This window comes from Ruegeria sp. AP7, assembly GCF_056539905.1.
Map to the genome: position 1 here is coordinate 1 of NZ_JBQFVT010000006.1, position 54,038 is coordinate 54,038.

59 protein-coding genes are annotated in these 54,038 nt (G+C 56.3%); 38 read left to right on the forward strand and 21 right to left on the reverse strand.

Annotation, left to right across the window (positions count from 1 at the left end; all coding sequences use genetic code 11):
- Positions 1-289: 289 nt before the first annotated feature.
- The 3 genes from ACR0KN_RS12450 (at position 290) to ACR0KN_RS12460 (ending at position 3,950) form a co-directional block, all read left to right on the forward strand.
- Complete coding sequence (locus tag ACR0KN_RS12450; protein ID WP_480653902.1) at positions 290-1,444, forward strand: phosphoserine transaminase; 1,155 nt, start codon at positions 290-292, stop codon at positions 1,442-1,444.
- A 57-nt stretch (positions 1,445-1,501) separates the two neighbouring features.
- Positions 1,502-3,097 carry a phosphoglycerate dehydrogenase gene (gene serA, locus ACR0KN_RS12455; protein WP_480653904.1) on the forward strand — a complete coding sequence of 532 codons (1,596 nt, stop codon included), beginning with the start codon at positions 1,502-1,504 and terminating at the stop codon, positions 3,095-3,097.
- A 124-nt stretch (positions 3,098-3,221) separates the two neighbouring features.
- The gene (locus ACR0KN_RS12460; RefSeq protein WP_480653906.1) at positions 3,222-3,950 is read left to right on the forward strand and encodes a metallophosphoesterase family protein; all 729 of its coding nucleotides are present in this window, start codon (positions 3,222-3,224) and stop codon (positions 3,948-3,950) included.
- Positions 3,951-3,953: 3 nt separating this feature from the next.
- Here ACR0KN_RS12460 and ACR0KN_RS12465 read toward each other — a convergent pair whose 3' ends face one another.
- The 3 genes from ACR0KN_RS12465 to ACR0KN_RS12475 form a co-directional block, all read right to left on the reverse strand.
- Positions 3,954-5,471 (reverse strand): malonate--CoA ligase, encoded by a 1,518-nt coding sequence (locus ACR0KN_RS12465; RefSeq protein WP_480653908.1) that lies wholly within the window; start codon positions 5,469-5,471, stop codon positions 3,954-3,956.
- Positions 5,472-5,538: 67 nt separating this feature from the next.
- Positions 5,539-6,243 (reverse strand): GntR family transcriptional regulator, encoded by a 705-nt coding sequence (locus ACR0KN_RS12470; RefSeq protein ID WP_480653910.1) that lies wholly within the window; start codon positions 6,241-6,243, stop codon positions 5,539-5,541.
- Between the two features lie 3 nt (positions 6,244-6,246).
- Entirely contained in the window at positions 6,247-7,602 is a 1,356-nt protein-coding gene (locus ACR0KN_RS12475) for a formimidoylglutamate deiminase (protein WP_480653912.1), read from the reverse strand.
- A gap of 81 nt (positions 7,603-7,683) precedes the next feature.
- Between ACR0KN_RS12475 and hutI the strand changes: the two genes are divergently transcribed.
- From hutI to serB, 5 genes are all read left to right on the forward strand, one after another.
- Entirely contained in the window at positions 7,684-8,889 is a 1,206-nt protein-coding gene (gene hutI / locus ACR0KN_RS12480; RefSeq protein ID WP_480653914.1) for an imidazolonepropionase, read from the forward strand.
- On the forward strand, positions 8,886-10,421 hold the full coding sequence (hutH, locus tag ACR0KN_RS12485) for a histidine ammonia-lyase (protein ID WP_480653916.1): 1,536 nt from the start codon (positions 8,886-8,888) through the stop codon (positions 10,419-10,421). The genes hutI and hutH overlap by 4 nt, the downstream gene beginning before the upstream one ends.
- Positions 10,421-11,212, forward strand: a complete 792-nt coding sequence (hutG, locus tag ACR0KN_RS12490) for an N-formylglutamate deformylase (RefSeq protein WP_480653918.1) — start codon at positions 10,421-10,423, stop codon at positions 11,210-11,212. Before hutH ends, hutG begins: the two co-directional genes overlap by 1 nt.
- 1 nt (position 11,213) lies before the next feature.
- Positions 11,214-12,896, forward strand: a complete 1,683-nt coding sequence (hutU, locus tag ACR0KN_RS12495) for a urocanate hydratase (protein WP_170780896.1) — start codon at positions 11,214-11,216, stop codon at positions 12,894-12,896.
- Positions 12,897-12,964: 68 nt separating this feature from the next.
- Complete coding sequence (gene serB / locus ACR0KN_RS12500; protein ID WP_480653920.1) at positions 12,965-13,840, forward strand: phosphoserine phosphatase SerB; 876 nt, start codon at positions 12,965-12,967, stop codon at positions 13,838-13,840.
- Positions 13,841-13,870: 30 nt separating this feature from the next.
- Here serB and ACR0KN_RS12505 read toward each other — a convergent pair whose 3' ends face one another.
- Both ACR0KN_RS12505 and ACR0KN_RS12510 read right to left on the reverse strand, forming a co-directional pair.
- On the reverse strand, positions 13,871-14,248 hold the full coding sequence (locus tag ACR0KN_RS12505) for a hypothetical protein (RefSeq protein ID WP_480653922.1): 378 nt from the start codon (positions 14,246-14,248) through the stop codon (positions 13,871-13,873).
- Between the two features lie 174 nt (positions 14,249-14,422).
- Positions 14,423-14,698: a hypothetical protein gene (locus tag ACR0KN_RS12510; protein ID WP_480653924.1), complete on the reverse strand. Its 276-nt coding sequence runs from the start codon at positions 14,696-14,698 to the stop codon at positions 14,423-14,425.
- A 136-nt stretch (positions 14,699-14,834) separates the two neighbouring features.
- Between ACR0KN_RS12510 and ACR0KN_RS12515 the strand changes: the two genes are divergently transcribed.
- From ACR0KN_RS12515 to ACR0KN_RS12525, 3 genes are read left to right on the forward strand one after another with little or no spacing between them, the layout of a single operon-like run.
- Entirely contained in the window at positions 14,835-15,164 is a 330-nt protein-coding gene (locus ACR0KN_RS12515; RefSeq protein WP_480653926.1) for an ArsR/SmtB family transcription factor, read from the forward strand.
- The gene (locus tag ACR0KN_RS12520) at positions 15,152-15,580 is read left to right on the forward strand and encodes an SRPBCC family protein (protein ID WP_480653928.1); all 429 of its coding nucleotides are present in this window, start codon (positions 15,152-15,154) and stop codon (positions 15,578-15,580) included. Before ACR0KN_RS12515 ends, ACR0KN_RS12520 begins: the two co-directional genes overlap by 13 nt.
- Positions 15,581-15,602: 22 nt before the next feature.
- Positions 15,603-15,923 (forward strand): YciI family protein, encoded by a 321-nt coding sequence (locus ACR0KN_RS12525; RefSeq protein WP_480653930.1) that lies wholly within the window; start codon positions 15,603-15,605, stop codon positions 15,921-15,923.
- A gap of 2 nt (positions 15,924-15,925) precedes the next feature.
- Here the strand turns inward: ACR0KN_RS12525 and ACR0KN_RS12530 are convergent, their stop codons facing one another.
- Complete coding sequence (locus ACR0KN_RS12530; protein WP_480653932.1) at positions 15,926-16,924, reverse strand: asparaginase; 999 nt, start codon at positions 16,922-16,924, stop codon at positions 15,926-15,928.
- A gap of 179 nt (positions 16,925-17,103) precedes the next feature.
- On the opposite strand from ACR0KN_RS12530, the gene ACR0KN_RS12535 reads away from it, so the two are divergent.
- The 5 genes from ACR0KN_RS12535 (at position 17,104) to ACR0KN_RS12555 (ending at position 20,576) form a co-directional block, all read left to right on the forward strand.
- Positions 17,104-17,637, forward strand: a complete 534-nt coding sequence (locus tag ACR0KN_RS12535; protein ID WP_010440673.1) for an invasion associated locus B family protein — start codon at positions 17,104-17,106, stop codon at positions 17,635-17,637.
- 176 nt (positions 17,638-17,813) lie between these two features.
- The gene (locus ACR0KN_RS12540; RefSeq protein ID WP_170545394.1) at positions 17,814-17,984 is read left to right on the forward strand and encodes a hypothetical protein; all 171 of its coding nucleotides are present in this window, start codon (positions 17,814-17,816) and stop codon (positions 17,982-17,984) included.
- A gap of 100 nt (positions 17,985-18,084) precedes the next feature.
- On the forward strand, positions 18,085-18,462 hold the full coding sequence (locus ACR0KN_RS12545) for a lysozyme inhibitor LprI family protein (RefSeq protein ID WP_480653935.1): 378 nt from the start codon (positions 18,085-18,087) through the stop codon (positions 18,460-18,462).
- Positions 18,463-18,539: 77 nt separating this feature from the next.
- Positions 18,540-19,727, forward strand: coding sequence for a dual-specificity RNA methyltransferase RlmN (gene rlmN, locus ACR0KN_RS12550; protein ID WP_480653937.1), 1,188 nt, complete (start codon positions 18,540-18,542; stop codon positions 19,725-19,727).
- 225 nt (positions 19,728-19,952) lie between these two features.
- Positions 19,953-20,576 (forward strand): cytochrome P460 family protein, encoded by a 624-nt coding sequence (locus ACR0KN_RS12555; protein ID WP_480653938.1) that lies wholly within the window; start codon positions 19,953-19,955, stop codon positions 20,574-20,576.
- Positions 20,577-20,579: 3 nt separating this feature from the next.
- On the opposite strand, the gene ACR0KN_RS12560 is transcribed toward ACR0KN_RS12555, so the two are convergent.
- The 3 genes from ACR0KN_RS12560 to ACR0KN_RS12570 all read right to left on the reverse strand — a co-directional run bounded on the left by ACR0KN_RS12560 (position 20,580) and on the right by ACR0KN_RS12570 (position 23,554).
- A complete protein-coding gene (locus tag ACR0KN_RS12560; protein ID WP_480653939.1) occupies positions 20,580-22,232 on the reverse strand; it encodes a U32 family peptidase in 1,653 nt (550 codons plus the stop codon).
- A 63-nt stretch (positions 22,233-22,295) separates the two neighbouring features.
- Entirely contained in the window at positions 22,296-22,640 is a 345-nt protein-coding gene (locus ACR0KN_RS12565) for a hypothetical protein (RefSeq protein WP_480653940.1), read from the reverse strand.
- A complete protein-coding gene (locus ACR0KN_RS12570) occupies positions 22,637-23,554 on the reverse strand; it encodes a DnaJ C-terminal domain-containing protein (protein ID WP_480653941.1) in 918 nt (305 codons plus the stop codon). The genes ACR0KN_RS12565 and ACR0KN_RS12570 overlap by 4 nt, the downstream gene beginning before the upstream one ends.
- A gap of 161 nt (positions 23,555-23,715) precedes the next feature.
- On the opposite strand from ACR0KN_RS12570, the gene ACR0KN_RS12575 reads away from it, so the two are divergent.
- Positions 23,716-24,105, forward strand: coding sequence for a hypothetical protein (locus tag ACR0KN_RS12575; protein ID WP_010440684.1), 390 nt, complete (start codon positions 23,716-23,718; stop codon positions 24,103-24,105).
- On the opposite strand, the gene ACR0KN_RS12580 is transcribed toward ACR0KN_RS12575, so the two are convergent.
- Positions 24,100-25,200, reverse strand: a complete 1,101-nt coding sequence (locus tag ACR0KN_RS12580; RefSeq protein WP_480653943.1) for a cystathionine gamma-lyase — start codon at positions 25,198-25,200, stop codon at positions 24,100-24,102. The genes ACR0KN_RS12575 and ACR0KN_RS12580 overlap by 6 nt on opposite strands.
- A gap of 3 nt (positions 25,201-25,203) precedes the next feature.
- Positions 25,204-26,046 carry an LOG family protein gene (locus ACR0KN_RS12585; protein ID WP_480653945.1) on the reverse strand — a complete coding sequence of 281 codons (843 nt, stop codon included), beginning with the start codon at positions 26,044-26,046 and terminating at the stop codon, positions 25,204-25,206.
- 78 nt (positions 26,047-26,124) lie between these two features.
- Here ACR0KN_RS12585 and ACR0KN_RS12590 point away from each other — a divergent pair, with 78 nt between their 5' ends.
- The 5 genes from ACR0KN_RS12590 to dapD all read left to right on the forward strand — a co-directional run bounded on the left by ACR0KN_RS12590 (position 26,125) and on the right by dapD (position 30,263).
- Positions 26,125-27,036: a threonine/serine dehydratase gene (locus ACR0KN_RS12590; protein WP_480653947.1), complete on the forward strand. Its 912-nt coding sequence runs from the start codon at positions 26,125-26,127 to the stop codon at positions 27,034-27,036.
- Positions 27,037-27,080: 44 nt separating this feature from the next.
- Positions 27,081-27,680 (forward strand): GntR family transcriptional regulator, encoded by a 600-nt coding sequence (locus tag ACR0KN_RS12595; protein ID WP_480653949.1) that lies wholly within the window; start codon positions 27,081-27,083, stop codon positions 27,678-27,680.
- 118 nt (positions 27,681-27,798) lie between these two features.
- A complete protein-coding gene (locus tag ACR0KN_RS12600; protein WP_170780886.1) occupies positions 27,799-28,386 on the forward strand; it encodes a biotin transporter BioY in 588 nt (195 codons plus the stop codon).
- Positions 28,379-29,344: a biotin synthase BioB gene (gene bioB, locus ACR0KN_RS12605; RefSeq protein WP_480653951.1), complete on the forward strand. Its 966-nt coding sequence runs from the start codon at positions 28,379-28,381 to the stop codon at positions 29,342-29,344. Before ACR0KN_RS12600 ends, bioB begins: the two co-directional genes overlap by 8 nt.
- A gap of 91 nt (positions 29,345-29,435) precedes the next feature.
- On the forward strand, positions 29,436-30,263 hold the full coding sequence (dapD, locus tag ACR0KN_RS12610) for a 2,3,4,5-tetrahydropyridine-2,6-dicarboxylate N-succinyltransferase (RefSeq protein ID WP_010440698.1): 828 nt from the start codon (positions 29,436-29,438) through the stop codon (positions 30,261-30,263).
- Between the two features lie 55 nt (positions 30,264-30,318).
- On the opposite strand, the gene ACR0KN_RS12615 is transcribed toward dapD, so the two are convergent.
- Positions 30,319-31,506, reverse strand: coding sequence for an aromatic ring-hydroxylating oxygenase subunit alpha (locus tag ACR0KN_RS12615; RefSeq protein WP_480653953.1), 1,188 nt, complete (start codon positions 31,504-31,506; stop codon positions 30,319-30,321).
- Between the two features lie 104 nt (positions 31,507-31,610).
- On the opposite strand from ACR0KN_RS12615, the gene ACR0KN_RS12620 reads away from it, so the two are divergent.
- From ACR0KN_RS12620 to ACR0KN_RS12630, 3 genes are read left to right on the forward strand one after another with little or no spacing between them, the layout of a single operon-like run.
- Positions 31,611-31,883: a hypothetical protein gene (locus ACR0KN_RS12620; RefSeq protein ID WP_480653956.1), complete on the forward strand. Its 273-nt coding sequence runs from the start codon at positions 31,611-31,613 to the stop codon at positions 31,881-31,883.
- 11 nt (positions 31,884-31,894) lie between these two features.
- A complete protein-coding gene (locus ACR0KN_RS12625; protein WP_480653958.1) occupies positions 31,895-32,488 on the forward strand; it encodes a TetR/AcrR family transcriptional regulator in 594 nt (197 codons plus the stop codon).
- Positions 32,489-32,525: 37 nt separating this feature from the next.
- Positions 32,526-32,870 carry a hypothetical protein gene (locus tag ACR0KN_RS12630; protein ID WP_010440705.1) on the forward strand — a complete coding sequence of 115 codons (345 nt, stop codon included), beginning with the start codon at positions 32,526-32,528 and terminating at the stop codon, positions 32,868-32,870.
- On the opposite strand, the gene ACR0KN_RS12635 is transcribed toward ACR0KN_RS12630, so the two are convergent.
- Positions 32,867-33,925, reverse strand: coding sequence for a transporter substrate-binding domain-containing protein (locus tag ACR0KN_RS12635; RefSeq protein WP_480653960.1), 1,059 nt, complete (start codon positions 33,923-33,925; stop codon positions 32,867-32,869). The genes ACR0KN_RS12630 and ACR0KN_RS12635 overlap by 4 nt on opposite strands.
- A 207-nt stretch (positions 33,926-34,132) precedes the next feature.
- Between ACR0KN_RS12635 and dapE the strand changes: the two genes are divergently transcribed.
- From dapE to rnr, 3 genes are read left to right on the forward strand one after another with little or no spacing between them, the layout of a single operon-like run.
- Positions 34,133-35,272: a succinyl-diaminopimelate desuccinylase gene (dapE, locus tag ACR0KN_RS12640; RefSeq protein WP_480653962.1), complete on the forward strand. Its 1,140-nt coding sequence runs from the start codon at positions 34,133-34,135 to the stop codon at positions 35,270-35,272.
- A gap of 3 nt (positions 35,273-35,275) precedes the next feature.
- Complete coding sequence (locus ACR0KN_RS12645) at positions 35,276-35,851, forward strand: TIGR04282 family arsenosugar biosynthesis glycosyltransferase (RefSeq protein ID WP_480653964.1); 576 nt, start codon at positions 35,276-35,278, stop codon at positions 35,849-35,851.
- 57 nt (positions 35,852-35,908) lie between these two features.
- Positions 35,909-38,167 (forward strand): ribonuclease R, encoded by a 2,259-nt coding sequence (gene rnr / locus ACR0KN_RS12650; RefSeq protein WP_480653966.1) that lies wholly within the window; start codon positions 35,909-35,911, stop codon positions 38,165-38,167.
- On the opposite strand, the gene ACR0KN_RS12655 is transcribed toward rnr, so the two are convergent.
- Both ACR0KN_RS12655 and ACR0KN_RS12660 read right to left on the reverse strand, forming a co-directional pair.
- Positions 38,158-38,544: a DUF1801 domain-containing protein gene (locus ACR0KN_RS12655; protein WP_480653968.1), complete on the reverse strand. Its 387-nt coding sequence runs from the start codon at positions 38,542-38,544 to the stop codon at positions 38,158-38,160. The genes rnr and ACR0KN_RS12655 overlap by 10 nt on opposite strands.
- Positions 38,541-39,239: a glutathione S-transferase family protein gene (locus tag ACR0KN_RS12660; RefSeq protein ID WP_480653970.1), complete on the reverse strand. Its 699-nt coding sequence runs from the start codon at positions 39,237-39,239 to the stop codon at positions 38,541-38,543. Before ACR0KN_RS12660 ends, ACR0KN_RS12655 begins: the two co-directional genes overlap by 4 nt.
- 82 nt (positions 39,240-39,321) lie before the next feature.
- On the opposite strand from ACR0KN_RS12660, the gene ACR0KN_RS12665 reads away from it, so the two are divergent.
- Together ACR0KN_RS12665 and ACR0KN_RS12670 are read left to right on the forward strand one after the other, a co-directional pair.
- Positions 39,322-40,029, forward strand: coding sequence for a helix-turn-helix transcriptional regulator (locus tag ACR0KN_RS12665; RefSeq protein WP_170703623.1), 708 nt, complete (start codon positions 39,322-39,324; stop codon positions 40,027-40,029).
- A 70-nt stretch (positions 40,030-40,099) separates the two neighbouring features.
- On the forward strand, positions 40,100-41,416 hold the full coding sequence (locus tag ACR0KN_RS12670) for a lytic murein transglycosylase (RefSeq protein WP_480653972.1): 1,317 nt from the start codon (positions 40,100-40,102) through the stop codon (positions 41,414-41,416).
- Positions 41,417-41,455: 39 nt separating this feature from the next.
- On the opposite strand, the gene ACR0KN_RS12675 is transcribed toward ACR0KN_RS12670, so the two are convergent.
- Positions 41,456-42,853, reverse strand: a complete 1,398-nt coding sequence (locus ACR0KN_RS12675) for an aspartate aminotransferase family protein (RefSeq protein ID WP_480653974.1) — start codon at positions 42,851-42,853, stop codon at positions 41,456-41,458.
- 75 nt (positions 42,854-42,928) lie between these two features.
- Positions 42,929-43,612 carry a GntR family transcriptional regulator gene (locus tag ACR0KN_RS12680; protein ID WP_260023307.1) on the reverse strand — a complete coding sequence of 228 codons (684 nt, stop codon included), beginning with the start codon at positions 43,610-43,612 and terminating at the stop codon, positions 42,929-42,931.
- A 140-nt stretch (positions 43,613-43,752) separates the two neighbouring features.
- Here ACR0KN_RS12680 and ACR0KN_RS12685 point away from each other — a divergent pair, with 140 nt between their 5' ends.
- The 5 genes from ACR0KN_RS12685 to ACR0KN_RS12705 all read left to right on the forward strand — a co-directional run bounded on the left by ACR0KN_RS12685 (position 43,753) and on the right by ACR0KN_RS12705 (position 49,039).
- Complete coding sequence (locus ACR0KN_RS12685) at positions 43,753-44,838, forward strand: polyamine ABC transporter substrate-binding protein (protein ID WP_480653976.1); 1,086 nt, start codon at positions 43,753-43,755, stop codon at positions 44,836-44,838.
- Between the two features lie 70 nt (positions 44,839-44,908).
- Positions 44,909-46,036: an ABC transporter ATP-binding protein gene (locus ACR0KN_RS12690; protein WP_170476362.1), complete on the forward strand. Its 1,128-nt coding sequence runs from the start codon at positions 44,909-44,911 to the stop codon at positions 46,034-46,036.
- Positions 46,036-46,926: an ABC transporter permease subunit gene (locus ACR0KN_RS12695; protein WP_480653978.1), complete on the forward strand. Its 891-nt coding sequence runs from the start codon at positions 46,036-46,038 to the stop codon at positions 46,924-46,926. The genes ACR0KN_RS12690 and ACR0KN_RS12695 overlap by 1 nt, the downstream gene beginning before the upstream one ends.
- A complete protein-coding gene (locus tag ACR0KN_RS12700) occupies positions 46,923-47,741 on the forward strand; it encodes an ABC transporter permease (RefSeq protein WP_170476358.1) in 819 nt (272 codons plus the stop codon). Before ACR0KN_RS12695 ends, ACR0KN_RS12700 begins: the two co-directional genes overlap by 4 nt.
- Entirely contained in the window at positions 47,738-49,039 is a 1,302-nt protein-coding gene (locus tag ACR0KN_RS12705) for an NAD(P)/FAD-dependent oxidoreductase (RefSeq protein ID WP_480653980.1), read from the forward strand. The genes ACR0KN_RS12700 and ACR0KN_RS12705 overlap by 4 nt, the downstream gene beginning before the upstream one ends.
- Here the strand turns inward: ACR0KN_RS12705 and ACR0KN_RS12710 are convergent.
- The 3 genes from ACR0KN_RS12710 to ACR0KN_RS12720 all read right to left on the reverse strand — a co-directional run bounded on the left by ACR0KN_RS12710 (position 49,034) and on the right by ACR0KN_RS12720 (position 51,844).
- Entirely contained in the window at positions 49,034-49,780 is a 747-nt protein-coding gene (locus ACR0KN_RS12710) for a phosphotransferase family protein (RefSeq protein ID WP_480653982.1), read from the reverse strand. The two genes, ACR0KN_RS12705 and ACR0KN_RS12710, sit on opposite strands and share 6 nt — an antisense overlap.
- Positions 49,781-49,954: 174 nt before the next feature.
- Complete coding sequence (locus ACR0KN_RS12715) at positions 49,955-50,620, reverse strand: flagellar hook capping FlgD N-terminal domain-containing protein (protein ID WP_480653984.1); 666 nt, start codon at positions 50,618-50,620, stop codon at positions 49,955-49,957.
- Positions 50,621-50,623: 3 nt separating this feature from the next.
- The gene (locus ACR0KN_RS12720; RefSeq protein ID WP_480653986.1) at positions 50,624-51,844 is read right to left on the reverse strand and encodes a flagellar hook-length control protein FliK; all 1,221 of its coding nucleotides are present in this window, start codon (positions 51,842-51,844) and stop codon (positions 50,624-50,626) included.
- Positions 51,845-51,956: 112 nt separating this feature from the next.
- Between ACR0KN_RS12720 and ACR0KN_RS12725 the strand changes: the two genes are divergently transcribed.
- Together ACR0KN_RS12725 and ACR0KN_RS12730 are read left to right on the forward strand one after the other, a co-directional pair.
- A complete protein-coding gene (locus tag ACR0KN_RS12725) occupies positions 51,957-52,229 on the forward strand; it encodes a rod-binding protein (RefSeq protein ID WP_010440740.1) in 273 nt (90 codons plus the stop codon).
- Positions 52,222-52,569: a flagellar biosynthesis protein FlgN gene (locus ACR0KN_RS12730; protein WP_480653989.1), complete on the forward strand. Its 348-nt coding sequence runs from the start codon at positions 52,222-52,224 to the stop codon at positions 52,567-52,569. The genes ACR0KN_RS12725 and ACR0KN_RS12730 overlap by 8 nt, the downstream gene beginning before the upstream one ends.
- Before the next feature lie 53 nt (positions 52,570-52,622).
- Here the strand turns inward: ACR0KN_RS12730 and ACR0KN_RS12735 are convergent, their stop codons facing one another.
- Positions 52,623-52,790: a hypothetical protein gene (locus tag ACR0KN_RS12735; protein ID WP_480653990.1), complete on the reverse strand. Its 168-nt coding sequence runs from the start codon at positions 52,788-52,790 to the stop codon at positions 52,623-52,625.
- On the opposite strand from ACR0KN_RS12735, the gene ACR0KN_RS12740 reads away from it, so the two are divergent.
- Positions 52,780-54,027 carry a flagellin N-terminal helical domain-containing protein gene (locus ACR0KN_RS12740; protein WP_480653992.1) on the forward strand — a complete coding sequence of 416 codons (1,248 nt, stop codon included), beginning with the start codon at positions 52,780-52,782 and terminating at the stop codon, positions 54,025-54,027. The two genes, ACR0KN_RS12735 and ACR0KN_RS12740, sit on opposite strands and share 11 nt — an antisense overlap.
- Positions 54,028-54,038 lie beyond the last annotated feature (11 nt).

The following is a 54,038-nucleotide window of genomic DNA, read 5'->3' on the forward strand; positions in this document are numbered from 1 at the left end:
CCCCGTCAACCGCGTCGACAACGCATACGGTGACAGAAACCTCATCTGCACATGCCCACCAATGTCAGAATACGAAGAAGCCGCAGAGTAATACACAAACAAAAACCCGCCGGACTACCGGCGGGTTTTTCGCTCATCGGAAACCTCTGTCCCGATTTGATACCCTTTAAGATGTCGTTTTTAACGGTCGATGGGTCTTTTTCGCTTGCTGCAGGTGCGAAGGAGCCATACCCCTATCCGTGGGACACCCCTCCCCAACGAGGGGCGTGTATCTGGAAGGGTAATACAGATGACAATCGAACAACCGGCGACGCGGCCGGCCAATCCGCGTTTTTCTTCGGGCCCTTGTGCCAAACCCCCCACATTTGATCTGACCAAACTGGCGGATGCGGCCTTGGGCCGTTCGCATCGTGCTGCTGTTGGTAAGGACAAGCTGAAGGCGGCCATTGAAGGCACGCGCGAGATTCTGGGTATTCCAGCGGATTATCGCATCGGCATCGTACCTGCCTCAGACACCGGTGCGGTTGAGATGGCGCTGTGGTCGCTTCTGGGTGAGCGCAAGGTCGAGATGCTGGCCTGGGAAAGCTTTGGCGCGGGTTGGGTGACCGATGTGATCAAGCAGCTGAAAATCGACGCGGATGTGAAAACTGCCGATTACGGGCAAATCGTCGATCTCGCGTCCGTCGATTTCGCCAATGATGTAGTGTTTACTTGGAACGGTACCACCTCGGGTGTGCGGGTTCCGAATGGCGACTGGATTGCCGATGATCGTCAGGGTCTTACGATCTGTGACGCGACCTCGGCGGCCTTTGCGATGGACTTGCCCTGGGACAAGCTGGATGTGACCACGTTCAGCTGGCAGAAGGTTCTGGGTGGTGAGGCGGCTCATGGGATGCTGATTCTGTCGCCGCGTGCGGTCGAACGCTTGGAGAGTTACACCCCAGCATGGCCCCTGCCCAAGATTTTCCGCCTGACCAAAGGTGGCAAGCTGATCGAAGGCATCTTCACCGGGGCCACCATCAACACGCCCTCCATGCTTGCGGTTGAGGACTACCTTTTCGCGCTGGATTGGGCGCGATCCGTCGGTGGCCTTGAAGGATTGATTGCCCGCGCGGATGCCAATGCTGGCGCAGTGCACGCGTTCTGCGACCAGAATGGCTGGATTGCAAATCTGGCGGAAGACGCGGCGACACGGTCCAATACCTCGGTCTGCCTGAAGTTTACCGACGCGCGTATTCAGGATGGTTCGGCTTTTGCCAAGGCCGTGGCCAAACGGCTCGAAGTCGAAAACATCGCACTGGATATTGGTGCCTATCGCGATGCCCCTGCGGGTTTGCGCATCTGGTGCGGTGGCACGGTCGAGACCTCGGATATAGAGGCGATGTTGCCATGGCTCGCATGGGCCTTCGAGACCGAGATCGCGGCGCAGACTGAAGCTGCCTGATGTTATTGCCGGGCCACCCAAGGCCCGGAGCTTCCATACAATTCAAGGACCAAAGATATGGCCCCCAAAGTACTCGTATCTGACAAGCTCAGCGAAACCGCCGTGCAGATCTTCCGTGATCGCGGCATTGATGTGGATTTCATGCCCGATCTGGGTAAGGACAAAGACAAATTGGCCGAGGTGATCGGTCAGTATGACGGCCTCGCCATCCGTTCGGCCACCAAAGTCACGCCAACCATTCTTGAGAAAGCTGACAAGCTGAAAGTCGTTGGCCGTGCTGGGATCGGCACCGATAATATCGACAAGGATGCGGCGTCGAAAAAAGGTGTGATCGTGATGAATACGCCATTCGGCAACATGATCACCACCGCCGAACATGCCATTGCGATGATGTTCGCGGTCGCACGGCAAATTCCCGAGGCCAGCACTTCGACCCATGCGGGCAAGTGGGAAAAGTCCAAGTTCATGGGGATCGAGCTGACCAACAAAACACTCGGCGTGATCGGCGCGGGTAATATCGGCGGCATCGTTTGCGAGCGTGCGCTGGGGCTAAAGATGAAAGTTGTCGCCTATGATCCCTATCTCGGCGAAGAGAAAGCCGCGCAGATGGGAGTGGAAAAGGTTGAGCTGGATGAACTGCTGTCGCGTGCTGACTTTATTACTCTACACGTGCCGCTGACCGACCAGACTCGTAACATTCTGAGCCGCGAGAACCTTGCCAAAACCAAACCCGGTGTGCGCATTGTCAACTGCGCGCGCGGCGGTTTGGTCGACGAAGACGCGCTGGCGGAGGCGTTGCAGTCGGGACATGTCGCCGGGGCTGCTTTTGATGTGTTCAGCGAGGAGCCTGCCAAAGAGAACGCGCTGTTCAATCTGCCCAATGTGGTGTGCACACCTCACCTTGGCGCTGCAACGACCGAAGCGCAGGAGAACGTGGCGTTGCAGGTGGCCGAGCAAATTTCGAACTACCTGCTGACCGGCGCGGTAGAAAACGCGCTGAACATGCCAAGCGTTACGGCGGAAGAGGCCAAGGTCATGGGGCCATGGATCAAGTTGGCTGGCCATTTGGGCAGTTTCATTGGTCAGATGACGGACGAACCGATCAAGGCGATCAACATCCTTTATGATGGCGTTGCGGCCGAGATGAACCTGGCGGCGCTGAACTGTTCGGTGATCGCTGGAATCATGAAGAAATTCAACCCCGAGGTGAATATGGTTTCTGCTCCGGTCGTGGCCAAAGAGCGGGGGATTCAAATCTCGACCACCAATCAGGATAAGTCCGGAGCCTTTGAAGGCTATATCAAGGTGACCGTCGTGACCGGGAAACGCGAACGTTCGATCGGGGGAACCGTGTTCAGTGACGGCAAGCCGCGCTTTATTCAGATCAAAGGCATCAATATCGACGCCGAGGTTGGCGCCCACATGCTTTATACCACCAACGAGGATGTGCCAGGCATCATCGGTGCCTTGGGGCAAACTATGGGCACGCATGGTGTGAACATCGCGAACTTTACCCTTGGTCGTGCTGAGGCGGGAGGCGAAGCGATCGCGCTGCTATACGTCGACGAACCAGTTCCGGCTGAAGCGCGCGCGCAGCTGGCGGAAACCGGTTTGTTTACCCAGATCAAGCCACTGGAGTTTGAGGTGGCCTGAGTGTCGCTGTTGAATTTCTGAAACAGATTGATGCCCGGGCTTATGCAAAGCGCGGGCATCGCCTTTTCAAAGAGTCGTATTTGCGTCAGAAGTGCAGCAATCGCAGATGCCAGAGGGGAACCAGATGACCAACCCGATCTACGCAATCGGTGATTTGCACGGGCGTGTGGACGAGTTTGACCGCGCATTGTCGCTGATCGAGCGCGATGGTGGTCAGGACACCGAAATCGTGTTTTTGGGTGATTACGTCGATCGAGGCCCAGACAGCAGGGGCGTCATCGACCGTTTGATCGCGGGACGTGATGCAGGCAGGCGTTGGGTCACCCTGCTGGGCAATCATGACCGGATGTTTTCGTGGTTTTTGGAGGATGTGCCACGTCATGATCCGCATATGTTGGTGGGGTATCATTGGCTGCACGAGCGGTTGGGTGGTGTCGAAACACTTCAAAGCTATGACGTGTTCTTCGATCAGCAGACGCGCCTAGAGGATCTACATGCCATTGCACGGGGCGCGGTTCCTGTGGCGCATCGGATGTTTCTGCAGGGGCTCGTGGCCATGCATCAGACGCCAGAGTTTGCGTTTGTTCACGCAGGTATCCGGCCCGGAATACCGCTGAGCGAACAACGGGAAAATGATCTGGTGTGGATCAGGCAGAGCTTTCACAATCACCGTGGCCCGCATCCGAAGCTTATCGTCCATGGACATACGCCTGTGGATCAGGCGACGCATTATGGTAATCGCATCAATCTGGATAGCGGTGCAGGGTATGGCCGCCCGGTAGGCGTTGCGGTGTTTGAAGGTCGGGATTGCTGGTTTCTGACGGACACGGGCCGCGTCGCGCTTTTGCCCTGACGATCAGGACTGTGTGAACAGGTCTTTGCAGCGGTCACGCAGGATGTTTTTTTGCACCTTGCCCATTGTATTGCGCGGCAGTTCGTTAAGCAGGATCAGTTGGCGGGGATGTTTAAAACGGGCCAAAGCACCCTGTATCGTATCCATGATCGCTTCGATATCAGGCGTCTGACCGGGGGTCGGAACCAGAATGCCAACCGGCGTTTCTCCAAAATCCGGGTGGGGTACGCCGATCACCGCGCTCTCCAGCACGCCGGGTTGTTCATCCAGCAGCAACTCGATCTCTTTAGGATAAATATTGTACCCGCCCGAGATGATCAGGTCTTTCCCGCGCCCGACGATATGGACATAGCCATCTTCATCGATCCGCCCCAGATCACCGGTGATGAAGAACCCGTCTTCGCGCAGTTCTGCGGCCGTCTTACCGGGCATTTGCCAATAGCCCTGAAACACGTTCGGGCCGCGTACTTCGATGATACCGATTTCGCCATCCGGCAGTGTTTCTCTCGTGTCAGGGTCCGTGACCTTCAATTCGACATCTGGCATTGGGAATCCAACGGTTCCTGCGCGACGCTCGCCGTCATAGGGGTTTGACGTGTTCATATTGGTTTCGGTCATGCCATAGCGTTCCAGAATGCGATGGCCCGTTCGGTCTTCGAATTGGACATGCGTTTCTGCCAGCAAGGGGGCAGAGCCTGAAATAAACAGCCGCATATCTTGGGTCAGCTGACGTGTGAACCGGTCGTCGCTTAGCAGCCGGGTGTAGAAGGTAGGCACGCCCATCATCGTTGTCGCCTGCGGCATCAGGCGCACCATGTCGTCCAGATCGAATTTCGGCAGAAAGATCATCGATCCACCCGAGGCGAGCATGACATTGGTCGCAACAAACAGCCCATGGGTGTGAAAAATCGGAAGTGCGTGGAGCAGCACGTCGCTGTTGGCAAACCGCCACTCGTTTACCAGAGTCTCCGCGTTCGATAGCAGATTGGCTTGCGTCAGCATCGCCCCTTTTGAACGTCCCGTCGTGCCCGAAGTATAGAGGAAAGCGGCCAGATCGTCCTCGGTCCGGCGGACCGGTTCAAAAGCAGGAAGCATCCCTAAGGCACGCCGTGTCAGGCTGCCCGAACCGTCCGCGTTCAGCGTCTCTAACCGGGCGTTGTTCTTTTGTGCAATATCAGCAAGCCCATCCTCGTTGGTCGCGTCGCAGACCACCAGAGATGCGCCGCTGTTTTCGATGAAATAGCTCAGCTCTTGCGTCGTATAGCCGGTGTTCAGCGGAAGAAAGATCAGCCCGGCTTGCGCGCAGGCGGCATAAAGTGCCAGTGCTTCGGCGGATTTTTCCACCTGCACTGCGACACGGTCGCCCGGTTCCAGTTCCAGTCCGGTCAGCGCATTGGCCAAACGGGCTGCCGTGTCCAGAAACGCGGCATGGGTCAGTGTCTGACCATCGGCGAGATGCAGAAACGGCGTGTCCTTGCCCGCATGAATGCCAAACAAACGATCATAAAGCGGGTTGCCCATCCCGGTTTCCTTTCCATCCGACGCTGGAACTCTGTCTCGTAAATGGCAGGGGGTAAAGCCCGGAAAATCAGAATTCGGTGGTCATCCGGTAGCCCGCTGCAAAATACATTTTGGCGAAGGTCACCGGCTGACCTTGCAGCCATGTGATGCGCTCTGCCGTAAAGACGGGCTCTCCTTCGGACACATCCAAAAATCCGGCCAATGTGGCGTCAGCGCGGCTGGCTAGAAATGTCAGCTCGACATTTGTGAAAGGGACAGTTTGCACCAGCCAGTCATTCGGTCCGATACTTGAGAAATTGGCCTGTTCCACTTGCGGTACGCTGTCGATCACGATCCAGCGGTCCTCGAACTGAAAGGGTGTGTTGGTGGAAAAATGCATACATCGCACATGCATGACTCGCTGATCCACGCGCAGGACCAGACGAGCCGTCAGCCAATCGGGAGCGGTCTGTGTTTCCTGCGATACCAGCGCATAGCGATAGGAGCCGCCCGCAGCTTCAATCTCATCACGGACCAGTGGAATGGTGAATCGTGCCTGACGCTGCGGGGCGCTGAGAACCCGGGTGCCCGCCTTTCTACGCCTTTCCAGAAACCCTTCATCCGCCAATTCCCGCAGCGCACGGTTGACTGTGGTGCGGGTGCACGAAAATTCCACCGCAAGCTCTTGCTCATTGGGAAGCAGGGCATCCGGTTGCCATTCGCCGGATCGGATGCGTTGCAAGACGGTTTGCTTAATGTCTTTGTAGCTGGTGGTATCGCTTGTCTGGGTCATGATTCAAACGTCCGCCAGCAGGTCACTCATCGCCGCGCGATAATTGATCAGGATCGCATCGCGGGCGATGTGCCGCCCGCCGCACACTTGATGTCGCCCGGCAGACCACAAATCGGACACAGTTCCGTCTGGCGCCGCAAAGCAGAGCCCGTCAAGCAGCTGATCGTCGCGCAGACTGCACAGAGTTGGGTGGCTGCGATCGATTGCTACCAGATCGGCAAGGTGACCCACAGCTATATTTCCAGCCGCGCGCCCAAGGGCTTGCGCTCCACCTCGTGCGGTCCCGGTATAAAGAGCCTGACCAACCGATCCTTCGCCGCGCACCAAAACCGTGCGCGCTTTGTCACGCAACCTTTGGGAATATTCCAGCGTCCGCAACTCCTCAGGCAGTGAAATGCGTACATTCGAGTCTGATCCGACACCAAAGGCACCTCCGGCGTCGGTATAGACAGCCCCATTGAAGATGCCATCGCCCAGATTGGCCTCGGTGATCGGGCAGAGACCGGCGACCGCTCCGGATTGGGCGAGGGCGCGGGTTTCATCGTCGGTCATGTGGGTGGCGTGGATCAGGCACCAGCGCTCGTTCACGTCTGCGTTGTTCAACAACCAATCCACCGGACGCTGACCCAGAGCGGTCTCGACATCCGCGACCTCCTTCACTTGTTCCGAGATATGGATATGCACCGGGCCGTTAGGAGTTGCCTTGAGCACCTGCTGCAGGTCATCCGGTGAGGTCGCGCGCAAGGAATGCGGCGCGATGCCAATCTGACTATCTGCGTGGGGCAGAAGCGGTTGGCATTCTTCAGTAAGCTGCAAAAACCGATCCACATCATTGCTGAAGCGTAACTGACCACCTGCCAACGGCTCTTGTTTGACGCCGCCATAGGTGTAGAGCACCGGCAGATGCGTCAGGCCAATCCCGGTTTGGCTTGCTGCCGAAAAGATGCGCTGGCTCAGCTCGGAAAGCTGCGTATAGGGCGCACCGCCGGGTTGGTGGTGGACATAGTGAAATTCCCCGACCGAGGCATACCCGGCCTCCTGCATTTCCATGAAAACCAGTGCAGCGATGGCTTCGATGTGCTCTGGGGTGAGGCGATCCAGAAAGCGGTACATCAGGGTGCGCCAGGTCCAAAAGCTTTCGCGCCCGGCAGCGCGGGTTTCGGTCATACCGGCCATGGCGCGCTGAAAGGCGTGGCTGTGCAAGTTGGCCAAAGCGGGCAGCAGGACATCGACACAGGTGTCGCTTGGATGGGCGTCTTCCCCGTGTTCCAGCTTCGTGATCCGGCCGTGTTCGATTTCAACCCGAAGATCGCTGACCCAGTCAGAGCCTAACAGGGCCGTTTTGGCATGAACCGTCATCGCAATTCCATTTTGTGTAGACTTTATGTATTTACCCGTATACGAAAAAATCAAGCGCAGGGGGAGCCCAAAAGAATCGCCATGACAAAAAAAACCGTTCTTTGCTGTAAACAGGTGGCCACCATGGGGGGCGACCAGCCCTATGGGATGATAGAGGATGGCGCGATAGCCGTCGAAGTATCACAGATCGTCTGGGTGGGCAGTCAATCTGAAGTTCCAGCAGCTTATGCTAAATGGCAGCGTGTTGATTACGGTGACCGACTGATCACGCCCGGGCTGATTGATGCCCACACCCATGTAGTATTCGGCGGTAACCGCGCGGTAGAGTTCGAGATGCGCCTAAACGGAGCGACCTACGAGGAAATCGCGCGCGCGGGCGGGGGCATCCTGTCGACCGTAAACGGGACGCGAGCTGCCTCGGAAGATGAACTGCTTGCAGGTGCTCTTCCGCGCGTGGATGCGCTGTTGGCCGAAGGTGTGTCCTGCATCGAAGTGAAATCCGGCTATGGGCTCGATGCCGGATCTGAACTGCGCATGCTGCGTGCCGCGCGCCGGATTGCGCAGGAGCGGCCCGTTCGGGTTAACACCAGCTTTCTGGGCGCACACGCCACTCCGCCGGAATTTGCGGGCCGCGACGATGCCTATATCGATGAGGTTTGCATTCCGACCCTACGCGCGGCCCATGCCGAAGGACTGGTGGACGCGGTGGATGGGTTCTGCGAAGGCATTGCCTTTGACCCCACACAGATCGAACGGGTTTTTGTTGTCGCGCAAGAGCTTGGCTTGCCGGTGAAGCTGCATGCTGAGCAGTTGTCTAACCTCGGCGGGGCAAAGCTGGCGGCAGCCTACGGGGCTTTGTCCGCTGATCATATCGAGTATCTGGACGCCGACGGTGTTGCCGCCATGGCCACCGCCGGAACGGTTGCGGTCCTTTTGCCCGGCGCATTCTACACGCTGCGCGAGACGCAGATGCCGCCAGTTGAGATGTTGCGCCAGCAGAATGTGCCAATGGCGCTGGCGACCGATTGCAATCCGGGGTCATCACCGCTGACCTCTCTGCTTTTGACGATGAACATGGGTTGCACCTTGTTTCGCATGACACCCGAGGAAGCCCTGGCAGGTGTCACCCGCGTCGCGGCCCGCGCTTTGGGTCTGGATGATGCGGGCATGATCGCACCCGGTTTGCGTGCTGATCTCGCTGTTTGGGACATCTCCCATCCGGCCGAACTGTCCTATCGCATCGGTTTCAACCCGCTGCACAAACGTATTTTTGGAGGTGAGGAATGACTCCCCTACCGCTCACTCCGGGCCAGGTGTCGCTGGATCACTTGGCCGAGATTTATTGGACCGAGGCCGCGATATCGCTGGATGATGCCTGCCGACCCAAGGTAGATGCCGCTGCGGCTCGTATAGCGCAAGCCGCCGAAGGAACTGAGCCCGTCTATGGCGTGAATACCGGCTTCGGTAAGCTGGCGAGCCATAAGATTGCGGCCAAGGACACCTCGACCCTGCAGCGCAACCTGATCCTCAGCCATTGTTGCGGGGTGGGCCCTGCGGTGCCGCGTCGTCTGGCACGGCTGATGATGTCGCTCAAGCTGCTGTCCTTCGGGCGCGGAGCGTCGGGGGTTCGCTGGGAGCTTGTCGAATTGTTGCAACAAATGCTGGCCCGCGGTGTGACGCCCGTGATCCCGGCGCAGGGTTCGGTCGGCGCGTCAGGAGATCTTGCGCCGCTGGCCCATATGACCGCAGTTGTGATTGGCGAGGGCGAGGCTGAGGTAAGTGGCTCCGTTATGCCGGGTGCGGCGGCCTTGAAAACAGTTGGCTTAGAGGCGATTCAACTTGGCCCAAAGGAAGGTCTCGCGTTCATCAACGGGACGCAATTTTCGACCGCCTTTGCGCTGGCTGGATTGTTCGAAGGCTGGCGTTCGGCGCAAAACGCACTGGTAATATCGGCGGCCACGACGGATGCAATCATGGGATCCACCGCCCCTCTGCAACCCGAAATCCACGCGCTGCGCGGGCATCGCGGCCAGATCGAGGCAGCAGCGGCGATGCGGGCCACACTGGACGGCTCTGAAATCCGCGAAAGTCATCGCGAAGGGGATACGCGGGTACAGGATCCATACTGCATCCGGTGCCAGCCACAGGTGACGGGCGCGGCGATGGACGTAATCCGGCAAGCTGCCGCAACACTGGTGATCGAGGCCAACGCGGCCACCGACAACCCACTGGTTCTGACCGATCCGGATGCCATCGTATCGGGCGGGAACTTCCACGCTGAGCCGGTGGGTTTTGCAGCCGATATGATCGCACTGGCCCTGTCCGAAATTGGAGCAATCGCGCAACGTCGGATCGCGCTGATGGTCGATCCTGCGCTCAGCTTTGATCTGCCACCATTCTTGACGCCAGAGCCAGGGTTGAACTCGGGCCTGATGATCGCCGAGGTCACTACGGCCGCTCTGATGAGCGAAAACAAGCACCTGGCCAACCCCTGCGTGACAGACAGCACGCCCACATCGGCCAACCAGGAAGACCACGTCTCGATGGCTGCCCACGGGGCGCGGCGGCTGAGCCGGATGGTGGATAATCTGAACTATATTTTGGGGATCGAATTGCTCTGCGCCGCGCAAGGCATCGAGTTTCGTGCGCCTCTGGCTACCAGCAAAGCACTGAACAGTGTAGTTGGGCGCTTGCGCGAGGACATCCCGTCGCTAGGCGATGATCGCTATCTGGCGCCCGAGTTGGAGACGGCGAAGTCGCTGGTCGAAAGCGGCGCTGTTCTACAGGCGGCTGCTCTGACTATGCCGGAGCTGTCGTGATGCAGGTGTTCAGCGTTCAGCGTGGCGATGGACCTATCGTTCTGGGACAGCCGCATGGCGGCACGTTTGTACCTGACGACATTGCCGCGCGACTGAACGCGAACGGGCAAAATCTGGCGGATACGGATTGGCATATCAATCAGCTCTACGATGGGCTGCGGGCCAATGCGACGGTCGTGCAATCTCATGTCCACCGCTATGTCATTGACGCCAACCGAGACCCTGCGGGCGCATCATTATATCCAGGGCAGAATACGACAACATTGGTGCCATTGACCGATTTTGACGGTCAGTTGATCTGGGTGGAGGGGCAAGAGCCCTCAGCAGAAGAGATTGAATCGCGACGCATTGCCTACCACGCGCCCTACCACAACGCGCTTGAGCAAGAGCTTGAAAGGGTGCGGACAAAACACGGGGTGGCGATCCTGTTTGACTGCCATTCGATCCGCAGCAAGATCCCGTTTCTGTTCGAGGGAACCCTGCCGGATATGAACATCGGCACCGATGGCGGTGTGACCTGCGCCCCCGGTATTGAGGCTGCGGCCTATGAATTTTCGCATTCCTCCCCCTACAGCACCGTACTGAACGGGCGATTCCGAGGAGGTTGGACGACCCGCCACTATGGCCGCCCGAATGAAGGCCTGCACGCGATCCAGATGGAGCTGGCGCAATCCACGTATCTGTCCACCGAAACCCCTCCGTGGGCGTTTGACGAGAAGAAAGCCACCCGTCTGCGTCGCTGGTTGGTGGATATTCTCGACGCCATCCAAGACACTGCATTGGAGCTTTGACATGACCGATCCTCGCAAGAATACCCGCGATATCTATCCGCCCACCGGCCCCGAGTTGAACGCAAAAAGCTGGGTGACCGAAGCACCATTGCGGATGATGATGAACAACCTGCATCCGGACGTGGCTGAAAACCCGCATGAGCTGGTGGTTTATGGAGGCATCGGTAGGGCGGCGCGGACATGGAACGATTTCGACCGGATCGTCGCAGGGCTGAAGGATCTCGAAGAAGACGAAACCCTGATTGTGCAGTCGGGCAAACCAGTGGCGATCATCCGTACTCACAAAGATGCACCGCGCGTTCTAATCGCCAACTCAAACATCGTGCCGCATTGGGCCAATTGGGATCACTTCAACGAGCTCGATAAGAAGGGCTTGATGATGTACGGCCAGATGACGGCTGGGTCGTGGATCTATATCGGTACGCAGGGCATCGTTCAGGGCACCTATGAGACTTTTGCCGAGGCCGGCCGTCAGCACTATGGCGGTGACCTGACCGGCAAGTGGATTCTAACCGGTGGTCTGGGCGGCATGGGTGGCGCGCAGCCTCTGGCAGCGGTGTTTGCCGGGGCCAGTTGTCTGGCGGTTGAGTGCAATCCGGATTCGATCGATTTCCGCCTGCGCACCAAGTACCTCGACGAAAAAGCCGAAACGCTGGACGAAGCGCTTGAGATGATCGACCGCTGGACCAAGGCGGGCGAGGCGAAGTCTGTGGGTCTGCTGGGGAACGCGGCTGAGGTGTTCCCCGAGATTTACGCACGGATGCAGGCCGGTGGAATGCGCCCTGATATCGTCACTGACCAGACCAGCGCCCATGACCCGATCAATGGATACCTGCCCATCGGCTGGAGCATGGCACAGTGGAAGGACAAGCGAGAGACTGATCCTAAGTCGGTTGAAAAGGCTGCCCGCGCGTCGATGAAGCAGCATGTCGCTGCGATGGTCGACTTCTGGAATGCGGGCGTCCCGACGCTCGACTATGGCAACAACATCCGGCAGGTGGCGCAGGACGAAGGTCTTGAGAATGCCTTTGCGTTCCCAGGATTTGTCCCCGCTTATATTCGCCCGTTGTTCTGCAAAGGCATTGGTCCGTTCCGCTGGTGTGCATTGTCGGGTGATCCTGAGGATATCTACAAGACCGACGCCAAGATGAAGGAGCTATTCCCCGAGAACGAACACCTGCATCGCTGGCTCGACATGGCGCAAGAACGCATCGCGTTTCAAGGCCTTCCGGCGCGTATCTGCTGGATCGGTCTCGGGGATCGCCATCGCGCCGGATTGGCGTTCAACGAAATGGTGGCCAATGGTGAGCTGAAAGCGCCGGTTGTCATTGGCCGAGATCATCTGGACTCGGGCTCTGTCGCCAGCCCGAACCGCGAGACCGAAGCAATGCTGGACGGCTCGGACGCGGTATCGGACTGGCCGCTGCTGAACGCTCTGATCAATACGGCAAGCGGTGCCACATGGGTCTCGTTGCATCATGGCGGCGGCGTGGGTATGGGCTTTAGTCAGCATGCAGGTGTGGTGATCTGTGCAGATGGCACCGAAGATGCCGCACGGCGCCTGGAGCGGGTGTTGTGGAACGATCCCGCCTCGGGGGTGTGGCGCCACGCGGATGCGGGGTACGAGATCGCCAAAGACTGCGCCCGCGAACATGGGCTGCGACTGCCGGGTATTCTGGGCTAGATCAAACTGCCTCTGGTGATAATGCTGCACCTGCGATATCTCGCAGGTGCGCAAACCGGAGGCCTGACATGTACATAGCTACTCTGCTGACCAACCCGGCGACCCCTTCGCTAGAGGCAACACTGGTCGAGTCGTTGCGGAATGCTTGGGGCGGGGGCGAGGCAAGCTGGCTCAGCCCTGATGAGGCGGCCGAGTTTTCCCTTCCAGAAATTCCCGATAATCGCTGGGACGTATGGGCCGATTTGCAACAGATGGGCGTGGATCTGGTCGTGCAAAATGCCGAAGGTCGCCGGAAAAAGATGCTGCTGGCTGATATGGACAGCACCATGATCCAACAGGAATGCATCGACGAACTGGCTGATGAGGCCGGGGTGGGCGATCGCGTCAAGGACATTACCGCGCGCGCGATGAATGGCGAACTGGATTTCGAAGGTGCGCTGACCGAGCGCGTCGGCCTATTGAAAGGGCTGGATGAAAGCGTGATAGGCAAGGTTCTGGATGAACGGATCACACTGATGCCCGGCGGTAAGGCCTTACTTGCCACGATGCGCGCGAATGGTGTCTACGCAGCACTTGTGTCGGGCGGGTTCACGGCCTTTACGGCCAAAGTCGCCGAAGATCTTGGGTTCGATGAGAACCGGGCGAATACATTGCTGGCAGAGGATGGCAAGCTTACCGGCGACGTGAGGCGGCCCATACTGGGGCGACAGGCCAAAATCGAGGCATTGGAGCAGATCACGGCCAGCCTTGGCATTTCAGAAAGTGATGCAATCGCCGTTGGCGATGGGGCCAATGATCTTGGCATGTTGAGCCGGGCCGGAACGGGTGTTGCGCTGCACGCCAAGCCCTCTGTTGCAGCGGAATGCGACGTGCGCATCAATCACGGTGATCTGACTGCTCTGTTATTTTTGCAGGGATATGCTAAGGCGTCTCATCGCTACTGATCGCGTATATTCACCTTTCAATTTGGTTGCTCAAAGCCTGCGTGCAGAGTAATTTTGCTGCAACGCTACCGGGTCCCAAAATGCTTCAAGTTCGGTGGTCGAATAACCAAGTTTGATGGCCAAGTTTAGTACCGCGTTCAGAAGCGGCTCTTGAATCTCTCCAATATCTGTTCGCAGGATTCGCTGTACTTTATCTACAGGCGGTGACGAAACGTTGTACTGGGCCGGACCAGCGAACCTGTTTAGAAATAATTTCAACTTTGGATCGTTAGCTGCGTATAGGTCCTCAAACTTATAAATTCCCGAAAATCCTGGCACATCGTGCTGTTCTAAAGCGAATTGGTTGATCTCAAGCCAATTGAACAAGTTTTTCTCGAATGGCGAGAAGGTCTCAGCATTCTCAGCCACATCCTTGTGATAGACAGTTGGGTCGTTCGGATGAATTGCAGCTATTCTTTCCGTACGCCTACCTCTGGAGACATTTGGAACAAATATCCCATGGGTGGCGTGAGACGCGGCGACACTAAATGGATTTCGAACTAGATGCGCAAATCGCAGAGATTCACCAAAACGCGCCGCAAATTAGGGCAGCCATGCGTAACTTGTCCAACCTACATCGATGTAGCTTTTGTCTTCCGCAAGCAGATCTTCAATCTCGATCAGCTTGCGCTGGATCTGCACATGTTTGCCAAGAACGCCAAAGTAATTCCTTGGGCGACGGAATACCCTTCTGGAATGATAATCCGGGCCGATTCCTTCATGCTCAACGGTAACTTGAGGCAATGAATCTGCCAGCATCGACGCCAGATTTTGTGTCGATGTTCGACCCGTTGAAAGAAGAAATCTGACGGTCGCCATATTGGTTTCTTAACTCCACTCTTTCCTAAGCAATAAGTCGTGGAATCTTCCGGTGCAAGCTACGGGTTTATCAGCGAAACCCAATCGAATAGACCAGCCACTTGATTATTTAACCAAAAAATTAAATAGTAGATTTATGACGCCACTGCTGACCGCATTCTCCGCCTTGTCTGATGCCACTCGGTTCTCGATTGTCGAGCAACTGATGGACGAAGGCGAACTGCCCGTCGGCGACCTGATTGAAGGCAAGGGCATGTCAGGGGCTGCGATCTCGCGTCACCTGAAGGTCCTGCGCGAGGCCGGGCTGGTGCAACTGCGGGTGCACGGCACGCAGCGGATGTATTCGGTGCAGCCCGAGGGGCTGCGTGCGATTGCCGAGTGGACGATTTCAAAACGACAATTCTGGGAAAGCAGTCTCGACCGTTTGGGCGAACTCATTGAAAGGGAGAACTCATGGCCGACCTGAAACTGGAACGAGATTTTCCCGTCAGCCCCGAGGACCTGTTCGCATGGGTTAGCGATGGCGCAAAGCTGCTGCAGTGGTGGGGGCCTGAGGGTCTGCATGTGCCGGAACATGATCTCGATTTTTCGCGCATTGGTCCGTGGTATTCGGTGATGCGGAATGGCGAGGGCCAGCAATTCAAGGTTTCGGGGCACGTCACCCATATCGATCGGCCAAAATCGGTTGGATTTACATGGGCATGGCACGACGATCAGGATCAGCGCGGTGCCGAAAGCCATGTGACCTTTTCGGTTTCCGCAACCGACAGCGGATCACGGCTGGTGGTCGATCATCGCGAGCTTGTCGATGCCGAGTCGGCCACGAACCACAACGAAGGCTGGACGTCTTCGCTGCGCAAGCTCGAAGCCCTTTGCACATAGGTTTTCATCAGGGAGGAGCGATATGCCCCAATATTTGTTTGTTTATCACGGGGGCCACACCCCAACCGATCCCGCTGAGGTCGAGGCGACCATGGCCGCTTGGGGTGCCTGGTTTCAGGACATTGGCGGTTCGCTTGAGATTCCCGGAAACCCCGTGGGTCAATCCTATACGGTCAGCAGTGGCGGGGTCGAAAACAATGGCGGCGCCAACCCGGCCTCGGGTTTCACGGTTGTAAAGGCTGATAGCATCGAAGCCGCAACCGTAATGGCAAAGGGCTGCCCGATGGTTGTGAACGGATCAGGCTCGGTCGAAGTGGCCGAGGTGCACGAGATCGAGATGTAGCCCTAGCCGGGGAATCCTGGCGCAGGCTTGATCACGCCGCATTCCAAGCCGCGACGGCTGTATTGCGTGGCGTTCATGAATTTGCGGGTGGCCGGGTGATCGGCCGCCAACACGCCCAAGTTTACCAGAATGGCCGCGATGGCGCATTCGCTGGCGCGGGTCGTGCCGTCCGTGATTTTCAGCGCAACACCCATTCTCTTCTCGGGAATGATGGCGACAAAGACGGCTTCGGCCCCTGTTTTGATCGCCACACGACCATGCATCGCGCGCATTAATTCGGTACAGGCGCGTGTTTCTCCGGCGACAAGTTCGGGGTGCTTCACCATCGCCGCCGTAAGCTGCGATGCTGCTTCGCTGGAGCGGTCTGACCGGTCAGCGGCTGACGCAAACCATGCCATTGATCGCGCAAGTCCCACTAGGGATGTCGCAAAATTCGGGGCTGAACAGCCATCGATCCCAAAGGTTGGGCTCGTCTCACCTGTGGTCTCTTCGATTGCAGACAGGCAGGCCTGCTGAACCGGGTGATCGATTTCAAGATATTCGGGCCCGGCGCCCATATGCTGGGCCAAAGTCAGGAACCCGCAATGCTTGCCTGAACAATTGTTGTGTATCTGGCAGGGCGTATCGTCCGCCAGGATCAGTCCGTCTCGGGCTGCCATGTCAGCGGGTTCCTGCGGACCGCAGCGCAGATCGGGCTCGGACAGGCCGAGGTGATCGAGCCATGCGGACACGCGATCGGTATGGATATGCGCCCCGTTATGCGAGGCACAGGCCAGTGCCAGATGTTCGCTGTTCAAACCGTATTTCGCCGCCGCACCTGAGGTGATCAACGGCAGGGCCTGGATCATTTTGGCCGAGGATCGGGGATAGATTATCGCGTTCGGATCCCCCCAACTGCGCACGATCTGACCACTATCGTCACAGATCACTGCGTGACCCAGATGCAGGCTCTCTAATAGCGATCCGCGCCAGAGTTCTGTCATCGGTACGGCTTGTGTCATGTCCACCCCATAAATCATGCGCAAAAATCTGCCAATCGCCCTTTCGCCTGTGGCGAAACCTGCGTTAGTGTGTGTATGTCGACAATCATCGGAATACGCAACTGAACAGACGAACCGGCAGGGTTCGCACGCATGTCCGATGGGTATGAGGTATTAGGTCGGGCTAGGAGGCTGGACAGATGGGACTAAAGCTCGTTCGCGTGATCGCGGGCCTGTGTATGGCAGGAATGGCGACAACGGCAATTGCTCAGCAGGCGACCAGTACGAACCGCGTCGCGGCAAAGACCGATTGGAGCGTGTTCGTCGAAGAAGACCCCACCGAATGCTGGAGCGTTTCCGCGCCCAAGGAAACAGTGAACACACGCGGTGGCCGCGTCGTTTCCGTGCGGCGCAGCGATATCCTGCTGTTTGTGTTCTACCGCCCAAATGCTGAGGTCAAAGGGCAAGTGACCTTTACCGGCGGCTATCCGTTTGCCTCTGGATCGACTGTCAATCTACTTGTCGATGGCAGCGAATTCGAACTGTTCACGGATGGCGAATGGGCGTGGCCTGCAACCGCCTCGGACGATGCCAAGATCGTCACGGCTATGAAGCGCGGAAGCGAAGCCGTGCTGACTGCCCGTTCGGAACGTGGAACACAGACCAAAGATACGTTCTCATTGCTGGGTTTCACGGCCGCGATCGAAGACGCTGAAAAGCGCTGCACGAACTGATGTGCATACAGATAGGACCTTGAAGCCCCACTATCCGACGGGGTTTTCTACGTATGGGTAGATCTTTTGGTTTTATTGGAAATTTACTCAACGTCGGAATGTGTTTTTGATCCGTGTCAAAGCCGACTTCTCAAATTTCTGAACTAATTAGTTTAGATCAATTTGAGGAGTTGGCAATGAATCCAAACAAATATCTGTCCGCGCTTTTGGTGGCGTCTGCGGTGATCCTTGCAGGATGCGAGAAGGAAGCGGAAACTTATCCAATTACGGGTGAGCAATGTGGACCGGAAGATCCCGTAAAAACTCTGGATGCAGAAGATTGCTACATCCCACCTGCAGTAAACTGACAAAAATGGACCGCTGAGGTTTCTGCCTTGGCGGTCCAACTTGATTGGGCGTGGGTTTTGATCTGTGATAGACAGGTGTCTCTGTCAGGAGGATCGACGGATGCGATGGGCTATTGTTTTTCTGCTGTTTCCCATGTCCGCAGTTGCGGACCCAACAATGGAGTGTATCGACGCCGGATCGCAGGTTGAGATTGGGTCTTGTGTTTCGGACATGGAAACGCGCGTGAATGCCGCGATAGACTCCAGCTATTCCTTGGCACTTGGCGCTGCAAAAGAACTGGATGACGTCACCGGTCGCGCTGTCGCCACGCCCGCGCTGGAGGCATCGCAAAACGCGTGGACAGCTTATCGCGATGCACAGTGCGAAGCGGTGGGTGCGTCATTTGGTGGTGGATCAGGCACCGGCATTGCCATAACTGCGTGCCGCGTTGATCTTGGGCGGGCACGTGTTGACGAATTGCTGCGCTATGCAAATTGATGCACGATTTCTTTTGATCTTTGTGCGCGTTCCTATATAGAGGCGCATCCCAAGCCAGAATCCATTGAGATAGCCACATGTCGCCCAAAGCGCCGATCACTCAAGATGTCATGACCATCCCCCGCAAATTGCCCGAGGGGAAAGTGAACCTTGTTGGCCTCACCCGTGATCAACTGCGCGATGTGCTGATTGAGCATGGTACACCGGGAAAGCAGGCTAAGATGCGCACGGGCCAGATCTGGCAGTGGATCTATCAATGGGGTGTGCGCGATTTTGGTGAGATGACCAACCTCGCCAAAGCTTATCGGGCACAACTTGCCGAGAATTTCGTAATCGAAATCCCCGAAGTCGTGACCCGTCAGGTGTCCGAGGACGGCACACGCAAATACCTGTGTCGCATCGCGGGAGGGCACGAAGTAGAGGTCGTCTACATCCCCGAAGAAGATCGCGGTACGCTGTGCATCTCGTCTCAGGTCGGCTGCACACTGACCTGCTCATTCTGTCATACGGGTACACAGAAACTGGTGCGCAATCTGACCGCGGCAGAGATCGTCGGGCAGGTCATGATGGCGCGGGACGATCTTGAGGAATGGCCGACACCCGGTGCCCCCAAGGACGAGACACGGCTGTTGTCGAATATCGTGCTAATGGGTATGGGCGAGCCGCTCTATAATTTTGAAAATGTCCGTGACGCGATGAAGATTGCCATGGACCCCGAAGGAATTTCTCTGTCGCGCCGACGTATTACCCTGTCGACTTCGGGTGTGGTGCCTGAAATTGAACGTACCGCCAAGGAAATTGGCTGCCTATTGGCGATCTCGTTCCACGCCACAACCGATGAAACCCGCGACGTGCTGGTGCCAATCAACAAGCGCTGGAACATCGAAGAGCTGCTGCAGGCACTGGCCAGCTACCCCAATGCCTCGAACTCCGAGCGGATTACGTTTGAATACGTGATGCTGGATGGCGTGAACGATAGTGATGAGGACGCGCATCGACTGATCGAGCATATCAAGCGCCATAAGATTCCGGCCAAGATCAACCTGATTCCGTTCAACGAATGGCCCGGCGCGCCTTACAAGCGTAGCTCGAACAACCGTATCCGCGCCTTTGCCAATATCATTTATCAGGCGGGTTATGCCTCACCCATCCGCAAAACGCGCGGTGAGGATATCATGGCTGCCTGCGGGCAGTTGAAATCGGCCACCGAACGCGCCCGAAAATCGCGCAAGCAGATTGAGGCCGAGGCTGGCCTGAACCGCTAGATTCCGCAGATTGTCCGCCACTACGATAAACTTAATAAATTGAATGCTGTTTTGGCATTCAGAATTTGCTATGTTTAAAGGGCATCTGCTCTGGTTGGGGGGGCACTAGCAAACACAAAGTGGTGAAGTTGCTGGGGCGGTGCTAGCAACACTATTTAAGGCCGCTATCATATTTCGAACTTAATGCGGCATTTCGGCGAACTGATCAGTCAGGGAGGCCATAGAATGATTACAAGACACCTGCCGATCGTTAAGATCGCGCTGTTTATTGCGGTGTTGGGGCTTATTTCTGTTGCGGGAAATGCACAGAACAACGATCAGGATGCTCATCTGGCCATTGAAAACCCGGCTGATCTGTCCAAGGAAGATGCTCAGGCTCATTACAAATCTCTGTCCCGGCGCATGGAACGAGGCTATGCCGCAGCCCAGTTGGACGTGCTTTTGAACTATCAAGCCTGGCCGCTGTTCAACGATGCGCCCTATATCTCGGCCACCCATGGGCAGCGCTATGTCAACAGCTACGCCAATCGCATGGCGCATAATTACGGAACCTTGCAGGAAGGTGAGCTTTTGCCTGTGGGCTCGGTTCTGGCCAAAGACAGCATGACCGTCACCGATGAGGGTAACGTGCATCCGGGTGCCTTGTTCGTGATGGAAAAACTACCGGCGGGTACCAACCCTGAGACAGCAGATTGGCGATACATCATGGTGATGCCGGATGGTTCGCTGTTTGGCGACACGATGGGCTTTCGCGCGTCCGAGGTCGATTACTGCCATGTCTGCCACGAGGCAGTTGCTGACAGGGATTATACGTTTTACGTGCCTGAAGAGTATCGCGTCGAGAACTGAACTTCAGCTTGCTGGTAAGGTCAGTTCGGTGGCCTCTCGGCGGCTAAGTTGCTCACCCTGCCTGCGTTTGGACAGAACCTCGCGTGCACGCGCGTATTTCTCATCCTGCCAGAAGATCAAACAGCCGTTGCAGCCTTTGCCGCAACACCCTTCGGTTCCGATGCGATTGGTTTTGAAGCGGCGTTCGTTGCCGTCTTCTCCGATCTTCTCAATCAGTTCATCGCGGCGGCGCGCATAAGCTTTGGCGTTGTCACGACCCGAGGTTTCCAGCCCTTGCACAAGCTTGTCGAACCGAATGCGGCTCCAATGTTCGTCGGTCAGGGCGCGTTCTTTGCGCAGGACCGAATAGACAGGGAAACGCGCGCGTAGATCTTCGATATCCTCGTGATCGAAAAGCGTGAATGGCAGGCGGATAATTGTCTTGGTGCTCCCATGCACCACGTCCAGTCTCGCGCCATCTTGGGCGCGTTCAAAGTCATAGACCCGCAACAGAACCGTCTCGCGTGAAATCGGAGAGACGAAGTCTAACACATCCCCCGGTTCCAGCTTGTTTTTCACCTCAACCAGAAAGGCATCCTGAGCCACCTCGGTGACGATCCCCGCATATTCCCACTGCGCGATAGACGCGGTGTGCTCGTAGTCATGGGCGTAGTTTGTCAGTCGGCCTTCGTGAAAGGCCAGCGTGTAGCCTCGGTTCCCGACGGTTTCGAGTTCACGCATGTAAGGTTTCGGGTCCCAGTTCTCGGGGTCGGCGTGATAGTCGTCAATGGCCATACGATAGGCCCGTGCAACGATGGCGGCGTAGTATTCTGACTTACCGCGCCCCTCAACCTTAAGGCTGTCGACACCGATCTTCAGGTATTCATCCAGTTTCGGCATGATGCACAGGTCGCGGGAATTGAGTATGTAAGACCCCCGATCATCCTCTTCGATGGGCATCAGATCGCCGGGGCGGCAGCCTTCTTCCAAAAGGAATTCGAACAGGTCGGCGTTTTCTTCGGTTATACGAAGCTCCTGATGTGTTCCGTCTTTGAGACGCAGTTTCAGGCCATAGTTCCAGCGGCAGGAATTGGCGCAGTTGCCTTGGTTCGCTCCGCGTTCGGCCATGAAATTCGATAGCAGGCAGCGGCCCGAATAGGTCATGCACATGGCGCCGTGGACGAATGCCTCAAGCTTGATGTCGGGGCATTTCTCGCGAATCTCGACCAGTTCGGGGTAGGAGACTTCGCGGGCCAGTACCACAAGCTCAGCCCCCTGATCCTGCCAGAACTTCACCGACAGCCACGAACAGATATTGGCTTGCGTCGAGATATGCAGCGGCAGTTCCGGTGCCCGTTCGCGGACGTATTGGAACACGCCGGGATCAGCGATGATCAACCCATCGGGTTTCACCTTGCGGACGGTGTCGATGTATTCATCGAGCTTCGGGATGTCCTTATTGTGCGAGAACAAGTTCAGCGTCAGGTACGCGCGCCGGCCGTGGCTATGGCAGAACTCGACCCCTTCGATCACCTCTTCCAGCGAGAACTCGGATTTAGTGCGCAGCGACATATCCGGTGTGCCCAGATAGACCGCATCCGCACCATACAGGATGGCGAGTTTTAACTTGCGTAGATTGCCCGCAGGCATCAGCAATTCGGATCTGGACTGGGTCATAGGGATACCGGGCTAAGGATCAAGGGCGTCTTCTACGCCAAAACCCCTGTGCCCAAAACCCCGTTACCTGCGACTGAACCGCGCTGTGCCGATGACCTCGATCAGTTGTTTTCGAACAGGTTCCGGTTGCGCCTCGACCGCGTTCAGCACCTCGCGCAGTTCGGCGCGCAGCCCATGCATCTGGTCGATCAGAGAGATCATCATCGACAATGCATCGGCCTCCATGTCGTACTGGTCATGCAGTTCGCAAGCCAGTTCCAGACGGGCAACGTCGATACGCTGATATCGCAGCCCTTGCTCCGATTGCTCGGGGATCACGATCTCAGCGGCCAGATATTCGGTAAGGCGATCCGAAGTCAGGCGGGCGATGGCGTCGATCAGTTCGGCTTCGGTCAATGTACGGCTCATGACGGCATTCCTTTGCGTGGATCATAGCCGTGGGTTTCGCGCCATGTCTCCATGAAGTGCTTCAATTCCTCGTCTACCTTGTCTGGCATTGCGACGGTCAGTTCGATGAACTGATCACCCCTCTCGGACGAGCCGCGTTTCTTGACCCCTTTGCCACGCAGGCGCAGGGTTTTGCCGCTGCTGGTCCCTGCAGGGACACTGACATTGACGCCCCCGTCGATGGTGGGCGCTTGGACCTTGCCGCCCAATACCGCCTCGTCAATGGTGATGGGTAAAGTAATGTGTATGTCATCGCCCTGACGGTCAAATACCGGATGATCCGCAACCGAGATGGTGACCAGTGCATCCCCGGGAGGGCCTTCACCATATCCCAGTGCCCCCTTGCCACGCAGGCGGATGGTTTGACCGGTCGTGATGCCCGCAGGTATCTTCACTTCAATCCGGTTCCCATCCGGTAGGGTCAGCTTTTGGCTGGCGCCGAATACGGCATCCAGAAAACTAATCTGCAGTGAGTAATTCAGGTTGTGCCCTGGCGCGTGGAACTCTTGTGTTCGTTGGCCATAACCACCCCGCCCGCGCATGAACTCGGCGAAGATGTCGGACATGTCGTCTTGCTCGGTCGAATACCCGCGATAGGGGTTGCCTGCAGCTTCGGCATAGTCCCGATAATATTGCTGCTGTGGACGTTCCTGACCGGACGCATCAATTTCGCCATTGTCATAGCGTTTGCGTGTTTCGGGATCTTTCAACAGGTCATAAGCGGCGGCGGCGGCTTTGAACTTGGCTTCGGCTTCCGCATCACCCGGCTTAAGGTCCGGGTGACACTCCTTCGCGATCTTCCGGTAGGCTTTCTTGATCTCGGCATCGCTGGCGTCTTTGGCGACACCAAGAACGGTATAGGGATCGTCGCTCATATTGCCTCTCGTCGATGTAGGTGTGGTCTGGCCTTGATGAAGGTATTTTATCATGTGATTTCAACAGGTCAAAAATCCTTCGGGGTCGAATTACCTCGCAAATTCTGGTTGTCCTGCTAATATCTGCATGTTTCGAAGTGTTGATTGCCGGAGATCACCTTATGTCGCGCAGAATAAAATCCGCTCTCGCGTTACTAGTCGGGAATGCCATCGGGTTGTTGCTTGCTTCGCTGCTGCTGGCGGGCTTTGCAATCAAGCCGATCTCGTTCATCGTTGTAGTGATTGTCTTTACGCTGGTTCAAGTCGTAGCCGAACCGTTGATCCTGAAGCTGGGCGAGAAGAAGGCCCCGGCGCTGAAAGGTGGGATCGCACTGATTGTCACATTTGTGGGCTTGCTGGTGACCGATCTGATAACAGCGGGGCTAACAGTTGGCGGTATTTCCAACTTACTGGCAGCGACTTTGCTGGTATGGCTGGGCGCGTTGATCGCCAGCATCGTGCTGCCAATCTACGTGTTCACCGAGCTGCGTGAACCCAAGAAGAAATCATAACGCGTTCAGGCTGGCCTCGATCGCCCGCCACAGTTCTTCTACCGGCTCGCACCCGACAGACAAGCGGATAAAGGCAGGGTCGACCGCATCGCCCCAGCGGGCACGCCGCTCGGCTGAGCTATGGACACCGCCGAAGGATGTGGCAGGGCGCAACAGGGGGCAGGCGTTGATGAACTGTTCGGCTTTGGCCTCAGACTCCAGCGTGATTGTCAGCAGAAAACCGAACCGAGCGGTTTGGGCAGCCGCCAATGCGTGTGATGGATCACCGGGCAGGCCGGGATAGCGAATGTGCTTCACGGCCGGGTGCGATGCCAACCGTTCGGCTAGAACTTGCGCCGAGTTACACATGCGATCAAACCGCACATCCAGCGTTTCAAGGCCACGGTGCAACAACCACGCCTCGTGCGGCCCAGGTATTGCGCCAGAGACACGGCGCCATTCCTCTACCCGAGCCATGATGTCCACATTGCGGCTGGCGACGTGGCCCATCAACAGGTCCGAATGCCCGCCCATCGCCTTCGTATCCGAACCCACCACCACATCGACGCCAAGGTCCAGTGGGCGTTGGCCCAATGGTGTCATGGTTGTGTTGTCGGCAATTGTGATGCCACCAGCCTCGCGCACGGCCCTGGCGATTGCTGGCAGATCAAGCATGTCCAGACCGGGGTTCGATGGGCTTTCCAAGAACACGACATCAATTCCATCAAAGCCACCTTCGGCAAAGGCAGTAGTTGGGCGTTCGACGATTGAAACGCCCAGATTCGACAGGAACCGGTCGGCCAGAAGCCGGGTCACATAGTATCCGTCGGATGGGATCAGCAAACGAGACCCTGCTTTGACCGTGGCAAACAACGCAGCCGAAATCGCCCCCATGCCAGAAGGAAAGCTGAGGCAGGGCGCGTTTTCGAGATGCGATAGGACGTGCTCCAGGTGAACCCAAGTCGGGTTGTCGACCCGGCCATAACTGGCGTGACCGTCTGGATCACCTGGCAAATGAAACATGCTGCTTTGGGTCAATGGCAGGGCCACAGGCTCGCCCTTGTCCAACGCGTTTCCGCGCAAGTGGAGCATCTCGCCGGTCTTGGGGCCAGTCATGGTTCAGCGTCCTGGAATTTGGTCACGCGGGGGAGCGGGCTCCCAGTTCTCGATAATCTCGACCGCCTCCTGCGCGGTGTCGACAAAGCGGAACAGGTCCAGATCTTCGTCCGAGATGGTGCCCGCGTCCGCCAGCGCCTCCCAGTTGATGACTTTCTCCCAGAACTCACGCCCGAACAGCAGGAAGGGAACGCGCTCCATCCGTCCAGTCTGGATTAGGGTCAAGGATTCGAACAACTCGTCCATGGTGCCGAACCCGCCCGGGAAAATGGTGATGGCGCGCGCTCGCATCAAAAAATGCATCTTGCGGATGGCAAAATAGTGAAAGTTGAAGCTGAGATCGGGCGTTACATACAGGTTCGGGGCCTGTTCGTGCGGCAGCACGATGTTCAAGCCGATGGAACAGCCACCCGCATCCTGTGCACCGCGATTACCCGCTTCCATTACGCCGGGACCGCCGCCAGTGACGATCACATTCTCACGACAGCCGGTCTGGTTCGATTTCTCTGTCATCAATCGCGCGAACTCGCGCGCCTCATCGTAGTACTTTGACAGACCGGCCAAGGTCGCGGTTCGCGCCGTGTGTTTCTGGGCTGGTTCCGGGATACGTGCACCGCCAAACATGACGATGGTCGAGTTGATTTCACGCTCGGTCATGATCATCTCGGGCTTGAGCAACTCCAGTTGCAGGCGAACGGGGCGCAGCTCATCCCGGCACAGGAAATCATCATCAGCGAAGGCAAGTCGATAGGCCGATGACCGCGTCTGCGGCGTGTCCGGCACTTCGCTTGCGGTCGAGCGGTCGGTCTGTGCGTCGCGAAAGGGGCTGAGGCGATCTTCTCTCATAAACGGTGTTCCCTGCTTGCGTGTTTCCAAAACAGCTATAGGGTTCGCGGGAAGAGTGCCAGTCACGGAAAGACAAGAATGGATTGGAAAAGTGAAATATTGGCAGCGCGGGATCGCATTGCCGGACATGCACAAATCACACCTGTGATGCAGAGCAATGCGCTGGGCTATCCGGTCGAGTTGAAGCTGGAGCATATGCAACACACTGGCAGCTTCAAAGCGCGCGGCGCGTTCAACACTTTGCTCAGCATGGATGTTCCTTCGACGGGCGTGGTGGCGGCATCGGGTGGCAACCATGGAGCGGCTGCGGCCTATGCGGCGCATGCGTTAGGTCATCCGGCGAAGATTTTTGTACCCGAGCTTGCGGGACCGTCGAAGATTTCCCTGATCGAACGGATCGGAGCCGATTTGAGCGTGGTTGCGGGGGAATATGCCAACGCTTTGACCATGGCTCAGGCACATGAGGCTGAATCTGGTGCAATGCAAATCCACGCCTATGACGCGCCAGCAACCGTCGCTGGGCAAGGGACGTGTTTTGCTGAATGGGACGCGCAGGGTTTGCAGGCAGATACCGTTCTGGTCGCCGTCGGTGGCGGTGGCCTGATTGCCGGGGCGCTGGCTTGGTTTCAGGGTGCGCGCAAGGTTGTGGCTGTCGAGCCGGAAACTTCCTGCGCGCTGAATGCTGCCTTGGCTGAAGGTGAGCCGGTTGATGTTTCGGTCTCAGGCATTGCAGCGAATGCGTTAGGCGCACGTCGAATTGGCGATATCTGCTTCGGTCTGGCACAGGGGATGACTTCGGTTTTGGTTCCCGATGAGGCGATAGCGCAGGCCCAGCAGACATTGTGGCAAGCTCATCGAATTTTGGTGGAACCAGCTGGGGCCGCAGCCATGGCTGCGCTGATCTCAGGTGCATATCAGCCCGAACCAGATGAGCGGGTTGCGGTTCTTATCTGCGGTGGGAATATTGCGCCGGACCCCCTGGCTGATTGAATTAACTGCTTGTGGAAACACATTGTGAATTTTATCTATAATTTATGACTGCGACCATTGCCGACACGATATATCAAGCGCTGAGCCAGAAGATCATAACTGGCGACCTTGTCGCCGGTGAGAAGTTGCGTCAGGACCATATCGCGCGCGACTTTGAAACCAGCCATGTGCCGGTGCGCGAAGCGCTGCTGCGGCTTGAGGCACATGGATTGGCCAAAAGCGAGCCGCGAAAGGGCATGCGTGTCACTGCCTTGGACCCCGCCGAAGTGCGTGAGGTGATCGAAATGCGTGTCGCGCTTGAATCTCTGGCATTGCAGCATTCAGCGCAAAACATGACCCCAACCGTACTGAAAGTAGCTGATCGGGCGCGAAAAGACTGCGATGAGGCTGACAGTATGCCGCAATGGGAAGCGCGGAACAGAATCTTTCACCGAGCTATCCTGACGCCATGCGGCCTACCTCGCCTGTTGCATGCGATTGATGATCTGCATATTGCCAGCGCGCGGCATCTGTTCGCGCACTGGCGACCAAAATGGATGCAGCGGATCGATACGGATCACGCGGCTATAATTCAGGCGTTAAAAAGCAAAGATGTGTCAGCGGCGACATCGATTCTGGTGCGCCATATTCGCCGCGCAAATTGAATTCTTTCAGGCAGTTAAGTGCTATTTTTTCACTGCTGAAGATTTCACTTGATTTTTAATAGATAAAAATGATGATCATGAGTCAACTGGTCAATAATTATCTATAAAAGGAAGTGCAATGAAAACCATGCTGCGATCCGCCTTGCCGACTACCGGTGCGCTCAGCCCGGCGGGACAGATCATCCGTGTCGTGATGGGCATCCTTCTGCTGACAGCCAGCGCAAAAGTCCAAGTGCCATTTTGGCCGGTGCCGATGACCCTGCAGGTCGCTGCCGTCATGGCGATTTCTGCAGCTTTCGGGATGCGCCTCGGATCCGCAACTGTGATTGGCTACATGGTGGCTGGAGCCGTCGGTCTGCCGGTTTTTGCCGGGACACCCGAAAAAGGCATCGGACTGGCCTATATGATGGGCGGCACTGGTGGCTATCTGCTCGGCTTCGTTGTTGCCGCGGCCATCGTCGGATGGGTGGCGGATAATCTGCGCAAGCTGTTTTTGGTCCCGGCCATGTTAGCTGGACTTGTAGCGATCTACGCTCTGGGTCTGGGGTGGCTGGCCCAGTTTGTACCTGCAGACAAAGTGCTGGTTTACGGTTTCAGCCCGTTTATCGTAGGTGATCTTGTAAAGATCGCGTTGGCGGCCGTTATCGTGATTGGCCTGCCAACGGGTTTGATGCAGAAAATCCGCGGGTCGCAAGCGGATGCTTGATACCGGACAGGACATCCGCAGCAACTGGACCGTGGATGAGGTGGAGGCGCTACTGCGCCTCCCGCTGCTGGATCTGGTTGGCCGTGCAAATACCATCCATCGGACGTATCACGACCCGGAAGACATTCAGAAGGCCAGCCTGCTATCGATCAAAACCGGCAGCTGCTCGGAAGATTGTGCCTATTGCCCTCAATCCGCGCATCACCGCGAGGTCGAACTGACCAAAGAGAAATTGATGGACCCCGGGCATGTGGTCTCGCTGGCGAAACGGGCTAGGGATGCCGGGGCCGAGCGGTTCTGCATGGGGGCCGCGTGGCGCCAAGTGCGGGATGGGGAAGAATTCGACAATGTTCTGGAAATGGTTCGGGGCGTTCGCAATCTGGGGATGGAAGCCTGCGTGACACTGGGCATGTTGAAGCCGCATCAGGCCCAACGACTCGCCGACGCGGGACTAACCGCCTACAATCACAACCTTGACACCTCGCCGGAATTCTATGGTGAGATCATCGGGACGCGCACCTATCAGGATCGGTTGGAAACACTCAGCTATTGCCGTGACGAAGGTATCGATCTGTGTTGTGGAGGTATCATCGGCATGGGTGAAAGTCTGCGGGATCGTGCTTCTCTATTGCAGGTTCTAGCGAGTTTTGACCCACATCCCGAAAGCGTTCCAATCAATGCTCTGATCCCGATTAAGGGCACTCCGCTGGAGCAACGAGAGAAGGTGAGCATCTTCGACCTGGTGCGCATGGTTGCGACCGCACGTATCACCATGCCGGCAACCCGCGTACGCTTGTCGGCGGGCCGGTCTGACTTTTCGACCGCAGAGCAGGCATTGTGTTTTCTCGCCGGCGCAAACTCGGTTTTCTACGGAGATGTTTTGCTGACCGCACCCAATGCTGGAACGCAAAATGACAGGGACATGTTTACAGTTCTTGGCGCAATAGCAGAAGATTGACGCATGTAGGGTTGCTTGCGTCGCATTGCGCCATGGTTTCACCTTGCGTATAGGCCACATCAACGTGAACAGATTCTCTAGGGAGACGCCTATGTCAAACGCGCAACTTGAAGCCGCCATCGAAGCCGCCTGGGACATGCGTGATACGATCACACCGGCCACGACGGGCGAGCAGCGTGAGGCCATCGAGGATACTCTGAATGCGTTGGACAGCGGTTCATTGCGCGTTGCCGAAAAGCAGGCAGATGGCAACTGGCACGTAAACCAGTGGGCTAAGAAGGCCGTTCTTCTGGGGTTCCGTATCAAGGATATGGAGATCCAAAATGGCGGCCCGCAAGCCGGTGGCTGGTGGGACAAGGTCGACAGCAAGTTCGCCGGTTGGGATGAGAACCAGTGGCGCGCTGCAGGTTTCCGGGCGGTGCCCAACTGCGTCGTGCGCAAGTCAGCCTATATTGCACCCGGTGCGGTGTTGATGCCGTCATTTGTGAACCTGGGTGCTTATGTGGACGAAGGCACCATGGTCGATACCTGGGCAACGGTCGGTTCTTGCGCACAGATCGGAAAGAATGTGCACCTGTCGGGCGGTGTTGGCATCGGCGGAGTGCTGGAGCCAATGCAGGCTGGTCCCACCATCATCGAAGATAACTGCTTTATCGGTGCCCGTTCCGAGGTTGTTGAAGGCTGTATTGTCCGCGAAGGCTCGGTTCTGGGCATGGGCGTATTCATTGGCAAGTCGACCAAGATTGTCGATCGCGAAACCGGTGAGGTTATGTATGGCGAGGTTCCGCCCTATTCAGTGGTTGTCGCAGGCTCGATGCCGTCCAAGAACAACGTCAGCCTGTATTGCGCGGTCATCGTGAAACGCGTTGATGAAAAGACGCGCTCGAAAACCGGGATCAACGATCTGCTGCGCGACTGATCCTGAGCTGTTTATTTAAGATTTGGCCGCAGAGTAGATGTTGCGGCCAAATCTATTATTGCTTGGGCATCAACCCCAGCACTGTCTGTTGAAAGAAATCTATTGCGGCCTCGCCGCCAGCGCCTATGGCGAGAGCGCCCACTTCGAAGCGCGGAGATTGCATGGATTTTTGCATCTTTTCGCAAACCCAGACATCTTCGGTTTGGAAATCGCCCGTTTCCAACGGGTGTTTGGTCCAGTGCGAGGATTTGATCAGCCCTGTTTCGGCATCGTACCCGGGAATGTCAGACGCGCGGTGCGTGTAAGTAAACCAGCCCTTCGGAGACCAGTTCCGCACCCTTAATCGCATCCTGTTTGCGCTTGTGGGTTCCATCGTTGAAATCGAGAATCCCCAGGGATTGGGCGTTAGGATCGTGGTTGGGAACAGCATGTAGACCCCGCCATACCCCGGAGTTTCAGCATTTTTGACGGTTTTCAAACCTGAACCTTTGGCAGAGTTTTCAACGAATTGCGGAATCCTGTGTTTCACACCTTCGCGCTCGGTCGACCACCAAATCATATTTTGACCAAACACCTCCCACAGGTTTTTGTCATGGGTCGGCCCTCCCAGCGTGTCTTTGTGCAGATAGGCGAGATGATAGCCATCAATTGCGTTCTCGAAGAAGACCTTCCAATTGCAGTCGATTTCATAAACCACGTTGTCGGGATTTTCCTGCAGCTCGGTCGAGGTCAGATCGTGCGGCCAAGGAACCTGATCCAGCCCGCTCAGCCATTTGTCAAAATCCGCATCCGGGTCAGGATTAACGAAAACAAGATTGCGAAATACGCCCACAGCCGCCCCAAAAAGCGCATTGGATTTCTTGTCGAGATCAGGAAAGCACTCACGCTGGGCAGGAACTCCGCGCAAAGCACCGTCCAGATTGTAGACCCAGTTGTGATAGGGGCAGACAATGGTTTTGCCTGCATTGCCGCATCCTTCCAGAAGTTCTGTACCTCGATGGCGGCAAAGATTGTGAAACCCGCGTAACTCACCATCGGCGCCTTTGATGACAATTACGGAATTTGCTCCGGCTTTGATCGTGCGAAAATCTCCGGGTTCAGGAAAATCCATTGTCACACCGGCAAAGGTCCAGCAGCGGCTGAAGATTTGTGCTTGTTCAACCTGAAACCAATCCTCTGAAACATAGGCTTCTCGCGGTAGTCGGTTTTTCGGTTTGTCGGGTAGCGATGCCGGGGCTTGCATGTCACTTCCTTAGATTGTCAAAAATGATAATTGTCATTATTGACAATAAAGCGATTTGTCCAGTATCCAATTTCAAGATTTCGACCGAAGGATAAGGCGGGCAGATGAAACCTGGAAAAAGCCTAAGGCATCACAAATGGATGACTATCGCGGTTGTGCTGGTGCTGTTGGCATCAACACTGGCGGGGGTATATGCGATCTGGGGCGTGGTTTTCATGTACTGGGGCGTTCTGGCAATTCGGTCAGGGCAGGCCTTTCTTGTTGAAGCTATTGAGCGCAGAGAGAACCCGGTTTTGTTCTGGGTGCTAACGGCGATGTGGTTCGGCTTCGGAGTACTTTATATTCTGACGGACCTTTTCCCCACTCCTACCGCCTGAATGATTAACTCATGCCCAGAACCAGTTTGAAAGATGTCCGTACGCAGGAAATACTGAGCGCATTTACCAGATGTGTCGCGCGTTATGGATTGGATGGCTCAACACTCGCCCGTATCTCCGAAGAAGCGGGGATCGCGCGGCCTCTGCTTCGTCACTACCTTGGCAATCGCGAAGAAATGATCCAGCGCCTGCTGGACCATGTTCTGAGTGATTTTGCTACGCGGACAAAAACCTTCTTCGATATGTTGCCAGCAACAGAGCGCATTGATGCTTTGATCGAAGCGTTGTTTGGACGCGTTGATTATTCTTCTGAAAGCGCCGCTGTTTTTGCGGCTTTGGTTGCGGCCTCGGAGCGACACAAAGAAATTCGCCAACCCCTGTTGCGCTTCGTATACGAGTTTGAAGACCGTATCGCTGCCGAGATCCGCGCTGAGAGTACGAGCGCTGATCCGAATCTTGTGGATGTCGCGGCTGCAGGGATCACAGCGATTTACTTCAATACAGATGCGGTGATGCCCTTGGTTCCAAAGGAAGGGTGGCGCGACAGGCAGCGCGCAGCCGCATTGGTTTTGCTGGAAGCGGCCTGCCAGAGCGGTCGGACCTGAGTTGACCCACACTCTGGCTCAGCGTATTGCGGGCCTTATGCAGAAGCAAAAGAAACCTTCGCGTCAGCAAGTCTATACTCTTCTGGTTCAGATTGGCCGGAAGGATGGAGATGGTTTGCCAAAAGACGCAACCGGAGCCGCGCTGATGTGTTTTGCCAGCGGTGTGGATGAGGCAGAAGCCGTGCGTGAAACGGTGGCGATTCTAAAACAGGCCGATACCGCTCCTCTGGATGTCACCGGCTACGGCACGCTTGCCGAGCGTGAAGCGCAGGGGCACGATATCGATCCGGATGAGCGGGCATTGATGCAGCGGGCGCTGGACGAAAACGCCGTCATAGTTGCGCAGATGACGCCATTCTTTGGAGACGAGAGCCCGGCTTAGTTTCGCGCTCCGAACCATTTGCGGTAGATTTCATCATAGGTACCGTCTTCGCGAAGAGAGAGAAGCGCCTGGTTGACGTCTTCAACCAAAGGCGAACCGGTTGGGAAGGCGATGCCATAATTTTCGCGTAGGAAAATCCCGCCGGTCATACTTGCCGTTCTTCGACCCTCATGACTGGCGTAATAGGACAGAATGGGCGCATCGAATACGACTGCATCCAGATCCTTGTCTTTGAACGCAGCCAGCATGTCCTGAAGGTCGCCATAGCCCGTGAACTCGATCTCGCGGCGGTTCAGAAAGTTGGCTGCTGTTGAATCAGAGATGGTTCCGACTTGCTTGCCATAGAGGTCATTAACCGAATTCACGCTGCCGGTGATCGCATCTACAGTCATCACCGATGTGATCCGGGCCGTAAACACGGATACGATGAACAGCGAAGAAACCACCAGCACAACCCCCAGAATGCGCCCAAACGGCGTGCGGGGCATCCGCTCTTCAAACCCGCCATTGACCACGAGGTTGAGCGCCCACCAGAAGGAAGGGAACCAAGCCTCATTCAGTTTCCGGTCAAAATAGGGCTGCGCGCGTTTCTCGAAACTCCACATCAGCATGCCGCCGCCCAGAAGAATGGCAAAGGCCAGACCAATGGCGATGAACAGCTCGCGCGACAGCAGGGCGTGCAGTAAAGACGGTTGGCGCGCTGCCTCCGACGGAACCATGATCTGTAGTCCGGCTTCAAAGATGGGCTGCGTAAAATCCATGCGGGTTTCACGCATGGCGGTGATCGAAATATTCGCAATCGCCAGATCGGCTGACCCGTCCTGAACGGCCCCCAGCATTTCGCCAAAGCTCTCGACCCGGTTGATCGAATACTCCCAGCCCAGCGACTCAGATAACGCCGCCAGCAGGTCCATCGAGAAACCGGTCTGGACCCCGTCCTCGACAAACGAGAACGGAGGGCGGGTCACAGTTGTAACCGTGAGGGTCTGAGCCTGGCTTTGCTGCGCGAGAGTCGCGAAAGTCAGGCAGATCAATGCGAAGAAGACGCGCTTCATTTGGAATCACCTGTTTCGCGGCCCTCTAACCTAGTTCAGGGCAGCGCGGCAAGGCAGCCGCAGGGTCAAGGCTCATGTTTTATTGGGGTGCTAAAATCGAAGTCTTTGGATTTTGGTTTGGAAATCTGACTATTCGGGGTTGGCAAGCCGGGCAATTCGTTGAATCTGTGCACGAACGCCGGCATCCATCAGAACAAGAGGCCCGTTATGACCGATCCAGTTGAGCTGACCGCAAATCTGATCCGTTGCCCTTCGGTCACACCCGAAGAGGGCGGCGCGCTGGTTTTACTGCAACGTGAACTCGCAGATGCAGGTTTTGAATGCACCCGTGTGGATCGCGGAGGTGTCAGCAACCTATTTGCGCGTTGGGGGAAGAAAGGGCATGCTCGCAGCTTTGGCTTCAACGGCCACACAGATGTTGTTCCGGTGGGTGATGAGGCCGCTTGGACTGCGCCCCCATTCGGAGCAGAAATTCGTGATGGAGTAATGTATGGCCGTGGTGCAACGGACATGAAATCGGGTGTGGCGGCCTTTGCCGCAGCAGCCATTGATTTTGTGCGCAATACGCCTCCGGATGGTGCGGTGATTCTGACAATAACAGGTGATGAAGAGGGTGATGCGGTCGATGGCACTGTCGCCCTGCTGGATCACATGGATGCGACGGATGAGCGGATGTCGGTCTGTCTAGTAGGGGAACCAACCTGTCCGAATAAGATGGGTGAAATGATGAAGATCGGTCGGCGCGGCTCGATGTCAGCTTGGTTTACCGCGACCGGGGTGCAGGGGCATTCTGCTTATCCGCACCGGGCGAAAAACCCATTGCCAGCAATGGCGCGGTTGATGGATCGGCTGGCCAGTCGCGAGCTGGATCAGGGGACCGACCACTTTGATGCCTCAACATTGGCCGTGGTGACGATCGATACGGGCAATCCAGCGACGAACGTCATCCCGGCGCAATGCTCTGGAACAGTGAACATCCGGTTCAATGACCTGCACTCGGGCGCCAGCCTGAGCGACTGGTTGAAATCCGAGGCTGAATCAGTTGCCAAGGCGTTTGGAGTTGAAATCGAAACCAAGATCAAAATCTCAGGTGAGAGCTTTCTGACCCCTCCGGGTCCGCTCTCGGATCTGGTAGCACGCGCCGTTGAGGCAGAAACCAATATCTGCCCCGAGCTTTCAACCACTGGCGGCACTTCGGATGCCCGGTTCATCAAGAACCATTGCCCAGTGGTCGAATTCGGGCTGGTCGGGCGCACGATGCATCAGGTTGATGAGTGTGTTGAGGTGGCACAAATTCATCAGCTCAAGGCAATATACGCGCGTATTCTATCGGATTATTTCGCCTGATTGATGCAAAAGACTTTGGTCATCATGGCGAAAGAGCCACGTCCGGGGCGGGTGAAAACTCGCTTGGGGCGCGATATTGGCATGGTCGGTGCGGCCTGGTGGTTTCGACATCAAACTCGGTCACTTATCCGACGCCTGCGCGATCCGCGCTGGCAGATTGTTCTGGCGGTTTCTCCGGATCGGGAGGGGATGAACAGCCGTGTCTGGCCAGTCGATCTGCCGCGTAAGCCGCAAGGGCGCGGAGATCTCGGTGATCGTATGGGGCGGATGCTGCGCGGTGCCCCCGATGGGCCAGTATGTTTGATCGGTGCAGATATTCCGGGGATTTCACGCGGACACATTGCGCGGGCCTTCGGCACATTGGGCCGGGCTGAAATCGTGTTCGGGCCAGCCCCTGACGGGGGCTATTGGTTGGTCGGTGCGCAGCGTTATGGCGCGTTGCCGTCAGGGATGTTCAACAACGTGCGCTGGTCGACTGAGAACGCTTTGGCCGACACGCTAGCTTCGGTAAATGGACGTCGAGTGACGTTGCTGGATCACCTGCGCGATGTGGATACCGTGGCGGATCTGCACGGCTGACCCGACAGGCCGCTTTTTGGTCATGACGCGGTCGCATGCCCGTGCTAGGCCAAACTCATGACACGCATTCCGACCAAGCAAGAGGTCCTCGATTGGATCTCGGCGAACCCTACCCTGACCTCGAAACGTGATATCGCCAAGGCCTTTGGCATCAAGGGCGCAGATCGGATCGACCTGAAGCGCATTCTGAAAGAGCTTGAGGCCGAGGGCCATCTGGAAAAGCGCAAGCGCAGCTACCGTGATCCGGATCGTTTGCCGCCGGTCAGCGTGTTGCAGGTCAAGGCTCCGAACGCGGATGGCGACCTGTTTGCGCGTCCGTTGGAATGGCACGGCGAGGGAGTCGAGCCCATTATTCTGCTCATCACCCGCGCCAGCGACCCGGCATTGGGCGAGGGTGACCGCATTCTGGCCCGCCTGACCGTCGTGCACGAGGAAGACCACAATTACGAGGCACGTCTGATCCGCCGTATCGGCACCAACCCGCGCAAGGTCGTTGGCATCTTCCGCAAAGGGGCCGAGGGTGGCCGGATCGTACCTATCGACAAGGCTGGTTCCACCGAATGGCTGGTCGCGGACGGGGCCGTTCTGGGCGCCAAGGACGGTGAGCTGGTTGAGGCCGAGCAGGCCGGACCCAAGAACCGCATGGGCCTGCCACGCGCGCGCATTGTTGAACGGCTTGGCGATCCGACCGCGCCCAAGGCTGTCTCATTGATCGCCATCCACCAACATGGCATTCCTGACGATTTCCCGGACAAGGTGATAGAAGAGGCCGACAAGGCCAAACCTGTTGGCCTGAAAGGGCGCGAAGACCTGCGGGATATGCCCTTGCTGACGATCGATCCTGCGGATGCACGGGACCATGACGACGCCTGTTATGCGCACGCAGACGATGACCCGAAGAATAAAGGTGGCCATGTAATCTGGGTCGCCATCGCCGATGTGGCCGCCTATGTGACACCCGGTACGGCGCTGGATCGCGAGGCGCGCAAGCGGGGCAACTCCAGCTATTTCCCGGACCGCGTGGTGCCGATGCTGCCGGATCGCCTATCCGGCGATCTGTGTTCCCTGCACGAAGGTGTGCCGCGCGCTTGTATCGCGGTTCGGATGCAGATTGATACCGAGGGTAATAAGATCGGCCACCGGTTCGTGCGCGGCCTGATGCGCTCTGCCGCCTCGCTGAACTATACCGAGGTGCAGGAAGCGATCGATGGCAACCCGAACGACGGCACCGGGCCGTTGCTGGAAACCGTTCTGAAACCGCTCTATGCCGCCTATGCCGCATTGAAAAAAGCGCGGGCGGAGCGCCAGCCGTTGGAACTGGACCTGCCTGAACGCAAGATCGTTCTGAGTGACGCAGGCGAGGTGACCAGCGTCGCGTTCCGTGACCGGCTGGATGCGCATAAGTTGATTGAGGAATTCATGATCCTCGCCAATGTCGCCGCTGCCGAGACCCTGATCGCCAAACGCCGCCCGCTGTTGTTCCGCGTCCACGAAGAGCCCGCACCTGAGAAGCTGGAAAGCCTGAGAGAGACGGCGCAAGCAGCAGGTTTGAATCTGGCCAAAGGGCAAGTGCTGCAGACCCGGCACCTGAACGCGCTGCTGAATGCTGCCGCGGGTACCGAAGATGCCGAGCTGATCAACCTAACCACTTTACGGTCGATGGCGCAGGCCTATTACAACCCTGAAAACTTTGGACATTTTGGACTGGCTCTGCGGAATTATGCACATTTCACATCACCCATCCGCCGCTATGCGGACCTGATCGTGCACCGCGCGCTGATCACGGCCCATGGCTGGGGCAAGGACGGGCTGACCGAGGAGGAAATCGCGCGGCTGGAGGAAACGGCCACCCATATCTCGGACACCGAACGCCGATCGATGATGGCCGAGCGCGATACGACTGATCGCTATCTGGCGGCCTATCTCAGCGAGCGGGTGGGTAATGAGTTCACAGGCCGGATCAGCGGTATTGCCCGTTTTGGTGCCTTCGTGAAGATGGACGAGACCGGAGCGGATGGTCTGGTTCCAGTGCGCTCGCTGGGACGTGAGTTCTTTCATTTTGACCGTGAAGCCGGGACGCTGATGGGTTCGGATACCGGCCTGATTATTGCCATTGGTCAGCGTGTCACCGTGCGGCTGACCGAGGCAACGCCTGTAACCGGCGGATTGGAATTGGAACTGCTCTCTATCGATGATCAAGCCCTGCCGCGCGGGCGCGGTCCAACCAAACGCGGGTCGCGACGCAAGGCGGTCAGCACCAAGCGCAAGAAGGACAAGATCAAGCGCAAGGTAGAACGCAAACGCCGTCAGAGGTGATAGGTTAACGCGCGCGCAATCAACCAGCCGTGGCGTGTTGGGTCGATCTGATCGGGCGTGTCGAATAGAATGGCGCGATTGCCATCTATCTGATCCTCATCGGGAAAAGCAGAAGTGAAATCCCCCATCAGTCTGCTCTGGCAGTGCACGAACAACGCAAACCGAGCGGCTTTGTGTCCACCCAGTCGGATCGTTGATCCCTTGGGTGCCAAATAGGCTGGCTGCCCCCACCGCAACGCTTCTTCCAGCGGCTGAGCCCGCGGTAGCGAGGCCGCAGTTTCGAAAATCAACTCGCGCAGCATAAGTGCTCCGGCGCGAGTTTCTTCTGGCAGCGCCTCGTAGGCTGCGGCGACTTTTGCATCCTCAAAGGGTGTCATGACAATGGGATCGCCTGTTCCATTCGATCGATATAACTGTTGAGCAACTTATCCTGTTTGATCCGGCGGGTCAGGGGGGTGTCGGACGGTGTCGCGCGCATCGCGGCCAGCATTGGACCGACGCTCATGTCCGCCGAGGTCGGTTCCTCACCCATCAGGTAGGGCGATTGCCAAAGGTAGGTTGAGATAGCTTCAAGGTCTCGCTCCAGTCGGTCCTGTCGCTCGGCGGGTGAGAAACGGGAAACGCCTTGAAAGGCCAACCCTTTGACAACGGATTTACGGAGTGAGTTCGAAACCGGCTTGCGGATCAGTGCTGGAACGACTGTGAAGAATGTATCGCGCAGGATTGGCCAGACCTCATCATTGGCCCAGCGGTCCTGGACGACATGGAAGTAAAGATGTTCCTCGGCCATGCGGATTAGGGTACGGGATTTGGCTTTTTGCAGGCCATTTAAACCGGCATCGAAATCTGCACCCTGAGACTCGAGCCACTCGCGGATCAAGTCGCTGTCGGGGATCAGGCGCTCGGGTGTGCGCAGAACCGGCAGTTTCTGATGCGGCATCTTGCGGGGGTCCAAAAGGTCGGACCGCTGCCAGCGCTGTCCTGCCCGTTGAAGCATCAGGGCGGTTTTCACACAGAACGGGCTGGCACTGAACAGGCCGAACGCAGAGGGGAAAGTAAGAAGGGTCAGCATCATCAGCTCCATAATTGGGACGTCCGAGGGATACGCCTGACTAATGACAGTTTCTGACATTAGGTTTAGGTTAGTGTGCAGTATGTCTCGTACCGCTCGCCTGTTTCAGTTAATGCAAGCCCTGCGTTCTGGCCCATCACCCAGAACGTCGGTCCAGCTGGCACAGGATTTGGGCGTTTCACCGCGTACAATACATCGGGACATCGATGCTTTGCGTGCTCTGGGGGCCGTAATAGACGGCGAGGCCGGGTTTGGGTTTACCCTGATCGAAGATGCAACATTGCCACCACTGGGTTTTACCAATGACGAGCTTGAAGCGTTGGTATTAGGTCTAAGAGAGGTGCAGTTGATTGGCGATCCGGCGCTGTCTGATGCGGCAAGCGAGGCCTTGCGAAAGCTGCAAGGCCGGTTGCCGCAGCGCCAATCCCACCGACTAAGCCATGCTGTTCTGACCGCCACGCGGTTTGACAGGCCAGCGGTGCCAACAATTGATGTTGCAGTCCTGCGCCAAGCAGCATGGGACGAACGCGCGGTTGAGTTTGCCTATACCGATGCCAAGGGCGTGGGAACCCGGCGTCGGGTCAATCCACTGAGTATCGTCTACATGGATCGCGCCAGCGTTCTGCTCAGCTGGTGTCACTTGCGCGAGGATTTTCGCGTTTTCCGGCTAGACCGTATGCAAGACATGGATGTGTCCGACGAAAGCTTCCGCCCCAAGCGTGTGTCGCTGCTGCGAGAGGCGATTGCCCGCATTCGTGCTGAACGCGAGGCACAGGAACAGGAAAGCTAATTTTCTACATTTTGAGAAATACCGATTGTGCGCTATCATTGAGCCTGAGCAGTAATCAGGAATAATCGGAATGCGTAAGTGCGTAGGTGGCGTCATGACCGCCGCATTATGGGCATCCATCGTGCAGGCGGATACAACAGACAAATCGATACGGCCTCTGGCCCGACCATTGGTCGACAATATTCAACTGGCTTCGGCAGACGTAATGGTTTCGGTAAGACCAGTATTGCGTCCTGAGGTCGAGCACTATCGCGTATCAGCCGAAGGGAACGCGCGATTCCAGGCTTGGCTTGGAGCGTTTCGCGAGCGGGCCCGCGCTCAAGGAATCTCGGCCCGAACGCTGGACCGGGCATTGGCCGGGGTGACCTATGACAGCGACATCATCAAACGAGATCGCAATCAGGCCGAGTTCTCAAAACCGATCTGGGAGTATTTGGATTCGGCAGTTTCAAAAACGCGGATTTCGAATGGTCGTACGGGCTTGGACCGGCACCGGGAGACTCTGACCCGGATTGAGGCGCAATATGGCGTTGAAAAAGAGGTTGTCACCGCGATTTGGGGACTCGAAACCTCGTTTGGAACTTATCGGGGCGGCAAGCAAACTATCAGATCGCTCGCGACACTGGCCTTTGATGCACGGCGGGCGAGTTTCTTTGAATCCCAGCTTATCGCGGCCCTTCAGATACTGCAGGCCGGGGACGTGGATGCTGTGAATATGGTCGGCAGTTGGGCCGGAGCGATGGGGCACACGCAGTTCATGCCGACCTCATTTCTGGATCACGCGGTAGATTTCGATGGCGATGGGCGCCGCGATATCTGGTCGGATGATCCAACTGATGCTCTGGCGTCGGCCGCTGCCTATCTGGCAAAGCATGGATGGACCAAAGGCCAACCATGGGGGTTAGAGGTCAAGTTGCCATCCGGCTTTGATTATGCAGATGCAAGACGAGACGTTACACTGATGCCGTCAGAATGGGCGGCCCGAGGAGTACTCGCGCGCACAGGCCAGGTGGTGCCCGACTATGGAAAAGCTGCAATTTTGTTGCCAGCGGGTGGCCGTGGTGTTGCTCTGATGATTTTCGATAATTTCAAGGTGATCGAAGCATACAATGGTGCCGATGCTTATGTGATCGGGATCGGGCATCTGTCTGACCGAATTGCAGGCGGTGCTCCGTTTCAAGCCGAATGGCCACGTGGAGATCGCGTGCTGAGTTTTACCGAAAAGAAAGAGCTGCAGCGTCGGTTGACGCAGGCTGGGTTTGACACTCAAGGGATTGATGGTCGCACCGGTCCGAATACGATCAATGCGGTCCGAGCGTTCCAGGTCGCTCAAGGGCTGGTTCCGGACGGGTACCCGTCGCTCAGTCTGCTGGAGCGGATGCGTTGAAAGTAAGGGCGGACCAAATGGGCCGCCCTTTGATCGTGATTAGGACGCGGATTTCATCAATCCCCTGTTGTTGATTTCTTCCAATGCTTCGTCCAGCGATTTGTTAATACGCACAAACATCTCATCGATGTCCTCAGGCGTCAGGATCAGGGGTGGTGAGATGATCATCCGGTCGCCCACGTGGCGCATGATCAGGTTGTTCGCAAAGCAGCGGTCGCGACAGATATACCCAATCGTGCCGGGTTCAGACGCAAATTTGGCGCGGCTGGATTTATCCGGTGTCAGCGCGATTGACGCCATCATGCCAACGATTTTGGCTTCGCCGACCAATGGGTGATCAACCAGTGCCTCCCATTTCTTCTTCAGATAGGGGGCCGCGACATCGCGGACATGGTCCACAATTCCTTCTTCTTCCAGAATGCGCAGGTTTTCCAGCGCAACCGCAGCAGCAACGGGATGGCCGGAATATGTGTAGCCGTGGTTGAATTCGGTATTGCCGATAACTTCGGCGATTTCATCATTTACAATAGACCCACCGATAGGCGCGTAGCCCGAGCTGAGGCCTTTGGCGATGGTCATGATGTGTGGTCTGATGCCGACAGTTTGTGACCCGAACCAATTCCCAGTCCGACCAAACCCGCAAATCACCTCATCTGCGATCAGCAGGATATCGTATTTGTCGCAAATACGTTGGATTTCCGGCCAGTAAGTGTCTGGCGCAACGATAACACCACCCGCACCCTGCACTGGCTCGGCGATAAAGGCTGCGACGCGGTTTTCACCAAGCTCTAGAATGGCCTCTTCCAATTCGCGCGCGCGGGCGAGGCCAAACTCTTCAGGGGCAAGGTCACCACCTTCGGCCCACCAGTTTGGTTGGTTAATGTGATGAATATTTGGAATCGGGATGCCGCCTTGCGCATGCATTCCGGCCATTCCACCCAGCGATGCGGATCCGACCGAAGAACCGTGATAGGCATTCTTGCGGCTGATGATGATATTCTTGTCCGGCTGACCTTTCTCAGCCCAATAGGTGCGAACCAGACGGATATTGGTATCATTGGCGTCGGACCCACCAGCGGCGAAGAACACGTGGTTCAGATCACCGGGTGCAAGTTCAGCAAGCTTGGCGGCCAGTGCGATAGCCGGGATGTGGGTCGTCTTGAAGAACGTGTTGTAATACGGCAGTTCGCGCATTTGACGGGCAGCGGCGTCGGCCAGTTCATCGCGGCCATAGCCGATATTGACGCACCAGAGCCCGGCCATGGCATCCAGAATCTCTTCACCTTCGCTGTCGGTCAGATACACGCCGTTAGCGCGGGTGATTACACGTGCGCCTTCCTCACCCAGCGATCCATTTGCCGAGAACGGGTGAATGTGATGTGCCGCATCCAGCGCCTGCAATTCGGCGGTGGGCATGTGATTGGTGATAGTGGACATCGGCGATTCTCCTGCAAGCGTGATTGCAGGACAGAATATGATCAAATTTTATACTGTCAATCGAATCGCTGCATTCTAGGTGCCGGGCAGGGCATCGCCCATCATTCCCATACCTTGCTCAATGTCCTGTGCCGTTGCCAAAGCAGCCTTCTCCGCATCCTTATTGCGCAGTGCGACGATGATATCCTTATGTCTATCGGGTAGGCTTTGGGTGCCGAATCGACCGCAAACAATCCGCAGTGAAGGGCCGAATCTCAACCACAGACGTTCGGCCAGGTCGACCAGAATCGGGGCATCGGCATGCGAATACAGGGCTTGATGAAAGGCGTGGTTTAATCGCAGATATCCGCCAACATCCCCATCTGCAATCATGAGGTCGAGCCGTTGATCCAGCTTCTCCAGATGGTCAATTTCGGTCGACGAAATGTTCCTGGTGGTACGCCTTGAAAGCTCTGTTTCTATTGATATTCTTGCAAAAATCATCTGCTCGATATCATTGGCAGATAATAAGGGCACGCTGACCCGTCGGTTGCCTTGAAAGATCAGGGCGCCGTCAGAAATTAGGCGTCGTATCGCCTCGCGCACCGGGGTCATGCCTACGCCCAACGAATCAGTCAGACCCTGAATCGTTACCGGCTGTCCTGGCACAAGATCACCAAACAGGATCTGCGATTTCAGAGTGCGATAGACCTGTTCATGCGCAGGGCGTTTTTCTTCATCATCCGGCTGTGTGCTCGCCTTATTTTTGATCAAATCCAAATGGTTTACCTCAATCCGCGCGTTTCTATCTTGTCTGAATTTACACCTGTTCCGACCATAGGTGAAACCACTGCAAAACGCAAAACTTGATCAAATCCAAAAAAAAGTGAAAATAGCCGCATAATCGCAGGGAGAAGACTATGGAACTAAAAACGCTGGGGATGACAGCGATCGTCGCATTGGGGACTTCGGCCGCTTTTGCCGAAGAAGTGCGCGTCTATAACTGGTCCGACTATATTGACGAGGAGTTGCTGAGCAAATTCGAAGAAGAGACAGGCCTGACCCTGATCTATGACGTGTTTGATAGCAATGAGGTTCTGGAAACCAAAATGCTGGCCGGTGGGTCAGGTTATGATGTGGTTGTGCCTTCGGGAACGTTTTTGCAACGCCAGATTCAAGCTGGCGCGTTCCAGGAACTCGACGCAGCCAAACTATCGAATGCAGGAAACCTGTGGGATGTGATTCAGGAGCGCACCGCAGGGTATGACCCCAACAACGCTTATTCGATCAACTACATGTGGGGAACCACCGGCATCGGCTTGAATGTTGACAAGGTCAAAGAAGTTCTGGGCGACGATGTTGCGCTCAACAGCATGGATCTGGTGCTGAAGCCTGAAAACATGGAAAAGCTGGCCTCGTGCGGTGTCCATTTCTTGGACGCTCCGGCAGAGATTATTCCAATGGTGCTGCAATATATCGGCGAGGACCCGGATAGCCATGACACGGACGTCATTGCGAAGACCGAAGAGGTTCTGACCGGCGTGCGTCCATATGTGCAGAAGTTCCACAGCTCGGAATACATCAATGCGCTTGCCAACGGTGATATCTGTGTGGCCGTCGGTTGGTCAGGGGACATTCTGCAAGCTCGGGATCGTGCCGATGAGGCAGAAAATGGTGTGGTCATCGAATACCATCCATTCGCGGAAGGCTCGCTGATGTGGTTTGACCAGATGGCGATACCTGTTGATGCACCAAATCCGGAAGGCGCACACAAGTTTCTGGACTTTATTCTGGATGCCAACAACATGGCTGCCGCGTCGAACTATGTTTACTACGCCAACGGTAACAAGGCTTCGCAAGAGTTCCTGGAAGAGGACGTAATCGGAGATCCGGCGATCTATCCGGATGATACGACGATGCAGAATCTCTATATCACCACGCCTTATCCGGCAAAAACCCAGCGGGTGGTGACTCGTCTCTGGACCAAGGTGAAATCAGGCACCTGATCTGATTGATGCGCAAGGCAGACAAACTGCCTTGCGCGATATTTATCCTGACCGATTACCGGGGGCCACTTTGAACACTGAAGTCTTTGCGCCGTGGGACGATCCGCAGGCGAAACCCTTGATCCAGTTCCAGAACGTCACCAAACGATTTGGCGCATTCACCGCGATCGATAACCTTTCGCTGGATATCTATGAGCGTGAGTTCTTTGCTCTGCTTGGGCCGTCGGGCTGCGGAAAGACCACGATGATGCGGATGCTGGCCGGTTTTGAAACTCCGACCGATGGCCATATCCTTCTTGGGGGTCAGGATATCGATCCGATCCCGCCCAATAAGCGGGCGGTGAACATGATGTTTCAGTCTTACGCCCTGTTCCCTCATCTGAGCATCTGGGACAATATCGCTTTTGGTCTGCGTCGGGACAACATGCCCAAGCGCGATCTGGAAGAACGAGTTGAAGAGATGTTGCGCCTGACCCGCCTTGAGCAGTTTGCGCGCCGTAAGCCGCATCAGATCTCGGGCGGTCAACGCCAACGCGTGGCGCTGGCCCGGTCTTTGGCCAAAGCGCCAAAACTGCTTTTACTCGACGAACCCTTGGGGGCGCTGGATAAGAAGCTGCGTCAAGATACCCAATTCGAGTTGATGGACATTCAGGAAAAGACCGGCACGACCTTCGTCATCGTGACTCACGACCAGGAAGAGGCGATGACCGTTGCCAGCCGAGTGGCTGTCATGGATCAGGGCAAGTTGATGCAAGTGGCGACACCCGATCGCATCTATGAGACACCGAATTCCGTCTATGTCGCTGATTTTATCGGCGACGTGAACATCATCGAAGGGCGTGCCACGACACAAGGGGATGAAAGCTATCAGATCGATTGGGCCGAGGGTCAGCCACCGCTCACGGCGTCATCCGCGACCGCGTTGTCCAATGGGCAGGGCTGCCATCTGGCGATCCGTCCCGAGAAAGTCGCCATTTCAGCCGAGCGCCCCACAGATGCGATCAATGCGATCCAGGGCAAGGTGCATGACATCGCTTATCTGGGCAACCTGTCGACCTATCATGTTGAGCTGCCAAACGGCACGATCATCAAAGCACAAACGGCGAATACCCGTCGTATCTCGCGCCGCTCGTTTACTTGGGAAGACCCGGTCTGGCTGTCCTGGACAGCGACTGCCGCGGTCTTGTTGGAAAACTGATGCGTCGCGCTGTTCTGATCGCCATTCCCTATGTCTGGCTTCTGGCGCTGTTTCTGGTGCCGTTTTTTATCGTCCTGAAGATATCGTTTTCAGACACCGCACTTGCCATTCCGCCCTATACTCCGACGCTGGACCTGTCCGAAGGTTGGGCGGGTATCAAGGATTTCTTCAGCCAACTTGATCTGGAAAACTTTGTCTGGCTGACCGAGGATGATCTCTATTGGAAAGCCTACCTTTCCAGCGTCAAAATCGCCCTGATTTCAACAATTCTTACGCTGATTGTCGGCTACCCGATCGCCTACGCGATGGCGCGCGCGCCTGAAGAATGGCGGCCCACATTCATGATGTTGGTTATCTTGCCCTTCTGGACGTCATTCCTAATCCGGGTCTACGCGTGGATGGGCATTCTCAGCAATGAAGGTTATCTGAACCAACTGCTGCTGTGGACGGGCACTATCTCAACCCCGCTGACCATTCTTAACACCAATACGGCGGTCTATATTGGCATCGTCTACACTTATTTGCCCTTCATGATTCTGCCGATTTACTCGTCTCTAGAACGTATGGACGGGTCGCTGATCGAGGCCGCCGAAGACCTTGGGTGTTCACGCATGCAGGCTTTCTGGTTGATCACAATCCCTCTGTCACGCCCGGGTATCATTGCGGGTTGTTTTCTTGTGATGATCCCGGTGATTGGTGAGTTCGTGATCCCGTCGCTTCTGGGTGGCTCCGGAACTCTGATGATCGGTAAGGTTCTTTGGGAAGAGTTCTTCTCGAACCGCGACTGGCCGGTCGCCAGTGCGGTGGCCGTGGTTTTGCTACTGATCCTTGTGATTCCGATCGTGCTGTTCCAGCGCAACCAGCAAAAGCAGACGGAGGCTGAACAATGAGCAGACTCAGCTGGTTCAACACGGTGTCGCTGACGTTGGGGTTCGCGTTCCTGTATATCCCGATGATCATCCTGATCATTTTCAGCTTCAACGAAAGCAAGCTTGTCACGGTCTGGGCCGGGTTTTCGACCAAATGGTACGGAGAGCTCGTTCAGAACGAGGCGTTCCTTGACGCAGCATGGGTTACACTGCGGGTCGCTGTGTTCTCGTCGACTTTGGCGACGATCCTTGGCACGGCAGCGGCATATGTTTTGGTGCGTGGCGGGCGGTTTTTTGGACGAACGCTATTTTCGGGGATGATCTACGCCCCTCTGGTGATGCCAGAGGTGATAACGGGCCTGTCTCTGCTGCTGTTGTTCATCGGGATCGGGTTGGATCGGGGGATCCTGACCATCGTTCTGGCTCATACGACATTTTCCATGTGCTTCGTTTCGGTGGTCGTCTCTTCGCGCCTTGTTACATTTGATAGGTCGCTGGAAGAGGCCGCGCTGGATTTGGGGTGCTCGCCGGCGCAGGCTTTTCGTCTAGTGACGTTGCCGATCATTGCGCCCGCCGTGGTTTCCGGCTGGTTGTTGGCGTTTACCTTGTCACTTGATGATCTGGTCATTGCGTCCTTCACCTCAGGACCATCCGCCACGACACTTCCCATCAAAATTTTCTCGGCTGTGCGTCTGGGTGTCAGTCCAGAAATCAACGCGTTGTCGACGCTTATGATCGCTGTGGTAACATTGGGTGTCATCACCGCATCATTGGTGACCAAACGCGCGATGATGCGGCAAAAGCAGGATGAACAAGCCGCGGCGCGCACCGAATGAAGCGAATCTTTTCGGATTACGCCTACAGTGCGGCCCCTCGTTCAGGATGCTGGTGGGACGAGACGATTGAGGCACCTGATTGGCCTAAGCACCAAGGAGAGCTGAAGGTCGATGTTGCCATAATCGGCGGCGGGTTCACGGGCCTATCTGCAGCGTTGCATTTAGCGAAAAAGGGCGTATCGGTTGCTGTGTTCGAGGCAAACTCTCCGGGCTGGGGCGCGTCAGGGCGAAACGGAGGATTCTGCTGTCTGGGTGGTTCGAAGCTCAGTGAAGCCACTCTCAGACGTCGTTACGGTGCAATTGAGGCAGCAGCATATTTTCAGGCTGAAAAAGACGCAGTGTCGTTGGTTGCCGATCTTCTGGCGCGTCATGAAATCGATGCGGACAGGCACTCGCGGGGTGAAACTCAACTGGCCCATTCCAAGCGAGCGATGGCACGACTACGTCACAGCGTCGCCTCAGAAGGCCAGCTGCATGAGCAGTATGAACTGGCAGATTTAGGGTTGGGAGGCGCGTTTTTTGGCGGATACACAACGCCTATAGGTTTTGGTTTGAACCCTCGTAAGTACCTTTTTGGTTTGGCCAACGCAGCGCAGACTGAGGGTGCAAAGTTGTACCAACACAGCCCGGTTCAGAAGATATGCAAAATCGCGCAAGGCTTTGATCTGCATACCCCCGCCGGTCATGTTCGGGCTTCGAACGTGCTAACCTGCACAAATGGGTATTCCAGCGAGGATTTACCCCAATGGATGGCTGCGCGCTATATGCCGACGCAATCGACGGCTTTTGTCACACGCGTTCTGTCCCAAGACGAATTACAGGCTCAAGGCTGGACTTCGGATCAGATCGCATATGACACGCGCAACCTGCTGCATTATTTCCGGTTGATGCCCGATAGGCGGTTTCTGTTCGGAATGCGTGGGGGATTGATGTCGTCACCCCGTGCAGAATCGCGCATTCGGCAAAAGGCGTTGCAGGATTTCAGATACTTGTTTCCTGCGTGGGCCTCAGTTGACGTTACGCATGTCTGGTCCGGTATGGTCTGCCTGTCCCGAGCCCTCGTGCCATTTGCGGGTCCGGTTCCGGATCAAGCCGGGTTGTTTGCGGGCTTTGCATATCACGGCAACGGCGTTGCTATGGGGACATATTGTGGCCGAGCCCTTGCCCGGATGGTCCTCGGGCAACCAAGCGAGCTCCCTTTGCCGATCAAGCAACCGCCGGCCCGTTTTCCATTGGGAAGATGGCGTCGTGCCTTGATGCCGCCAGCCTACGCATTGCTTGGGCTTGCAGATCTATAAGGCTTGGATTTCCAATTCAAAGGCCCGAACATATTCAGGTGATCCGTTTTCGAACCGCCACAGACAATAAGCCGCCATTCGCCAGCCATACCAAGAGCGCAGAGATAAGTATCGCGCAGTAACTTGGTGCCGATCATAGGCGATTAGAAAGCTCGTTACCTCCGCCTCCGACAGAGGTGCACCGCGATAAAGCTGTTGCATCGCGGGCGATAAAAATATGGCTAAGTCTTCACATGGGTCACCCAAGGCCGGGCATTGCCAGTCGATGAGTGTCAGCCCGGCAGATGATTGCAGAATGTTGCCCGCCACCGGGTCACCATGGATCAGACATCGCTCGGCAAGAGGTGGTATTTGCCCCCGCGGCTTCAACGCGATCAGCTGCTGAGTCTCAGCGTTCTGGCAACTGCGCAAGATTTGCTCAGCATGGCATCTCAGATCCTCACTGCCATTGCAGCCAGCGGGAAGATCCAGATTTATCGAAAGACTGTGTAGTCGCCTTAGCAGAACAGCGACGTTTTCGACGCCTTCGCGCCATGGAATGCCTGGTGCATGATCGTAGTAAACCCAGCTCGCCTTCTCGAAAGACCCGGTTGCCCGAAGATTGGGCACGAAGCCGGTGCTGTTGAGTGCGCGCAAGCAGTTCGCCTCAAGTCTAGCGTCGTTGCGAAACAGCGGGTTCTGAAACGGTGTGCGATACAGCTTGAGGACCGCGTCGCTGTGATCCGACAGTACCTTCCACACCTGATTTGTACGCCCACCGTACAGCACCTGGAATTGGGCTCGAACATCAATCAGCCCTTGAGAATGTAGCTGGGCAACCAGCTTTGGCGGAGGTGGGATTTGGTCAGACAGGGAAGTTACCAGATTGAGCAGCGAGTCGATTTTGCCAAGCTTTGACCTGCGCCGCCCAACAGATCAAGCACCTGTTCGGATTTGAGTAACCTCATTCGCAGATACTTCTGCCCCGCTTTCAAGTGTTAACATGACCGCGCCTTCACCAACCTTGGCCTCAACAACACGGCCAAAGGCGGCAGTGGGCGTTTCGGTTAGCAATTTGTCTCCCTTAAAGCTCACGAGAGACGCAGAGTAACTCCCTGCCAGAAAGGCAGTGCCGGTACTGTCAACACCGTGCCATTCGAATTCGGTTTCATCGACGGGTACGGTAATTCGGTCGACCACGTCGCCCTGCGTGTTGCGGATGATCAGTTCAGCTCTGGTTGCATCAGGAGCTGCACTGGCAAAGAGCGTAACGGGCTGATTTTCAAACTGAAATGGTGCGGCAACTTGAACATCCATACCAACCCAACTAGAAAGCTGGTTCAGATTGACCGATCCCAACGTCAAAGCCAGACCAGATAAAAGTTCATTTGCCTTGACCTGTTGCTCGACCATCGAAAACTGCGCGAGCTGCGAGGCATATTCTGATGAGTCCAATGGTTCCAGCGGATCCTGGTTTCGTGCCTGTACCGTCAGCATGCGCAGGAATGTCTCGAAATCCGACGTCAGAGCAGAACGTTGCGCGTTGCTGGGTACACCTGAGGTGGCGATTGGGTTTGCGGTTGAACTCGACGGGGTGATCATCGCTCAAAGCCTCACATCAAGGCCACCACGCGGGCCGGATTGAACTATTGGTGCATTATGAGTCTCATCAACAGCGACCTCCGATGTGTCAGAGAACTGCTGCGCCTCGGGATCTTTTTCTTGCTCTGCTGTGTTACCGGATAGGCCCAGATCAAGTGACATACCTTGGTATCCAAGTTTCTCGAATTCAGCGGATAACAGCGTGATGTGCCGCCGCATCAAATCAAGCGTTTCTGGCCGTTCCGTCATGATCATCAGATGCAACCCGTCTTCACGGTTGGTTAATGTGATCGAGACGCGGCCCAGTTCCTCGGGGTTGAGGGCAATGTCTATGCCCTGAGCGCCGGGCTTTGCTGAGATGACGGCTGCCAGTTGGCCCGCAATGGCGCGGGCATATTCGGCGCGATGGGGTATAAATGGTGTTATGCCCATGGTTTCCCGCTGCGTGGGCACAGATGTGGCTTCCTTTAGTGTCGGAATATCGAGAATCTCGTGGTCGGTTGCAGGTTCGCGGATTGTGTCCACAGGAGCTATATTTGTGGCTTGGGTCGATATCAGAGCACTAGTGGCGCCAGCTGGCTGCTGCTGCGAGACTGCTTTAAGTACCGACGCGATCGGTGTGTCTAAATCCGGGCGGATGCCGACTTCGGCCGAATTTCGAGACTGAATTGGGCGTGCTTTCGAATTCGGGCTGATCCCGTACGGACCTAGCGTCCGTGTGAGCACCCGTTTTTCAACTTTATCGGATTTTTGTTCCGGCGCTGCTGGGATTTCGGACGCTGCCGGGGTGGTCGAACTTATTGTTGTCGACCTATTTGTCTGATCGGTTGGTGAAGTGGATATGTTCTGATTAGACACCGGTCCTACAGCGGGCGAGGGTACTGCTATTTCCGACTGTCCCGGCGCTTGCAATTCGCTGTCCGCAAGCGTCAACAGTTGCGGAAACGCAGCCTCGGGATTTGGCAACTCCTCATCACCGTTTTGGGATAGTGGTTCCTCATTAGTTCTAACAGAGTCGTTGATTTCGACATCCGGCTGTTCTTCTACTGCGACTTTCTGTTTTGAAATTGTTGGCAACCTCTCAGGATCGTTCAACTCGGCCTCTTCGTTCATGACGTCCTCAAAGGCCTGAGCTCCCTTGTTCTCTCGCGCTCCCCCGTGCTGGGCATCGGATTTGCCTCCTGTTGTGGTTGAGGCCGTCAAAACGGTCAGCGGGTTGGACATTTCTTGCTCCGGCTGTGTTTGCCTGACCCGGACTCTGACCTCAGGAAGTTACAATTATTTTAACTGCTTTCCTCTTTGATCATGAAGTTTGAAGCAATTTACGGAGAATCCAATGTCGATATCAGCGATTGGAGCAACGACGCCGGCCGCTCAAGCTTCAGATAAGCTTAGAGCCGCCTCAATCGAGCTTGAGGCGACCTTTCTCGCCGAGATGTTGAAATCCGCGGGCCTTGGGCAGGCGCGGCAATCGTTCGGAGGAGGCGCAGGTGAAGATCAGTTTTCTTCGTTTCTAATTCAGCAGCAGGCCCAGCAGATGGCCCGCGCTGGTGGAATTGGTCTGTCAGAGGTTCTCTTTAATGCAATGATGGAGAAGGCCGATGGGTGAAAATCCGATAAAGGCGTTGGAGGATCTGCTGGATCAGGAGCGTAAGGCTTTGATAGGCGGCGATCTTGACGACCTGAACCGATTGGCACCTGAAAAGGAAGACCTGATTGATGCTCTCAACGGCCTGAAAGTCATTGATAGCGACGACCTTGTTCGTGTTCAGATGAAAGTCGCGCGTAATCAGGCACTATTGACCAGTGCAGCCGAGGGCATCCGCGCCGTTGCTGAACGCATGTCGGAACTGCGTCGCCTGCGTCAGGAGTTCAGTACTTATGACGCGGCGGGTCAGCGGAATGGGTATTCGGTGCGCTTGCAGGCAAAGCTGGAGAAGCGTGCATAAGGCTGGGTTTGATTCAAATCCAAAGCTTTGGATTTATTCGTCTTAGCACTCCGTTAGGGGATCAGGGTCAAAGTTGGGATTGCACCTGGAACAGCAGGTGGCGCGAAGGCCACAGGGCGCGACGCAAAGGTCAGAACGAGGGAATGCCCGCCGGTTCGGTGGGTCCAACATGGGCGTCGAAGGCGCTCGAACGCAAATAGGATGACAAATATGTCCAGCATTCTGACGAACAATGGCGCAATGGTTGCGCTGCAAACTCTCAAATCCGTAAACAAGAACCTGGCGATGACGCAGAACGCGATTTCGACCGGTAAAGATGTGGCGACGGCCAAGGACAACTCTGCCGTCTGGGCTATTTCCAAAGTGATGGAATCGGACGTTAAGGGTTTCAGCGCCATCAAAGACAGCCTGGCGCTGGGTGAATCCACAGTGGCAGTTGCACGAAACGCTTCGGAAACGGTTACAGATCTGCTGAACCAGATGAAAAGCAAGATTGTTGCGGCACAGGAAGACAATGTCGACCGCGGCAAAATCAATGACGATGTGACGGCATTGCGGGACCAGATCGCATCGGTCGTAGGCGCGGCGCAATTCAATGGTCTAAATCTAGTCGATGGGTCGGCAGGTACAGCATCCATTCTTGCGTCGCTGGACCGTGATAGCGCTGGAAACGTAAATGCATCATCAATTTTGGTCGCGAGCCAGGATTTGTCGACCGGCGGCTATGCATCGAAGGGGGTTCTGGCGGGGTCGGATAACGTAACCACCGACAATGATGCGGCCGGGTTCACAATGGATAAGTCCGGCGGTTCGGGTGATATCGTTATCGACAGCTCGACTGACAACTTTGCTGCTGGTGACCAGGTGTCGATTACCATCGGTGACAAAGTTGCTTCCTATACGGTTCAAGCTGGAGATCTGGACCCGTCGGGCACCTACGACTCAGCTTATACTGATGCGATTGTCGCAGTTGGGTTGAAGAACCAGATTGATGCCTTGGGTATTACCGGTGTGGCTATCGACTATGACTCCAGCGTGGCGGGTACGCTCTCATTCGTTACCGGGACTGCGACAGCGGGTGCTGACGCAGATCGCGATGCGACCGTTTCGGCGCAATTCACCAATGCCGGAGCAGGCGGTTTGGGTGCGTTGTCGTCGATTGACGTATCGACCGATGCAGGTGCCGCAGCAGCACTAGGAACCATCGAGACACTGATCAACACCGCGATTGATGCATCGGCCGCATTTGGTTCGTCGCAGGGCCGGATTGAAACCCAGAAAGAGTTCATCTCGAACCTGGCGGACTCGTTCAAATCCGGTATTGGCTCATTGGTCGACGCCGACATGGAAGAGACGTCGGCGCGGTTGCAGGCTCTGCAGGTGCAACAACAACTGGCGACGCAATCTCTTTCGATTGCGAACCAGGCTCCGCAGTCCATCCTGTCGCTGTTCCGCTAATTCAGGAACTT

What these genes read in the sequence shown, in the direction of transcription:
- ACR0KN_RS12450 (WP_480653902.1), top strand. Translation starts at nt 290, where the DNA reads ATGACAATCGAACAACCGGCGACGCGGCCGGCCAATCCGCGTTTTTCT.
- serA (WP_480653904.1), top strand. Translation starts at nt 1,502, where the DNA reads ATGGCCCCCAAAGTACTCGTATCTGACAAGCTCAGCGAAACCGCCGTG.
- ACR0KN_RS12460 (WP_480653906.1), top strand. Translation starts at nt 3,222, where the DNA reads ATGACCAACCCGATCTACGCAATCGGTGATTTGCACGGGCGTGTGGAC.
- ACR0KN_RS12465 (WP_480653908.1), bottom strand. Translation starts at nt 5,471, where the DNA reads ATGGGCAACCCGCTTTATGATCGTTTGTTTGGCATTCATGCGGGCAAG.
- ACR0KN_RS12470 (WP_480653910.1), bottom strand. Translation starts at nt 6,243, where the DNA reads ATGACCCAGACAAGCGATACCACCAGCTACAAAGACATTAAGCAAACC.
- ACR0KN_RS12475 (WP_480653912.1), bottom strand. Translation starts at nt 7,602, where the DNA reads ATGACGGTTCATGCCAAAACGGCCCTGTTAGGCTCTGACTGGGTCAGC.
- hutI (WP_480653914.1), top strand. Translation starts at nt 7,684, where the DNA reads ATGACAAAAAAAACCGTTCTTTGCTGTAAACAGGTGGCCACCATGGGG.
- hutH (WP_480653916.1), top strand. Translation starts at nt 8,886, where the DNA reads ATGACTCCCCTACCGCTCACTCCGGGCCAGGTGTCGCTGGATCACTTG.
- hutG (WP_480653918.1), top strand. Translation starts at nt 10,421, where the DNA reads ATGCAGGTGTTCAGCGTTCAGCGTGGCGATGGACCTATCGTTCTGGGA.
- hutU (WP_170780896.1), top strand. Translation starts at nt 11,214, where the DNA reads ATGACCGATCCTCGCAAGAATACCCGCGATATCTATCCGCCCACCGGC.
- serB (WP_480653920.1), top strand. Translation starts at nt 12,965, where the DNA reads ATGTACATAGCTACTCTGCTGACCAACCCGGCGACCCCTTCGCTAGAG.
- ACR0KN_RS12510 (WP_480653924.1), bottom strand. Translation starts at nt 14,698, where the DNA reads ATGGCGACCGTCAGATTTCTTCTTTCAACGGGTCGAACATCGACACAA.
- ACR0KN_RS12515 (WP_480653926.1), top strand. Translation starts at nt 14,835, where the DNA reads ATGACGCCACTGCTGACCGCATTCTCCGCCTTGTCTGATGCCACTCGG.
- ACR0KN_RS12520 (WP_480653928.1), top strand. Translation starts at nt 15,152, where the DNA reads ATGGCCGACCTGAAACTGGAACGAGATTTTCCCGTCAGCCCCGAGGAC.
- ACR0KN_RS12525 (WP_480653930.1), top strand. Translation starts at nt 15,603, where the DNA reads ATGCCCCAATATTTGTTTGTTTATCACGGGGGCCACACCCCAACCGAT.
- ACR0KN_RS12530 (WP_480653932.1), bottom strand. Translation starts at nt 16,924, where the DNA reads ATGACACAAGCCGTACCGATGACAGAACTCTGGCGCGGATCGCTATTA.
- ACR0KN_RS12535 (WP_010440673.1), top strand. Translation starts at nt 17,104, where the DNA reads ATGGGACTAAAGCTCGTTCGCGTGATCGCGGGCCTGTGTATGGCAGGA.
- ACR0KN_RS12540 (WP_170545394.1), top strand. Translation starts at nt 17,814, where the DNA reads ATGAATCCAAACAAATATCTGTCCGCGCTTTTGGTGGCGTCTGCGGTG.
- ACR0KN_RS12545 (WP_480653935.1), top strand. Translation starts at nt 18,085, where the DNA reads ATGCGATGGGCTATTGTTTTTCTGCTGTTTCCCATGTCCGCAGTTGCG.
- rlmN (WP_480653937.1), top strand. Translation starts at nt 18,540, where the DNA reads ATGTCGCCCAAAGCGCCGATCACTCAAGATGTCATGACCATCCCCCGC.
- ACR0KN_RS12555 (WP_480653938.1), top strand. Translation starts at nt 19,953, where the DNA reads ATGATTACAAGACACCTGCCGATCGTTAAGATCGCGCTGTTTATTGCG.
- ACR0KN_RS12560 (WP_480653939.1), bottom strand. Translation starts at nt 22,232, where the DNA reads ATGACCCAGTCCAGATCCGAATTGCTGATGCCTGCGGGCAATCTACGC.
- ACR0KN_RS12565 (WP_480653940.1), bottom strand. Translation starts at nt 22,640, where the DNA reads ATGAGCCGTACATTGACCGAAGCCGAACTGATCGACGCCATCGCCCGC.
- ACR0KN_RS12570 (WP_480653941.1), bottom strand. Translation starts at nt 23,554, where the DNA reads ATGAGCGACGATCCCTATACCGTTCTTGGTGTCGCCAAAGACGCCAGC.
- ACR0KN_RS12575 (WP_010440684.1), top strand. Translation starts at nt 23,716, where the DNA reads ATGTCGCGCAGAATAAAATCCGCTCTCGCGTTACTAGTCGGGAATGCC.
- ACR0KN_RS12580 (WP_480653943.1), bottom strand. Translation starts at nt 25,200, where the DNA reads ATGACTGGCCCCAAGACCGGCGAGATGCTCCACTTGCGCGGAAACGCG.
- ACR0KN_RS12585 (WP_480653945.1), bottom strand. Translation starts at nt 26,046, where the DNA reads ATGAGAGAAGATCGCCTCAGCCCCTTTCGCGACGCACAGACCGACCGC.
- ACR0KN_RS12590 (WP_480653947.1), top strand. Translation starts at nt 26,125, where the DNA reads ATGGATTGGAAAAGTGAAATATTGGCAGCGCGGGATCGCATTGCCGGA.
- ACR0KN_RS12595 (WP_480653949.1), top strand. Translation starts at nt 27,081, where the DNA reads ATGACTGCGACCATTGCCGACACGATATATCAAGCGCTGAGCCAGAAG.
- ACR0KN_RS12600 (WP_170780886.1), top strand. Translation starts at nt 27,799, where the DNA reads ATGAAAACCATGCTGCGATCCGCCTTGCCGACTACCGGTGCGCTCAGC.
- bioB (WP_480653951.1), top strand. Translation starts at nt 28,379, where the DNA reads ATGCTTGATACCGGACAGGACATCCGCAGCAACTGGACCGTGGATGAG.
- dapD (WP_010440698.1), top strand. Translation starts at nt 29,436, where the DNA reads ATGTCAAACGCGCAACTTGAAGCCGCCATCGAAGCCGCCTGGGACATG.
- ACR0KN_RS12615 (WP_480653953.1), bottom strand. Translation starts at nt 31,506, where the DNA reads ATGCAAGCCCCGGCATCGCTACCCGACAAACCGAAAAACCGACTACCG.
- ACR0KN_RS12620 (WP_480653956.1), top strand. Translation starts at nt 31,611, where the DNA reads ATGAAACCTGGAAAAAGCCTAAGGCATCACAAATGGATGACTATCGCG.
- ACR0KN_RS12625 (WP_480653958.1), top strand. Translation starts at nt 31,895, where the DNA reads ATGCCCAGAACCAGTTTGAAAGATGTCCGTACGCAGGAAATACTGAGC.
- ACR0KN_RS12630 (WP_010440705.1), top strand. Translation starts at nt 32,526, where the DNA reads ATGCAGAAGCAAAAGAAACCTTCGCGTCAGCAAGTCTATACTCTTCTG.
- ACR0KN_RS12635 (WP_480653960.1), bottom strand. Translation starts at nt 33,925, where the DNA reads ATGAAGCGCGTCTTCTTCGCATTGATCTGCCTGACTTTCGCGACTCTC.
- dapE (WP_480653962.1), top strand. Translation starts at nt 34,133, where the DNA reads ATGACCGATCCAGTTGAGCTGACCGCAAATCTGATCCGTTGCCCTTCG.
- ACR0KN_RS12645 (WP_480653964.1), top strand. Translation starts at nt 35,276, where the DNA reads ATGCAAAAGACTTTGGTCATCATGGCGAAAGAGCCACGTCCGGGGCGG.
- rnr (WP_480653966.1), top strand. Translation starts at nt 35,909, where the DNA reads ATGACACGCATTCCGACCAAGCAAGAGGTCCTCGATTGGATCTCGGCG.
- ACR0KN_RS12655 (WP_480653968.1), bottom strand. Translation starts at nt 38,544, where the DNA reads ATGACACCCTTTGAGGATGCAAAAGTCGCCGCAGCCTACGAGGCGCTG.
- ACR0KN_RS12660 (WP_480653970.1), bottom strand. Translation starts at nt 39,239, where the DNA reads ATGCTGACCCTTCTTACTTTCCCCTCTGCGTTCGGCCTGTTCAGTGCC.
- ACR0KN_RS12665 (WP_170703623.1), top strand. Translation starts at nt 39,322, where the DNA reads ATGTCTCGTACCGCTCGCCTGTTTCAGTTAATGCAAGCCCTGCGTTCT.
- ACR0KN_RS12670 (WP_480653972.1), top strand. Translation starts at nt 40,100, where the DNA reads ATGCGTAAGTGCGTAGGTGGCGTCATGACCGCCGCATTATGGGCATCC.
- ACR0KN_RS12675 (WP_480653974.1), bottom strand. Translation starts at nt 42,853, where the DNA reads ATGTCCACTATCACCAATCACATGCCCACCGCCGAATTGCAGGCGCTG.
- ACR0KN_RS12685 (WP_480653976.1), top strand. Translation starts at nt 43,753, where the DNA reads ATGGAACTAAAAACGCTGGGGATGACAGCGATCGTCGCATTGGGGACT.
- ACR0KN_RS12695 (WP_480653978.1), top strand. Translation starts at nt 46,036, where the DNA reads ATGCGTCGCGCTGTTCTGATCGCCATTCCCTATGTCTGGCTTCTGGCG.
- ACR0KN_RS12700 (WP_170476358.1), top strand. Translation starts at nt 46,923, where the DNA reads ATGAGCAGACTCAGCTGGTTCAACACGGTGTCGCTGACGTTGGGGTTC.
- ACR0KN_RS12705 (WP_480653980.1), top strand. Translation starts at nt 47,738, where the DNA reads ATGAAGCGAATCTTTTCGGATTACGCCTACAGTGCGGCCCCTCGTTCA.
- ACR0KN_RS12715 (WP_480653984.1), bottom strand. Translation starts at nt 50,620, where the DNA reads ATGATCACCCCGTCGAGTTCAACCGCAAACCCAATCGCCACCTCAGGT.
- ACR0KN_RS12720 (WP_480653986.1), bottom strand. Translation starts at nt 51,844, where the DNA reads ATGTCCAACCCGCTGACCGTTTTGACGGCCTCAACCACAACAGGAGGC.
- ACR0KN_RS12725 (WP_010440740.1), top strand. Translation starts at nt 51,957, where the DNA reads ATGTCGATATCAGCGATTGGAGCAACGACGCCGGCCGCTCAAGCTTCA.
- ACR0KN_RS12730 (WP_480653989.1), top strand. Translation starts at nt 52,222, where the DNA reads ATGGGTGAAAATCCGATAAAGGCGTTGGAGGATCTGCTGGATCAGGAG.
- ACR0KN_RS12740 (WP_480653992.1), top strand. Translation starts at nt 52,780, where the DNA reads ATGTCCAGCATTCTGACGAACAATGGCGCAATGGTTGCGCTGCAAACT.
- ACR0KN_RS12735 (WP_480653990.1), bottom strand. Translation starts at nt 52,790, where the DNA reads ATGCTGGACATATTTGTCATCCTATTTGCGTTCGAGCGCCTTCGACGC.